This window comes from Sinomonas sp. (assembly GCF_036848755.1).
In the GTDB taxonomy this organism is placed as follows: Bacteria; Actinomycetota; Actinomycetes; order Actinomycetales; family Micrococcaceae; genus Sinomonas.
In genome coordinates this window covers 1-40,506 of sequence record NZ_DAIUJO010000026.1, presented here as the reverse complement: position 1 = coordinate 40,506, position 40,506 = coordinate 1, and the positions used below count along the sequence as shown (strand labels likewise).

The 40,506-nt window shown below is 69.5% G+C and carries 40 protein-coding genes; 22 read left to right on the top strand and 18 right to left on the bottom strand.

The window, feature by feature from the left end; translation table 11 throughout:
- Nucleotides 1–220 precede the first annotated feature (220 nt).
- The 3 genes from V7053_RS06185 to V7053_RS06175 are packed head-to-tail and all read right to left on the bottom strand — an operon-like array spanning nt 221 to nt 3,528.
- Entirely contained in the window at nt 221–1,342 is a 1,122-nt protein-coding gene (locus V7053_RS06185; protein WP_334171395.1) for a M24 family metallopeptidase, read from the bottom strand.
- Between the two features lie 60 nt (nt 1,343–1,402).
- Nucleotides 1,403–2,497 (bottom strand): dienelactone hydrolase family protein, encoded by a 1,095-nt coding sequence (locus V7053_RS06180; protein WP_334171394.1) that lies wholly within the window; start codon nt 2,495–2,497, stop codon nt 1,403–1,405.
- Complete coding sequence (locus tag V7053_RS06175; protein WP_334171393.1) at nt 2,494–3,528, bottom strand: LacI family DNA-binding transcriptional regulator; 1,035 nt, start codon at nt 3,526–3,528, stop codon at nt 2,494–2,496. Before V7053_RS06175 ends, V7053_RS06180 begins: the two co-directional genes overlap by 4 nt.
- A 109-nt stretch (nt 3,529–3,637) precedes the next feature.
- On the opposite strand from V7053_RS06175, the gene V7053_RS06170 reads away from it, so the two are divergent.
- The 5 genes from V7053_RS06170 (at nt 3,638) to V7053_RS06150 (ending at nt 8,136) form a co-directional block, all read left to right on the top strand.
- The gene (locus V7053_RS06170) at nt 3,638–4,654 is read left to right on the top strand and encodes an acetylxylan esterase (protein ID WP_334171392.1); all 1,017 of its coding nucleotides are present in this window, start codon (nt 3,638–3,640) and stop codon (nt 4,652–4,654) included.
- Between the two features lie 213 nt (nt 4,655–4,867).
- A complete protein-coding gene (locus tag V7053_RS06165) occupies nt 4,868–5,971 on the top strand; it encodes a 3-deoxy-7-phosphoheptulonate synthase (RefSeq protein ID WP_334171391.1) in 1,104 nt (367 codons plus the stop codon).
- A 135-nt stretch (nt 5,972–6,106) separates the two neighbouring features.
- Nucleotides 6,107–6,319: a helix-turn-helix domain-containing protein gene (locus V7053_RS06160; RefSeq protein WP_334171390.1), complete on the top strand. Its 213-nt coding sequence runs from the start codon at nt 6,107–6,109 to the stop codon at nt 6,317–6,319.
- 155 nt (nt 6,320–6,474) lie between these two features.
- Nucleotides 6,475–6,573 (top strand): 30S ribosomal protein bS22, encoded by a 99-nt coding sequence (locus V7053_RS06155; RefSeq protein ID WP_003792170.1) that lies wholly within the window; start codon nt 6,475–6,477, stop codon nt 6,571–6,573.
- Between the two features lie 237 nt (nt 6,574–6,810).
- A complete protein-coding gene (locus tag V7053_RS06150) occupies nt 6,811–8,136 on the top strand; it encodes an Nramp family divalent metal transporter (protein WP_334171389.1) in 1,326 nt (441 codons plus the stop codon).
- 172 nt (nt 8,137–8,308) lie between these two features.
- On the opposite strand, the gene V7053_RS06145 is transcribed toward V7053_RS06150, so the two are convergent.
- Nucleotides 8,309–9,118, bottom strand: a complete 810-nt coding sequence (locus V7053_RS06145; protein WP_334171388.1) for an HAD family hydrolase — start codon at nt 9,116–9,118, stop codon at nt 8,309–8,311.
- A gap of 48 nt (nt 9,119–9,166) precedes the next feature.
- On the opposite strand from V7053_RS06145, the gene V7053_RS06140 reads away from it, so the two are divergent.
- On the top strand, nt 9,167–9,430 hold the full coding sequence (locus V7053_RS06140; protein WP_334171387.1) for a glutaredoxin family protein: 264 nt from the start codon (nt 9,167–9,169) through the stop codon (nt 9,428–9,430).
- Between the two features lie 87 nt (nt 9,431–9,517).
- Nucleotides 9,518–10,246 carry a redox-sensing transcriptional repressor Rex gene (locus V7053_RS06135; protein WP_443022562.1) on the top strand — a complete coding sequence of 243 codons (729 nt, stop codon included), beginning with the start codon at nt 9,518–9,520 and terminating at the stop codon, nt 10,244–10,246.
- Between the two features lie 26 nt (nt 10,247–10,272).
- Here V7053_RS06135 and V7053_RS06130 read toward each other — a convergent pair whose 3' ends face one another.
- The 3 genes from V7053_RS06130 to V7053_RS06120 all read right to left on the bottom strand — a co-directional run bounded on the left by V7053_RS06130 (nt 10,273) and on the right by V7053_RS06120 (nt 12,537).
- Nucleotides 10,273–10,866, bottom strand: coding sequence for a hypothetical protein (locus tag V7053_RS06130; RefSeq protein ID WP_334171386.1), 594 nt, complete (start codon nt 10,864–10,866; stop codon nt 10,273–10,275).
- Between the two features lie 10 nt (nt 10,867–10,876).
- Nucleotides 10,877–11,788: a DUF4064 domain-containing protein gene (locus tag V7053_RS06125; protein WP_334171385.1), complete on the bottom strand. Its 912-nt coding sequence runs from the start codon at nt 11,786–11,788 to the stop codon at nt 10,877–10,879.
- 200 nt (nt 11,789–11,988) lie between these two features.
- Entirely contained in the window at nt 11,989–12,537 is a 549-nt protein-coding gene (locus V7053_RS06120) for a YceI family protein (RefSeq protein ID WP_334171384.1), read from the bottom strand.
- Nucleotides 12,538–12,778: 241 nt separating this feature from the next.
- Here V7053_RS06120 and V7053_RS06115 point away from each other — a divergent pair, with 241 nt between their 5' ends.
- The 5 genes from V7053_RS06115 to ccsB are packed head-to-tail and all read left to right on the top strand — an operon-like array spanning nt 12,779 to nt 17,639.
- Nucleotides 12,779–13,447: a histidine phosphatase family protein gene (locus tag V7053_RS06115; RefSeq protein ID WP_334171383.1), complete on the top strand. Its 669-nt coding sequence runs from the start codon at nt 12,779–12,781 to the stop codon at nt 13,445–13,447.
- Between the two features lie 5 nt (nt 13,448–13,452).
- The gene (locus tag V7053_RS06110; protein ID WP_334171382.1) at nt 13,453–14,067 is read left to right on the top strand and encodes a TlpA family protein disulfide reductase; all 615 of its coding nucleotides are present in this window, start codon (nt 13,453–13,455) and stop codon (nt 14,065–14,067) included.
- 1 nt (nt 14,068) lies between these two features.
- Complete coding sequence (locus V7053_RS06105) at nt 14,069–14,821, top strand: cytochrome c biogenesis CcdA family protein (protein ID WP_334171381.1); 753 nt, start codon at nt 14,069–14,071, stop codon at nt 14,819–14,821.
- On the top strand, nt 14,821–16,554 hold the full coding sequence (resB, locus tag V7053_RS06100) for a cytochrome c biogenesis protein ResB (RefSeq protein ID WP_334171380.1): 1,734 nt from the start codon (nt 14,821–14,823) through the stop codon (nt 16,552–16,554). Before V7053_RS06105 ends, resB begins: the two co-directional genes overlap by 1 nt.
- Nucleotides 16,554–17,639: a c-type cytochrome biogenesis protein CcsB gene (gene ccsB / locus V7053_RS06095; RefSeq protein ID WP_334171379.1), complete on the top strand. Its 1,086-nt coding sequence runs from the start codon at nt 16,554–16,556 to the stop codon at nt 17,637–17,639. Before resB ends, ccsB begins: the two co-directional genes overlap by 1 nt.
- A 100-nt stretch (nt 17,640–17,739) precedes the next feature.
- Here ccsB and V7053_RS06090 read toward each other — a convergent pair whose 3' ends face one another.
- Nucleotides 17,740–18,720: a carbohydrate ABC transporter permease gene (locus tag V7053_RS06090; RefSeq protein ID WP_443022561.1), complete on the bottom strand. Its 981-nt coding sequence runs from the start codon at nt 18,718–18,720 to the stop codon at nt 17,740–17,742.
- A complete protein-coding gene (locus V7053_RS06085) occupies nt 18,710–19,690 on the bottom strand; it encodes a carbohydrate ABC transporter permease (protein ID WP_334171378.1) in 981 nt (326 codons plus the stop codon). Before V7053_RS06085 ends, V7053_RS06090 begins: the two co-directional genes overlap by 11 nt.
- Nucleotides 19,691–19,959: 269 nt before the next feature.
- On the opposite strand from V7053_RS06085, the gene V7053_RS06080 reads away from it, so the two are divergent.
- A complete protein-coding gene (locus V7053_RS06080) occupies nt 19,960–21,258 on the top strand; it encodes an ABC transporter substrate-binding protein (RefSeq protein WP_334171377.1) in 1,299 nt (432 codons plus the stop codon).
- A 21-nt stretch (nt 21,259–21,279) separates the two neighbouring features.
- Here V7053_RS06080 and V7053_RS06075 read toward each other — a convergent pair whose 3' ends face one another.
- Nucleotides 21,280–21,546, bottom strand: coding sequence for a PLDc N-terminal domain-containing protein (locus V7053_RS06075; protein WP_334171376.1), 267 nt, complete (start codon nt 21,544–21,546; stop codon nt 21,280–21,282).
- Nucleotides 21,547–21,571: 25 nt separating this feature from the next.
- On the opposite strand from V7053_RS06075, the gene V7053_RS06070 reads away from it, so the two are divergent.
- Complete coding sequence (locus tag V7053_RS06070; protein ID WP_334171375.1) at nt 21,572–21,889, top strand: DUF4229 domain-containing protein; 318 nt, start codon at nt 21,572–21,574, stop codon at nt 21,887–21,889.
- A 58-nt stretch (nt 21,890–21,947) separates the two neighbouring features.
- Here V7053_RS06070 and V7053_RS06065 read toward each other — a convergent pair whose 3' ends face one another.
- The 4 genes from V7053_RS06065 to V7053_RS06050 form a co-directional block, all read right to left on the bottom strand.
- On the bottom strand, nt 21,948–22,826 hold the full coding sequence (locus V7053_RS06065; RefSeq protein WP_334171374.1) for a 1,4-dihydroxy-2-naphthoate polyprenyltransferase: 879 nt from the start codon (nt 22,824–22,826) through the stop codon (nt 21,948–21,950).
- A 41-nt stretch (nt 22,827–22,867) separates the two neighbouring features.
- Nucleotides 22,868–24,049, bottom strand: a complete 1,182-nt coding sequence (locus tag V7053_RS06060; protein WP_334171373.1) for an AMP-binding protein — start codon at nt 24,047–24,049, stop codon at nt 22,868–22,870.
- A gap of 14 nt (nt 24,050–24,063) precedes the next feature.
- Nucleotides 24,064–25,026, bottom strand: coding sequence for a 1,4-dihydroxy-2-naphthoyl-CoA synthase (locus tag V7053_RS06055; RefSeq protein ID WP_334171372.1), 963 nt, complete (start codon nt 25,024–25,026; stop codon nt 24,064–24,066).
- Nucleotides 25,027–25,114: 88 nt separating this feature from the next.
- Nucleotides 25,115–25,552, bottom strand: coding sequence for a VOC family protein (locus V7053_RS06050; protein WP_334171371.1), 438 nt, complete (start codon nt 25,550–25,552; stop codon nt 25,115–25,117).
- Between the two features lie 199 nt (nt 25,553–25,751).
- Between V7053_RS06050 and V7053_RS06045 the strand changes: the two genes are divergently transcribed.
- Nucleotides 25,752–27,362: an ATP-binding cassette domain-containing protein gene (locus tag V7053_RS06045; RefSeq protein ID WP_334171370.1), complete on the top strand. Its 1,611-nt coding sequence runs from the start codon at nt 25,752–25,754 to the stop codon at nt 27,360–27,362.
- Here V7053_RS06045 and V7053_RS06040 read toward each other — a convergent pair.
- The gene (locus tag V7053_RS06040) at nt 27,315–28,055 is read right to left on the bottom strand and encodes a CPBP family intramembrane glutamic endopeptidase (RefSeq protein WP_334171369.1); all 741 of its coding nucleotides are present in this window, start codon (nt 28,053–28,055) and stop codon (nt 27,315–27,317) included. The two genes, V7053_RS06045 and V7053_RS06040, sit on opposite strands and share 48 nt — an antisense overlap.
- A 135-nt stretch (nt 28,056–28,190) precedes the next feature.
- On the opposite strand from V7053_RS06040, the gene V7053_RS06035 reads away from it, so the two are divergent.
- The 6 genes from V7053_RS06035 (at nt 28,191) to V7053_RS06010 (ending at nt 34,646) form a co-directional block, all read left to right on the top strand.
- The gene (locus V7053_RS06035) at nt 28,191–29,417 is read left to right on the top strand and encodes an acetyl-CoA C-acyltransferase (RefSeq protein ID WP_334171368.1); all 1,227 of its coding nucleotides are present in this window, start codon (nt 28,191–28,193) and stop codon (nt 29,415–29,417) included.
- Nucleotides 29,417–30,214: an enoyl-CoA hydratase/isomerase family protein gene (locus V7053_RS06030; protein ID WP_334171367.1), complete on the top strand. Its 798-nt coding sequence runs from the start codon at nt 29,417–29,419 to the stop codon at nt 30,212–30,214. Before V7053_RS06035 ends, V7053_RS06030 begins: the two co-directional genes overlap by 1 nt.
- On the top strand, nt 30,211–31,125 hold the full coding sequence (locus tag V7053_RS06025) for a 3-hydroxyacyl-CoA dehydrogenase family protein (RefSeq protein ID WP_334171366.1): 915 nt from the start codon (nt 30,211–30,213) through the stop codon (nt 31,123–31,125). The genes V7053_RS06030 and V7053_RS06025 overlap by 4 nt, the downstream gene beginning before the upstream one ends.
- 35 nt (nt 31,126–31,160) lie before the next feature.
- The gene (locus tag V7053_RS06020; protein WP_334171365.1) at nt 31,161–31,910 is read left to right on the top strand and encodes a tyrosine-protein phosphatase; all 750 of its coding nucleotides are present in this window, start codon (nt 31,161–31,163) and stop codon (nt 31,908–31,910) included.
- 179 nt (nt 31,911–32,089) lie between these two features.
- Nucleotides 32,090–34,204, top strand: coding sequence for a phenylacetic acid degradation bifunctional protein PaaZ (gene paaZ / locus V7053_RS06015; RefSeq protein ID WP_334171364.1), 2,115 nt, complete (start codon nt 32,090–32,092; stop codon nt 34,202–34,204).
- A 37-nt stretch (nt 34,205–34,241) separates the two neighbouring features.
- The gene (locus tag V7053_RS06010; protein WP_334171363.1) at nt 34,242–34,646 is read left to right on the top strand and encodes a VOC family protein; all 405 of its coding nucleotides are present in this window, start codon (nt 34,242–34,244) and stop codon (nt 34,644–34,646) included.
- Between the two features lie 136 nt (nt 34,647–34,782).
- Here V7053_RS06010 and V7053_RS06005 read toward each other — a convergent pair whose 3' ends face one another.
- The gene (locus V7053_RS06005; protein WP_334171362.1) at nt 34,783–35,358 is read right to left on the bottom strand and encodes a COG4315 family predicted lipoprotein; all 576 of its coding nucleotides are present in this window, start codon (nt 35,356–35,358) and stop codon (nt 34,783–34,785) included.
- A 110-nt stretch (nt 35,359–35,468) separates the two neighbouring features.
- Between V7053_RS06005 and V7053_RS06000 the strand changes: the two genes are divergently transcribed.
- Complete coding sequence (locus tag V7053_RS06000; RefSeq protein ID WP_334171361.1) at nt 35,469–36,902, top strand: CoA transferase; 1,434 nt, start codon at nt 35,469–35,471, stop codon at nt 36,900–36,902.
- A 2-nt stretch (nt 36,903–36,904) separates the two neighbouring features.
- Here the strand turns inward: V7053_RS06000 and V7053_RS05995 are convergent, their stop codons facing one another.
- Nucleotides 36,905–39,256 (bottom strand): HAD-IC family P-type ATPase, encoded by a 2,352-nt coding sequence (locus tag V7053_RS05995; protein ID WP_334171360.1) that lies wholly within the window; start codon nt 39,254–39,256, stop codon nt 36,905–36,907.
- Between the two features lie 57 nt (nt 39,257–39,313).
- Nucleotides 39,314–40,390: a lactonase family protein gene (locus V7053_RS05990; RefSeq protein WP_334171359.1), complete on the bottom strand. Its 1,077-nt coding sequence runs from the start codon at nt 40,388–40,390 to the stop codon at nt 39,314–39,316.
- Between the last annotated feature and the right edge of the window lie 116 nt (nt 40,391–40,506).

Here is a 40,506-nt window from a genome sequence, read left to right as displayed (position 1 = left end):
CGGCCTGATCCTTTCAATCAGGCCGAACCCAAACACCGTTTAAGCCACAGTCCCGAGGTCACCTGAAATTTCGCGCGATCTCCGCCGTCGGCGGCTTCGAAGTCGAGGACTAGGTCGGTGGAGTTGGGGAGGCCGGAGCGGAAGTTGGGGAGGGCGGCGGTGAAGTTGGGGAGGCCGGAGCGGAAGTTGGGGAGGCCGGCGCGGAAGTTGCCGCGGGCGACTAGAGCTCGAGCACGTCGGGTCGCGGGACCAGGATGCCGCCGATGTCGGATGAGACGCTCGGCCACGTGGGGTCGGCGGAGAGCACGTCGAGGCCGGTCGCCGTTCGGAGGATGGTGTCCTCGACCTTGCACCCGATGGCGGTGGGGTTCCACGCGAAGGCGACATCGCTGCCGAGCGCTACGTCGACCCCAGGCGCCGCGCGGGGATCCCGGCCTGCGTAGCCCGCAATGCCGCCCTGATGATGCCGCTCCCACTCGGTCTCGGCGAAGCCGTTGAAGGCGTAGGCCCGCGTGCCGGCCGCGAACGCCGACGCGAGCGATCCGCCCGGCCGCGACGCCTCGAGGAAGGCCGCCTCGACCCGGAGAATCCGAAGGTCGGCGTCTCGCTCCTCCTCGGAGCGGGGCCCGAACCGGATCCACCTTGTCGCGTTGAGGATGAGGCCGCGGCGCCGGGCGCACACGACGACCATGGCCCGACGGCCGAGCCGAGCTCCCGTCGGCAGAGGGTGCCGCTCGAGGCGGCGGGACTCGCCTCCCACCAGGACGACGACGGGTTCGGCGCCCAGCTCGACGATCCCTCCCGACAGCCGTGCGGCGAGCGAGCGCTCGGACTGGTGCGGGGAAGCGGTTTCGAGCGTCCGCGTCAGCAGGGCTGCCACGTCGGAACCGAGTTCCCGAAAGCGTGCGACCTCGGCGGGAAGCAGCTCCTGGCGGACGCTTCTCAGCCCGGCTTCCAGGTCGGCTTCGCGCGCGCCGCCCGACGACAGGGCCTCGGCCTCCGCTGCGGCCCCCACATTCCCGTGCCATGGATGCTCGACAACCTCGGCCCAACCCGGGAGTTCCTCACCCGCGAGCCGGTGGGACTCGTTGGACGTCACATGCACCCGATCCCTGTCGCGGGAGACGACGACGGCGACGATCGGTGGCGCGGCGAGGCTCACGTGCGTGCGGGCTCCCTCGAGGTACCACGCGAGGGCGGCCTGGGAAGTCAGAGCGACGCTGTCGAGGCCGGCCTCGTCCAGAAGCGTCAGAATGCGGCGGCGCTTGGCCCGGTGCTCGGCGGAGCCGTCACACGGACCCGTCTGGGTGGGGATGGTGGAGAACTCGAGCTCGGAGGTCACGCGCTGCTCCCAGAGTGAGAAACCGATTTCTCACTACTCTATTGGTATGCGCTTTCCCGGTCAACGGGGCCCGAATCCCAAGATCTCTCCGAGCCAGTCCCAGGCCGCAGTCTGCATCTGACGAGTAAAGACGTGCCCCGAGGGAAGCAGCATGGCGGCGTAGTTCCCCTCGTGGCCATGGGCGGCAAACCGCCGCCGGAGCTGAGCGTCGGCGGCCTCCATGCCTGAACGGGGGAACAGCGGATCGCCCAACCCGTACTGGACGAGGAGCGGGCGCTCGGTCCACGAGCCGACCACCGACGGCCAGTCTCCCGCGGCTCCGAGTCCAGGGCTCAGCCACGTCCACGCGTGGCGCGCGAGGTGGGCAGGGAACATCGCGCCGAGCGTGCTCATCATGGTCACGACGACGGTTGCTGCCAGATGAGGCTCAAGCGCGCGCAGTACCCCTGCCCGAGCTCCACCGCCGGACATGCCCACGGCGGCGAGGCGCGCGCCGTCGACCGCGGGAAGCGAGCGGAGCACCGAGAGCGCCAGGCGATCCTCGCCGGCGAGCAGTCCTGCCCACGAGGCGCCCAGCAGCCCGGCCGCTTTGGCGACCTCCGACTCGGCGAGGCGGCCAGGCCCCCCATCCTCGGGGATCCGGCGCGACCCGAAGCCGAAGGCATCATGGACGAGTACGGCCGCCCCGCGACGAGCGAGGTCCTCGGCCCAGGCCCGGCCACCATAAGAGGCCCGACGCGAGGCCCGCACCACCGCTCCGAGCTCGCCTTCGGGGGCCCGCGGTCCGTCCGCGAGCTTCTCCCGCCCAGCGAGTTTGACCCCTCCGTGCTCGAACAGGGCGAGCACGCCAGGGAGGGTTCCGTCCTCGCCAGCGGGCCGCAGGAGCCACGCCCGCGTCCGTGGGCCATACCCGCAGTCCCAGCTGAGCTCCATGCCGGCCAGCCCGTCGCGCGTCCAGGATCCGTCGACGGTCACCTCGGCCGAGGCGCGGGCTGGCATGGTGCCCAGGGCGGCAGCGAGCTCGTCACGGATCACCGCGGCAGGCGTGTCGAGCCGCTCTTCGAAGACGGGGGCACGGCGAACGACGGCGGTCGCGAGGTCCGTGGCCCAGCCCGCCCAGGGCGCGGTTTCGTCTGCCGCCGAGGGTGCTGTCATGGGACGGCGGGCGTGCCGCCCGGCGCAGGCCCGGAACTCGCTCGGATCTCGAGACGGGGTGTGACGGTGAGGTCGTGCTCGGGATCGCGACCGTTGAGGAGATCCCAGAGCCGCGTCCATGCCTGTTCGCCCAGCTGCGTCTGGGGCACCGATGCCGTGGTGAGGGCCGGGGAGGCGAAGCGAGCGAAGGGGATGTCGTCGAAGCCCGTGACGGAGAGGCGCTCCGGCACGGACACTCCAGCCTCGTGGAGGGCGCCGAGCAAGCCGAGCGCGACCAGGTCGTTGAAGCACACTGCGGCGGTAGCGCCCGAGCGGAGAACGGTTTCGCGCGCCTGGTAGCCGTCCTCGAACATGGCGCCGCACGGAATGTAGAGGATCTCGGGCTGCTCATTCCACGGGAACGGGGGCTGGAGCGCCGCCATCCGGGCGCGGTTTCCGTACGATCCGTCCGGTCCCGCGAGATAGGCGATCCGGTGGTGGCCGAGCCGCACGAGCTCGCCGAGGATGCTGCGGATGCCCGCGCCATAGTCGACGGCGAGACTCGGCACCCCGGGAACCGGGCTCTCGCGGTTCACGAGCACCACCGGCGAAAGCTCGGGCAGGAGCTCGCCGAGCACGCCGGGATCCATGCGCGGGGAGACGAGGACGAGGGCGTCGCAGCGCCTCCGGGCCTCCCTCGCCAGGATCACCTCCTCGTCCGGGTTCTCGATCGAATCGGCGACGAGCACGCGGTATCCTTCGCGAGCCGCAGCCCGGCTCAGGCCGCGGAGCGTCTCCTGGAACATCGGGTTGGCGAGGTCCGGAACCACGATGGCAACGGTCTGCGTGCGCCCGATGGCGAGACTGCGGGCCACGGTGCTCGGCGAGTAGTTGAGCTTCGCGGCGGCCTCGCGGACGCGCTGGCCGATCTCAGGGTCGACCGTCGCGAGGCCGTTCATCACGCGTGAGACGGTCGCGCGGGAGACGCCGGCCTCCTGCGCGACGTGGGCGATCGTCACCCGCTGGGGTGGGCGGGTGCTCATCCGTGCCATGGAGTCCTCCTCGAGGGCGGCCACAGCGCCCGGTGGGACGAGTGTAGCAACCGGTTGCCCACGGAGTCAGGCCTAGAAGAAACCGATTTCTCGGCCTAGAATCCGTATCATGCCTGCTATCGACCTGCCGCTCACGGAGCTCCGTTCCTACCGGGGGAGCAGCCCACTCCCGGATGACCTCGACGCCTTCTGGGACGCGACCATCGCCCAAGCGCGCGAACATCCCTTGGCCGTTCGCTTCGAGCGGGTCGAGACCTACCTCCCGCTCGTCGAGACGTTCGACGTGACGTTTGCAGGCTACGGCGGCGACCCGATCAAGGCGTGGCTCCACCTCCCCGCGCTGCAGCCCGGTCAGCAGCGGGAGCCGCTTCCCGCCGTCGTCCACTACCTTGGCTACTCCGGCGGGCGCGGCCTCGCGCACCAGAACACCCTGTGGGCCCAAGCTGGATACGCCATGCTGATCATGGACTCGCGCGGGCAGGGATACGGCGGCCTGGTCGGCGAGACGCCCGACCCCCATCCGAGCGCGGGCGAAACCACCTATCCGGGCCTCATGACGCGCGGCATCCTCGATCCGCACACGTACTACTTCCGCCGGCTCTTCACCGATGCCATCCGGGCCATCGAGGCGGTTCAGGCGCACCCCGACGTCGACCCGTCCCGCGTCGCCGTCCAGGGCGTCTCGCAGGGCGGCGGCCTCGCGGTCGCGGCTGCAGGGCTCGCGGCGGGAAGGATCGACGGAGTCGTCGCCTGCCTGCCGGATGTCAACTTCCTGGCCGACTATCCGCGTGCGCTCGATATTGCGACGACCGGCCCCTATCCCGAGCTCGAGAACTACCTCAAGCGGCACCGGGACCACGTCGACGCGGCATTCGCGACCCTGCCGTACTTCGACGTGGTGAACCTGGGACGCTTCGCCCGGGTCCCGGCGTACTTCTCGGTGGCCCTCCGCGACACCACCTGCCCGCCGTCGACCGTCTACGCGACGCACAACCGATACGGCGAGGCTGCGGACGGCGGTCCGGTCGAGAAGTCGATCGAGGAGTACGCCTTCAACAACCACGAGGGAGGGGGTGAGCACCACGTGGTCCGGCAGCTCGCGTGGCTGCGGAAGCTCTTCGGGTGACGCGTCATAATTGCGCGACCACCGGGTGGCCTCGTAAGGTGACCGCATGATCAAGCGTTGGTATGCGTATTTTGCGTTGGCTCTGGAGGGCCAAGCGTAGATCCACGCATACCAACCTTCAGAGCCGACAGGGCAGGGACTCCGGTCCCTGCCCTTCGCCGTTCCAGGCAGGCTCTGAACGCTCGGGGTCTGTCGGAGAGAGACAGGAACCCCATGAATCCGCTGGCCCCGCAAACCCCGCTCGACTCTTCGCTGCGCAACACCCGCGTTGCGGAGTTCACCGCGCTTCCCACCCCCCGCGATCTCCTTGCCGAACTGCCGCTCCCAGCCGAGGCCGCGGCGACCGTGGCCCGCGGGCGCGACGAGGTCCGGGCGGTGCTCGACGGCGTCGACGACCGACTGCTCGTCATCGTCGGGCCCTGCTCGATCCACGACCCGGAGGCCGGCCTCGACTACGCGCGCCGCCTCGCCGCCGTCGCCCATGGGCACCGGGAGGACCTGCTCGTCGTCATGCGCACGTACTTCGAGAAGCCGCGGACCACGGTCGGCTGGAAGGGGCTCATCAACGACCCGCACCTCGACGGCACGCACGACATCGCGGCCGGCCTCCGGGCGGCCAGGCAGGTCTTGCTCGGCGTCTTGGGCCTCGGCCTTCCGACAGCGACCGAGTTCCTCGAACCGATCTCGCCCCAGTACACGGCCGATGCCATCGCCTGGGGAGCTGTCGGGGCACGTACCGCCGAGAGCCAGATCCACCGCCAACTCGTCTCGGGTCTCTCGATGCCTGTCGGCTTCAAGAACGGCACAGACGGGGGCCTCCAAGTCGCGATTGATGCCTGCGGGGCGGCCGCGGCAGCCCAGACTTTCCTGGGGATCGACGACGACGGTCGGGCCGCGCTCGTCTCGGCGTCCGGGAACTCGGACACCCACCTCGTGCTGCGGGGCGGAGCGAGCGGCCCGAACTACGACGCCGAGTCCGTTACCGCGGCCTCCGCGACTATGGCCGCGAAGGGCCTGAATCCCCGCCTCATCGTCGACGCGAGCCACGCGAACAGCGGGAAGAACCATCATCGTCAGGCCGAGGTCGCACTCGAGATCGGCGCCCAGCTCTCCGCGGCCGGACCTTCCTCGGAGGCCATTGCCGGGGTCATGCTGGAGAGCTTCCTCGTGGGCGGGGCGCAGTCTTCGGATCCCCGGGCGCTCGACCGGTTGGTCTACGGGCAGTCCGTCACGGACGCCTGCATGGACTGGGAGGTGACCGAGCAGGTGCTCGCCGCGCTCGCAGGAGCCGCGCGTTCGCGAAGGACCGGCGTCTGACCTCGCAAAATATCTACTTTCACAAGAGTCCCTCCAGCATCTAGAGTAGCTAGCAGAGCACAGTGAGGGCACCGACAGTCACGCCGTCGAGCGGGCCTCATGGGGATTGCGTCGACGGCGAGCAAGGAACTGAAGATGGCTGGTTCGGGGGAGTTCGCGAACACCCGCTTCCTCACGGTCGCGGAGGTCGCAGCGGTCATGCGCGTCTCCAAGATGACCGTCTACCGCCTCGTCCACTCCGGGGAGATGCCCGCCGTGCGATTCGGGCGCTCCTACAGGGTGCCGGAGGCTGCGGTCGAGGAGTTCGTCCGGAGGTCCACGGTCGAGGGGAGCACCGAGACCGCTTGACGCGGGCTGACGAGGTGCCGTCTGTCAAGGGCGCCGATTCGGTGCTGTATTCTGTTCAGGAACGTTTGACGTCACGTCACCAGCAGTTGGTTGCAAGCGGCCCCCACGGCGCCCGGCCAGCGGCCCGGTGCACCAAGTTACTGTAAGGAACTTCTGTGGGCTCAGTTATCAAGAAGCGCCGCAAGCGCATGGCCAAGAAGAAGCACCGCAAGCTGCTTCGCAAGACCCGTCACCAGCGCCGCAACAAGAAGTAAGGCGCCCCAAGTAACCGGCCGCTCCTGCTGAGGGCGGCGGAATGAGACCCGTCCCCTCTGGGGGCGGGTTTTTCTTTGTCTCGGGTACGCCAACGCCCTCCCGGTCGCGGGGGCGGGACGGCCTTGGGCGCTGCGGTTTCCGGGCCGGGGATCGCGGGTAGCCACCCACCGTACGGCTGTTGCGCTTCCGCAACTGTTCGGATGGGGCCCTGAATAGGGGTCGGGAGGGAGGCAGTCATGGCAACCACGCGCGAGCGGGCCAGGAGGATTCCGGCGCGCCTCGGATGGCGCGGCTGGCTCAAAGCCCTCGGCCCCGGCCTTGTGACCGGCTCGGCCGACGACGATCCCTCGGGCGTCGCGACCTACGCGCAGGCTGGCGCCCAGTATGGGTTTGCGATGGCGTGGACGGCACCCTTGGCGCTGCCGATGATGATCGCCGTACAGGAAATGTGCGATCGGACGGCCACCACGACAGGTCAGACCCTGGGACGGCTCGCCCGACGCCGCTTCCGCCGGGCCGGGACCCTCGTGGTGGGGCTGCTGCTGCTGTGCCTGCTGGTCGCCAACATCGTCAACGTCGGCGCGGATCTCATGGCCATCGGGAAGGGCATGGAGCTCCTCGGTGCCGGGCCCTCGCGGGTCTGGGCCCCGATCGCAGGGCTGGCACTGGCGGTGCTGCTGATGACCGGGTCCTACAGGCTCGTCTCCAAGGTCTTCGTCTGGCTCTGCCTGGCCCTGTTCGCGTATGTCCTCGTGATGTTCCTCGCGGGCGTCCAGTGGGGAGAGGTCCTCGCCGGCCTCACGCTCCAGCGGCTGCAGCCCGGGGTGCAGTTCTGGGGGCTGGTCGCTGCCGTGTTCGGCACCTCGATCTCCCCGTACCTGTTCTTCTGGGAGAGCGGGCAGCGCATCGAGGAGATGCGGGCACGCCCCGAGAACGGGGACGAGCCGGCAGCCGACACCCAGATCCCGGACTACAAGGCGATCCGCCGCCGGCGCCAGCAGCGCATCGACGTCGTGACCGGCATGGCGGTCTCCACTCTGGTGATGTTCGCCATCATCGTCGCCACGGGGGCGACCATCGGCCGCCACCCGACCGACATCAGCTCCGCCGCAGACGCGGCGAAGGCGCTCAAGCCGCTCGCCGGACCGTTGGCCGGGGCCGTGTTCGCGCTCGGGTTCATCGGCACGGGACTGCTCGGCGTCCCGGTCCTCGCGTCGGCAGCCTGCATCGGCATCAGCGGCCTCACCGGCAAGGCCTGGGGTTTCGACCGGAGCCCGCGCAAGGCGCCCCTGTTCTATGGGCTGCTGATCGTCGGGCTCATCGTCGGCACGGCGCTATCGGCGATGTTCACCGACGCGATCGCCCTGCTGGTCCTCTCGGCCATGCTGAACGCCATCGCGGCGGCGCCGTTCCTCGTCGTCGTCCTCCTCATCGCGGGGGACCGCGAGATCATGGGCAAGCGCGCCAACGGGCTCCTGTCCACTGCGGCCGGCTGGACGACGGCCGCCATCATGGCGGCCGCTGGCGTCGTCGCCATCTGGGCACAGTTCAGCGGGGGTTAGAGACAACCTCGGTCGCCTCCTTCGTTTCGGGTACGCCAACTCTCCCTTCCTCGTACCCGAGACGGGTGCTGGGCGGAACATCCGCTCCCGAAACGGCAAGGCTGGGGGATATCTGTACCCGAGACGGGTGCTGGGCGGAACATCCGCTCCCGAAACGGGGCGTCAGCGGGCGTCAGCGGCGGAAGCGGGTGTAGCTGCGCCAGAGTCCGTACACGGCGCCGCCCACGGTGGCGAGCTTGAGGCCGAGGGTCGCGGCCCGCCGGCCCGATCGGAAGTCATAGATCGGCCAGTTGTGGGCGTTCGCATGGTGCCGCAGGCGCGCGTCGGGATTGATCGCGACCGGGTGCCCCACGAGGCTGAGCAGCGGAATGTCGTTGTGCGAGTCCGAGTAGGCCCAGCAGCGCTTGAGGTCCAGGCTCTCCTGCTCCGCGAGTTCGGCCACGGCCTCGGCTTTGGCTTTGCCGTGAAGGATGTGGCCCACGATCCGGCCCGTGTATGCGCCGTTCTCGATCTCCGCGACCGTACCGAGCGCGCCGGTGAGCTCGAGCCGTTCGGAGATGACCGACGCGATCTCGATCGGCGTCGCCGTCACAAGCCATACCCGCCGTCCGACACGCAGGTGCTGTTCCGCCAACGCCTTCGTGCCCGGCCAGATGCGGGATTCGATCATCTCGTCGTAGACCTCGTACCCGACCGTTGCGACGTCCTCGGACCGGATCCCTGCAGCCAGCGCGAGGGCGGAGCTCTGGATCGAGTGGACGTCTTCGAGGGTCTCGCCGCGCAGGAGGAATGCGAACTGCTTCCAAGCGAATCCGGCCGCATCGCGAAGCGTGAACACCTTGCGCTCGTACATCTTGCGGCCCACGTGGAAGAGGCTCGCGCCGCGCATGAGGGTGTTGTCGACGTCGAAGAACGCCGCCTCCGTGGGCCGGGCCTGCGGGGCCGGGCGCGCCGAGGCATACGCGAACTTCTGGGCGGGCATGGTCCGAGTGTAGTCAAGTCCTGAGGGCTGCCGCGCTACGGTGGAGGAATGCACATCCCCGAGATCGTTCTCGTCACCCGTCGCGAATGCCACCTGTGCGAGGCAGCGCGCGAGGTCGTGGGCAGGGTCGCCGCGGACGTCGGCGCCCCGTGGAGCGAGCGGCTCATTGACGACGACGCCGAGCTCGCCGCGCGCTTCGCTGAGGAGGTCCCGGTGGTGCTCGTGGACGGGGTGCAGCGGGACTTCTGGAAGATCGACGAGGCAAGGCTCCGCCGTACCTTGGCCGCCGCTTCGCGCGCGTTCGAGCGCTAAGGCTTTGGGTGGGGCGGGTTTGGCTGCCGCCGAGCGCAGTCCTAGAGTGAATCGGGCCTACGAACGGTCATGGAAGGAATGGGTGCAGTGACGTCTCACGCGCAGTCGCCTGAGGGCGTCTCCGGTGAGCCGCCCGCCAAGCGCCTGCCGAGCGCCGTCGTCTCGCGTCTGACCGTCTACGTCCGCGCACTCAACGGCTTCGTCGCCGAGGGGATCGAACGGGTCTCCTCCGACGCCTTGGCCGAGGCCTCGGGAGTGAGTTCGGCGACGCTGCGCAAGGACCTCTCCCAGCTCGGGTCCTATGGCACGCGGGGAGTGGGCTACGAGGTGGAGAACCTCTTGCAGCATCTCTCGGCCGCGCTCGGCCTGACCCGGGACTGGCGCGTAGCCATTGTCGGGGCCGGCAACCTCGGCCGCGCTCTCGCCCGTTACGGAGGCTTCGAGACGCGCGGCTTCGAGGTCGTCGCCCTGCTCGACAGCGACCCCGAACTGATCGGCAACGAGGTCGGTTGGCTCCGGGTGACGGACGCTGCGAACCTCGAGGCCATCTTCCGCCGCACACGGGCGAACATGGCCGTGCTGGCGCTCCCCGGGTCTGCCGCCCAGGCCGCCTGCGACCGAGTGGTCTCTGCGGGTGTCCGAAGCATTCTCAGCTTCGCACCCACCATCCTCCAGGTGCCGCGCGGCGTCACTCTGCGCAAGGTGGACATGGCGACTGAGCTGCAGATCCTCGCATACCACGCGCAGCGCGGTGAGGCAGGCGGCCAGACGGGCGAGAACGAGCACGGCGAGCCCGCCGAAGGCACGGCGCCCTAGGGCGCCCTAGGGCGCCCGCTGCGCGGCTAGCGGATGTAGCCCCGGCGCGCTGCGGCCGCGGTGGCGAAGTAGAAGTTCGACGCCGGGAGCCACTCGAGCACGGTGGCCACCACGTAGGCAGTGGTGGTCGTGGCGCTGAGGAGGTAGAGCGGCGCCGCCGAGAAGAACTGGTTCACTATGACTGGTCCGAGGGCGAACACGTAGACGATGCCCAGAAGCGCACCGAGCACGCTCAGAGACGCAAAGACCGTCTGCAGGATCCTGACCCAGTTGCGACCCGACCGGATCCCCAAGGCGATGAGCACCCCGATCGCGGCGCCGATGAGGGCGCTCACCCACAGAGTCGGCTCGATGAAGCCCTGCATCTGCTCGGCCAAGCCCGGCGGCAGCGGCTGGCGCGATCGAATGGTCATCTCGGCGAGAGCGATGTTCACGCTCTTCTGGGCGATCTGCGCCTGGACCGGCACCGCAAGAAGCGGCAGCACAGCCGATGCCACAAGGCACCAGAATGCGGTGTTGACGGTCGCGGGACGATCGAGGCGACGGGGGGCTGGCATCCCGGGGAACGAACCCGTCGGGAGCTGGCTGGGCCATGGGCCGGTGTGGGGACTCTGGGTCATGTCGATCGCCTCACTTCCCGTAGGGGTTGCCGAAGGACCGCGGGGGACCCGAGTACGGGTTGTTGAACTGGTTCTGATTGTCCAGGAACGCTGAGACCGGCCGGCGGAACAGGAGGATGATCGACGCGATCGCGAGCGCAATGGTGATGAGCGAGAACAGGCCTGCGCCGAAGAAGCTCAGGATCGCGAGCGCGAGGAACACGGTGGCGAGAACGCGGGCCCAGCGGCGCCCCCTCCGGAGGAAGACGGCGGATACCGCGAGCACGACGGCGTTGATCACCGCTCCTGCGAAGAGAACCCACAGGAAGGTCAGGATGAGGCTACGGACCCGATCGGGGGCGAGGGCCGGCCTTGTCGCCTCCTGCGAGTACATGTTCTGGAGCGTGCCGATCTGGCTCGAGGTGACCGCGAGGCCCAGTATGCCCACGAGCACCTCAACGATGGCAGTTGCGATGATGAGCCAGAAGACAATGGTGACGCCCGACTGCTGGGCACTCGGCGGAGGGGTCCCGTAGCCGAACGAGCCCGACCCGGGGGAGCCGTATGGAGCCTGGCTGTATTGAGGGTTCTGGCTGTATTGAGGGTTCTGGCCGTACTGGGGTTGGCCGTACTGCGGTTGGCCGTACTGGGGCTGCCCGTACTGCGGTTGGCCGTACTGGGGTTGCCCGTACTGGGGTTGCCCGTACTGCGGTTGGCCATACTGGGGCTGCCCGTACTGCGGCGGCTGCTGCGCGTGGTGCCCGGGCTCCGGCGTCTGGGCTCCCGGGGCGTACTGCCCGAAGCGAGGCGCCGGCCTGGGCTCCTCAGCACCGGATCCGGCGACCCCGGATCCTGTGCTTTCGGATCCGGTTCCCTCAGGTCCCGCGCTCTCGCGTCCCGCGTCTTCGTCCCGCGGGCCCTCGGGCTGCTGGGGGTTGCTCATGGCTCGTCCTCCGCTCGGCGAATACGGAGCGGCCGCTGTTCCGTCCCCGCAATGCCCACCATACCGGCACGCACCCCGCAAAAGCTCGGATAATCGGGGTCGATATCTCCGCGGATTCTCGGCGCCGTCCGCGCTCTGACGCGACGAAGCCCCGCCCTCTGAGCGGCTGCTCGGGCGGGGCTCCGCTAGGGCGTCAGGGGTTACGCCTGGGGGGCGGTGAAGGCGAGGTCGAGGGAGATCACGACCTTGTCGCTCACGAGCACGCCACCGGCCTCGAGGACCGCGTTCCAGGTGAGGCCGAACTCCTTGCGCGAGATCGTGGTCTCGCCGGAGATGCCGGCGCGGGTGACGCCGAACGGATCGACGGCAACGCCGTTGAACTCGGTCTCGATCGTGACCTCCTGGCTCACTCCCTTGATGGTGAGGACGCCGGTGACGTCGTACGACTCCCCGTTGTGCTCGATGGCGGTCGAGACGAAGGTCATTTCGGGGAACTGCTCGACGTCGAAGAAGTCGGGGCCCTTGACGTGCCCGTCGCGGTTGGCGTCCGCGGAATCGAAGGAGGCCGTCTTGACGGTGGCCTCGACCTTCGTCTCGGCGAGGCTGTGGCCGACGTTCACGGTGGCGGCGGCGTCGGTGAACTTGCCGCGGACCTTGCTGATGCCCGCGTGGCGGACGGTGAAGGCGATGTCGCTGTGGGCGACGTCGAGGGTCCAGATGCCGGGGGTGATGCCGGAGGGAACAGTCATGGGGGTCTCCTGGAAGTCGAAGTGATCGTTCGTGGTGGTTGAAGTGTCAACCAATGCACTCATCCTATACATGCAAATGCATCTTCTGCTACCCCCTGTGCGTGATCTCACAGGGAACTCACGGTTACGGGGAGTAGTTCTACTGCTCGTAGAATGAGATCGAGCGGGGGCGCTTCGCTGTCCGCAGCCCGGAGTGTCGGTCGATTTCCCGCAGCCTCAACCATTTGAGAAACTGGATGCCATGCCTTCTTCCACCGTCCATCTGTTGCGCCACGGCGAGGTCTACAACCCCGCCGGCGTGCTGTACGGCCGGCTCCCGGAGTTTCACCTCTCGGAGCGCGGCAGGAAGATGGCGGAGTGCGTCGCCGAACACTTTGCAGAGCGAGCGCACGACGGCGCGCGCTTCGTCTATCTCGCGGCGTCGCCTCTCACGCGTGCACAGGAGACGGCGGCTCCCACCGCAGCCATCCTCGGCCTCGAGATAGCCCCGGAGCCGCGCATCATCGAGGCCGAGAACCGGTTCGAGGGCTTGCGCGTGACGCGCAATGAGCTGGCCAAGCCGCGGCACTGGCGCTATCTCGTCAACCCGTTCCGCCCGTCCTGGGGGGAGCCGTACGAGCAGCAGGCCGCCCGCGTCCTCGCCGCCGTCGCTGACGCGGCGCGCATCGCCGTCGACCGCGGGGGAGACGGCGCCGAAGCGATCCTCGTTGCCCACCAGCTCCCCATCTGGGTGACGCGGCTCAAGGTCCAAGGTCGCCCCCTCTGGCACGACCCGCGGATGCGCGAATGCACGCTGGCCTCCCTCACGAGCCTGACGGTGGACGCCTCGAGCGGCGCCGTCGTCTCGCTCCGCTACGCCGAACCCGCCGCCGCCCTCCTCCCGGGTGCCGCGACGACTCCGGGGGCGTGACGGCGATGACCGCACCAGATCCCACCCGTCGCCGCTTCCTCCGGCTCGCCGCCGCCGTCCCGGCCGCCGCCCTGTCCGTGGCCGCGCTCTCGGCCTGCGCGGCGAACGATCCGCTGGCCGCGCAGGCACGGGCCGGCGACAACAAGAATTACGTGGCCGGCGACGGCTCGGTGACGGAGTACGCGAAGGGCCAGCGCAAGCCTCCCATCGCCTTCACGGGCACCCTCTACGACGGCACGACCGTGGACTCGAAGACCTTCGCGGGCCACGTGACCGTGCTCAACTTCTGGTTTGCGGCCTGCGCCCCCTGCCGCGTCGAGGCTCCCTCGCTCAAGCAGCTCCACGACGAGTTCGCCTCCCAAGGCGTGATCTTCTATGGCGTGAACCTGCGAGACGAGAAGGGCACCGCCGAAGCGTTCGAGCAGACGTTCGCCATGCCGTACCCGAGCTTCAACGACCAGGACGGGCGCGTGCTCCTCGCGGTCTCCGGCGTCGTGCCGCCGGGTGCGGTTCCCACGACGCTCGTCCTCGACAAGCAGAGCCGGGTCTCCGCGCGCATCCTCGGGGAGCTCGACAAGGGCACCCTCAAGGCGCTCATCCAGACGGCGGCGGCCGAGTAGCGTGGGCGGGAACAGTTTCAGCGATGCCGTCCTCAACGGCTCCCTGCTGCTCGCCGTGCCCGTGGCGCTCCTGGCCGGCTTCGTCTCGTTCGTCTCGCCCTGCGTGCTCCCGCTCGTCCCCGGCTACCTGGGATACGTCACGGGTTTGACCGGCGTGGACCTCGAGAAGCAGAAGCGCGGGCGCATGGTGTCCGGGATCGGGCTGTTCGTCCTCGGATTCACGGCGGTGTTCGTTGCGACGGGTGCGGTGTTCGGCCAGCTCGGGGCGTGGCTCGCCATCTCCTCGTCGTGGCTCACGCGCGTGCTGGGGATCGTCGTCGTCCTCATGGGCATCGTGTTCATGGGAGGACTCGGGATCTTCCAGCGCGAGGCGCGCGTGCACGTCAAGGCGCCCGCGGGCCTCTGGGGGGCGCCGCTCCTCGGGGTGACGTTCGGCCTCGGCTGGGTGCCCTGCATCGGCCCGACGCTTGCCGCGGTGCAGCTTCTCGCCTTCACCAATGGGGCGACCGCCTACAAGGGTGCGCTCCTCACCTTCGTGTACTGCCTCGGGCTCGGCATCCCGTTCCTGCTCATCGCGCTCGCATTCCGCCGGGGAATGGGCGCGCTCAAGTTCTTCAAACGCCACCGCCGGGCACTGCAGGCCTTCGGCGGCGGCATGCTGATCCTGATCGGCGTGCTGATGGTCTCCGGAGTGTGGAGCCAGTGGATCTCCCAGCTGCAGATCTGGATCGGAACCGTGAGGCTGCCCATCTGATGACCCTCAAGACTGAGAACGAGAAGACCCCCAAGGAGCCGCGCAAGGCGCGGCAGAGGAAACGGGACGACGTCGCGGTGCCGGCGCTCGGCGTCCTCGGGATGCTGCGGTGGGCCTGGACCCAGCTGACGAGCATGAAGACCGCCCTCTTCCTGCTGCTGCTCCTCGCGGTGGCCGCGGTGCCCGGGTCGCTGTTCCCCCAGCGTCCCGTCAACCCGTCGGTCGTGACGCAGTACCTCAAGGACCATGCGGACTACGGGCCGATCCTGGACAAGCTCCAGATGTTCGACGTCTATTCGTCCGTCTGGTTCTCCGCGATCTACCTGCTGCTGTTCATCTCGCTCATCGGCTGCGTCATCCCGCGGGCTATCGCCCACTGGAAGGCCTGGCGCTCGAAGCCGCCGCGGACGCCGGCCCGGCTCTCCCGCCTGCCCGTCTACGGCACGCTGATCGTCCCGTCCGAGCAGCAGCTCGGCGCCGAGGAGGCTGCACGGCAGGCGGCGGAGGCGCTCAAGAAGCGCGGCTACCGCGTCGACGTGCGCCCGGCGTCCGACGACGGCGGCCCTGGCGGCAAGGCGGCCCTCGCCTCGCTGGGTGCCGAGCGCGGCTACCTGCGCGAGCTCGGGAACCTCTGCTTCCACAGCGGCCTCGTGGGTGTGCTCATCTCGGTCGCGATCGGCGGCCTGTTCGGCTACAGCGGGCAGCGGACGCTCGTCGAGGGCGACACGTTCGTGAACACTCTCGTCGGCTACGACCAGTTCAATCCCGGAACCGACTTCCAGTCCTCCTGGCTTGCGCCGTACTCGATCCAGCTCGACAAGTTCGATGTCGTCTACGACCGTGAGTCGCCCGGGCACTTCGGCCAGCCGCTCGACTTCACGGCCCACCTCACGACGAAGGACTCGCCGGACGGTGCGGCGAAGCAGCAGATTCTCAAGGTCAATGATCCGCTGAGCATCGGCGGCACCGACGTCTACCTCGTGGGCAACGGCTACGCGCCGGTCGTGACCGTCCGCGGCGGTGACGGCAAGATTGCATACCAGGGCCCGATCCCGTCGCTTCCGACCGACACCGTCTACACGTCGACGATGGTCATCAAGGCTCCGGATGCCAAGCCGTCCCAGCTCGGCTTCGTCGGGTTCTTCCTCCCGACGGCGGTCAAGGACTCGAACGGGGTGGCCTACAGCGCCGATCCGGACCCCTTGTCGCCGCAGCTCAACCTCAACTCGTACACCGGGGATCTCGGCCTCGACAAGGGCGCGCCGCAGAGCGTCTACGCGCTCGACGTGTCCAAGCTCAAGCAGCTGAACGGGCCGAACCTGCCGACAAAGGGCATCGTGCTCAACGCCGGGCAGTCCTACACGCTGCCCAACGGGCAGGGCACCATCAGCTTCGACGGGCTCAAGCGCTACGTGGCCCTCGACATCCATCACAATCCAGGCCAGGTGTGGGCGCTCGGCTTTGCGCTGTTCTCCCTTGCGGGCCTCGTCGCCTCGCTCTTCATCCCGCGCCGCCGCCTCTGGCTCCGCTTCGGAGACCACGCGGACGGCCGCACCATGGTCGAATACGGGCTTCTGGCCCGGGGCGAGGACCACGGCCTCGCGGGGGAGGGCAAGGCGGTCCGCGCCGTGCTCGCGAAGACGTGGAACCTCGCCGATCCGGCGTCCAGCGCTCCAGGGGGAGCCGGGCAGGCGCAGAATAGGACTCAGCCAACCTCAGAGAAGGACTCCTGATGCCTCTCAACCAGACCCTCGGCTCGTACAGTGAGCTCTTCATGCTGCTCGCTGCGGGGACGTACGTCGTGGCCTTCCTCGCGTTCGCGTGGGACATGGCGACGAGCGGGAAGACCGGACAGCTGGACGCCGGGCGCCTCGCCGAAAGCAAGGCCGCGGCCGCGAAGGTGCCGGCCATGGCCGGCAGCGGCGCACGGGCTTCGGCGCCCCCGGCGGGAGGTGCGAAGGACGCCGGGAGCCCCGTCGCGCCGTCGTCCGTCGCTTCGGCGGGGGGTGCCCGTGCCACCGTGGCTGATTCGGGCCTGGGCTACACGACCCGCCGCAACGCGGCGCGCGTGGGTGTTGCGATCAGCATTCTGGGTCTGATCATCCACGGTGCCGGCGTGGTCACGCGGGGGATTGCGGCGGACCGCGTCCCGTGGGGCAACATGTACGAGTTCTGCACCACCGGTGCTTTCCTCGTCGTCGCCGTCTTCCTCCTGACGCTCGTCAAGCGCGACCTCCGCTTCCTCGGCACGTTCGTGCTGGGGCTCGCGGTGGTGATGATGGTGGCCGCTGCCGTCGCGTTCTGGACCCCAGTCGGTCACCTCGTCCCGGCGCTCCAGAGCTATTGGCTCGTCATCCACGTCTCGATCGCCGTGCTCTCGTCGGCGCTCTTCACCCTCACGTTCTCGATGGGCGTGCTGCAGCTCGTCCAGGCCCGTCGCGAGGCCAAGATCGCGGGCGGCGCGCCGGACAGCGGAGGCTTCCTCGGGCTCGTGCCGAGCGCGCTCACGCTCGAGACGCTCAGCTACCGCATCAACACGATCGCATTCGTCGGGTGGACCCTCACCGTCATGTTCGGCTCGATCTGGGCGGAGAAGGCGTGGGGCCGCTTCTGGGGCTGGGACACGAAGGAAGTCTGGAGCTTCGTGATCTGGGTCGTGTACGCGGCGTATCTGCACGCGCGCGCGACGCGCGGCTGGACCGGCACGCGGGCCGCATGGCTCTCGATCGTCGGGTACCTGTGCGTGATCTTCAATTTCACGGTCGTGAACATGTACTTCTCGGGCCTCCACTCGTACGCGGGGCTGCCGACTTCCTAGGAGGTCGACTGGGGGCTCGGCTCCCTCGCTCCGAACACGGTTGCGCCGTCACCTTCGCAGGGTTCCACCCTGCGAAGGTGACGGCGCAACGTCGTTTCGGCTATTTGATGCCGGTGGTGGCGATGCCCTTGACGAGGAACTTCTGGCCGATGAGGAAGGCGATGAAGACGGGCAGGAGGGAGACGACGGACATGGCGAACATGGCGCCCCAGTCGGTGCTGGACTGGGCATCGACGAAGGCGCGCAGGGCGACGGGGACGGTGAAGACGTCCGGGGAGGTGAGGTAGATCAGCTGGCTGAAGAAGTCGCTCCAGGTCCAGATGAACGTGAAGATGGTCGTGGTGGCCAGGGCGGGGGTCATGAGGGGCAGGATCACGCGCAGGAAGATGCGGGGGTGGCCGGCGCCGTCGATCCGGGCGGCCTCGTCGAGCTCGCGGGGGATGCCCCGGATGAACTGGACCATGAGGAAGGTGAAGAACGCGTCGGTGGCCAGGAACTTGGGCACGATGAGGGGCGCGAACGTGTTGATCCAGCCCAGCTGGGAGAACAGGATGTACTGCGGCACGATCACGACGTGGATGGGGAGCATGATCGTGACGAGCATCGCGGCGAACATCCATTTCTTGCCCCGGAAGTCGAGCCTGGCGAAGGCGTAGGCGGCCATGGAGCAGGAGACGAGGTTGCCGACGACGGCGCCCAGGACCACGATCGTGGAGTTGAGCAGGTAGGTCGCGAACGGGGAGGTCAAGGCGTTCCAGCCGTTGGCGTAGTTCTCGGGGTGGGCCTGGGTGAGCCAGAGGCCGGGGGCGCGGAAGACGTCGTCGCTGGGCCGGAACGAGGAGACGATCATCCACAGCAGCGGGTAGATCATCACGACCGCCGTGGCGATGAGGATGGCGTGCTTCAGGACGCTCTTGGCCCGCTGGCGCGGGGTGGGGGCGTAGCCCGAGCCGCGAGGGCGGCGGGGGCCTCGTGCGGTGGCCCGGCTCGGGCCCGGCGCTCCGGCGGAGGGCTCCTGGTGCGCCGTGGCGTCGGCGGTGACGCGGTGGAGGGTGGCGTGGGGGGCTGCTTCAGTCGTCATAGAACACCCAGAATTTCGATGCGTAGAAGTTGATGGCGGTGAAGGCGCCGACGATGACCAGCAGGACCCAGGCCATCGCCGAGGCGTAGCCCATGTCGAACTGTCCGAAGCCGCGCTGGTAGAGGTAGAGCGTGAAGAACATCGTCGAGTCGGACGGGCCGCCGGTGCCGCCGGAGACGATGAAGGCCTGTGTGAAGGACTGGAAGGCCCCGATGATCTGCAGGACGAGGTTGAAGAAGATGATCGGGCTCAGCAGTGGCAGGGTGATCCTGAAGAAGCGGGTGGCGCGGCCGGCGCCGTCGACGGCTGCGGCCTCGTAGTACATCGCGGGGATCTGCCGGAGCCCGGCGAGGAAGATGATCATCGGCGAGCCGAACGTCCACACGTGCAGCAGGATGATGCTGCCCAGGGCGGTGCTCGGGTCCGAGATCCAGCCCGGGCCCTGGATCCCGACCATGGCCAGGAGCTGGTTGACGAGCCCGGAGGTGCCGAACATCTGCTTCCACAGGATCGCGACGGCTACCGAGGATCCCAGGAGGGAGGGCAGGTAGAAGATCGAGCGGTAGAACGCCAGGCCCCTCAGGCCCTTGTCCAGGGCCATGGCGACCGCCAGGGCGAGGCCTAGCTGGAGCGGGACGCCGACGACGACGTAGGTCAGGGTCACCCCGAGGGAGTTCCAGAACCGGCCGTCGCCCATCATGCGGGTGAAGTTGTCGAACCCGATGAAGTTCGGGTCCTGGATCAGGTTGTAGTCCGTGAAGGAGAGGTAGAGCGACATCACCATCGGCCCGACCGTGATGCACACGAGGCCCACGATCCACGGGGCCAGGAACACGAGCGCCGCCCTGTTGTCCTTCTTGGATGCCTTGGGCTGCGAGCCCTTCGGCGTCGAGCTCCTCGGGGTCAGGCCCGCGTCCTTGCGGCCGTCCCTCTTCTTTCCCAGACTGCCGAGTTCGGCAAGCGCGCTCATGTCATGAAACCTTTCATAGATGCGGCTCCTGCGTGGAGCGACGCTGCTGGCTTTGCGCTGGACACGGGACGATCCTCCTTGGCTGGGAATGCGCTTTCACGCAAAGATAGGGTGGCGATCCGGTGGCGTCAAGGGTTGGGAGACCCCTTGCAATATCAGGTGGAATGCGTTTTCCTTAGGCCTTGACGCTGGATGTGACCTCGGACATACTCAGTGAACCAGAAACCGATTTCTCAGGCAACGCTTCGCACTCGAACCATGGAGAGACAATGACGACTCTGACCCGCCGATCAGCGCTCAAGCTCTTTGCCGGAACCGCTGCAGTGGGAGTCCTCGCCGGCTGTGGAACCGGCGGCGGGAAGAACGCCGACGGTTCCGTAACGCTCCGCTTCTCCTGGTGGGGCAACGACGTCCGCAACAAGCAGACCCAGCAGGTGATCGACGCCTTCCAGAAGGCGCACCCCAGTATCAAGATCCAAGCGGAGCCCGGGGTCTGGTCGGGCTACTGGGACAAGCTGGCCACCCAGACCGCGGCCAACGACGCCCCTGACGTCATCCAGATGGACCTCGCGTACATCGCCGAGTACGGCGGCCGCGGTGCTCTCCTCGACCTCTCGAAGCAGAGCCAGCTCAACCTCTCGGCCTTCGACCAGAACACCATCAAGGCGGGCCAGTACAACGGCAAGCTGTACGGCATCAGCACCGGCCAGAACGCCCTCGCCGTGTTCGCGAACGTGAAGGTCTTCCAGAAGGCAGGCATTCCGATCCCGGACGACACGAAGTGGACGTGGGACGACTATCTGAAGACCGCGCAGGCGCTCGCCGCGGGTGCGGGCAATTACGGCTCGTCCTACGGCATCACGGACCAGAGCCTCAGCATCTGGCTGCGCCAGAGAGGTGAGCAGCTCTACACGCAGGACGGCAAGACTGGCTTCACCGTCGACGGCGTCGCGTCCTTCATCGCGTTCCAGAAGAAGCTCCTGGACGCGAAGGCCGCCCCGCCCGCGAGCGTGGCGCAGGAGGACACCGGCGCTGCCGTCGAGCAGACGCTCGCCGCGACCAACAAGACGGGCATGTCCTTCTGGTGGACCAACCAGCTCGGTGCGCTCGAGAAGGCCACGGGCAGCGACATCAAGCTCCTCCGAGTCCCGAGCCAGGACGGCAAGCCCCAGGACGACGGCCTCTTCTACAAGCCCTCGATGTACTGGTCGGCGTCGTCCCGGTCGAAGCACCCCGCAGAGGCTGCGACGTTCATCGACTATCTCGTGAACAGCACCGACGTCGCGAAGGTGATCACGACCGAGCGGGGCTTCTCGACATCCCCATCCATCCAGAACGCCATCAAGCCCCTGCTCACGCCCACGGACAAGGCAGCACTCGACTTCCTCACCGAGATCAAGCCAGAGCTCGGCCAGCCGCCAGCTGTTCCGCCGACCGGATCGAGCAAGGCAGCCGACGCTCTCGGCCGCCACGTCACCGATGTGCTCTTCGGGCGTGCGAGCGCGCAGGCTGCGGCGGCCGGCTTCAAGAGCGACGCCGACAACATGATCAGCAGCGCTCAGAAGTAACTCGCCGTCGGGGGCTTCGATTCAGAGGCCGCGAAGGAAGTCGGGGTCGTCGTCCGGAGCCATCGGGCGGCGGCCCCCTCCGGTTCCGCCACTCCTCGGTGGTGACGAACGCCGCGGGCGGCCGAAGATGAGCCACAGGGCGGTTCCGATGGCGGGCAGCACGGTGACCAGGAACCATGCCGTCTTCGGCAGACCTCCGCGAACGGCCGCGCGGTCCGCCAGCGCGCAGTCCACCATGGCATAGAGCCACGCGGCCAGAATGGCGATGACGGGCAGAAGGCGGGCCATGCCTCCATTTTAGTAAACTTGACCAGTGGCATTCCTGAAGTACTCCCTAGTCCGCGCAGCCCTCTTCGTGGTCCCGTTCGTCGTCTTCCTGCTGCTCGGGATCGGTGGGGTGCTCTCGGCCGTCTACGCGTGCATCATCGCGTTCGCGGTGAGCTTCCTCTTCCTTCGCCAGCAGAGGAACGCGGCCGCCACTGATGTCAGCGATGTCTTCGGTGGCCGCAAGAAGGTCCGTGTTTCCCAAGAGGACGAGGACGCGGAAGCCGAGGATGCGATCGACGAGGCGCAGCGCGTGGAGGAAGAGTATCCCGAGTTCCACGCCCCGGACTCCGACAAGGACGCCTGATCGCCGCGTCCCGGACGCGAACCAGGCCGGGCGCGAGCCCGCCCTACGCGCGCCCGCCCTACGCGCGCCCCAGGACCTCGGCAACCCCGAACAGCACGCTGAACCCCAGGTTGATGAAGCCGGTCTGCTGGAGAACGGGAATCAGGCCCGGCCCAGCGGTCCCTGAGAGCATCGTCCTCGACGGCACCAGGGCCGCTGGGACGAGCACCAGGACGAGCAGCATCCACGGGTTCGTCGGAGTGAGCAGCAGGGCGGCGAGGATAGCGAGGCCGAGCATGGCCGGGTACGAGCGTCGAGCGGCGACGTCGCCCAGCCTGACGGCGAGAGTCCGCTTCCCGGCGATGCGGTCGGTGGGGATGTCCCGGACGTTATTGGCCATGAGCAGTGCATCCGCGATGAGGCCGGTCGCGACGGCCCCCGCCCACGCGGGCCCGCTGAGCGTGAGCGCTTGGGTGTACGTTGTGCCGAGCGTCGCGACCAGGCCGAAGAACACGAACACGAACAGGTCGCCGAGCCCGAGGTAGCCGTACGGCCGCTTCCCGCCCGTGTAGCCCCACGCCGCGAGCACCGAGAGCGCCCCGAGGATGATGAGCCACCACGTCCCCGAGAGCGCGACCAGCCCAAGCCCGAACAGGGCCGCCGTGCCGAAGGAGAGGAACGCAGCACGCTTGACCGCCCCCGGTGCGGCCGCGCCGCTGCCTACGAGCCGGAACGGGCCCACCCGGTTGTCGTCGGTTCCGCGAATCCCGTCGGAGTAGTCGTTTGCGTAGTTCACGCCGACTTGGAGCATGACGGAGACGAGAGCGGCGAGGAGCGCGTTGAGCGGCCTGAACGAGCCGAGGCCGTAGGCAGCGGCGCTGCCGACGATCACCGGCGCGATGGCCATGGGAAGGGTCCGCGGGCGGGCGCCCTGGACCCACTGGGCGGTAGTTGCCACGAGTGTTCCTGAGGGTGGTCGATGTGATGGGGCGAGGGGGGTCAAGCGGGTGGCGGGGCGAGGTGCGCGGGGCCCGGGCCCGGCGCGAGCGCCTGCCGGTCCGGCTTGCCGTTCGGCAGGAGCGGCAGCTCGTCGAGCACGAGCCAGGTCTTCGGTGCGAGCCGTCCCAAGCGTTCGACGGCGGCGGCCCGCACGAGCCCCAGCGTGAGGTCGCGCGCCGTTGGCGTCGCGGCGTCGTCTGTCCCCTCGAGGACGATGGCAGCGGCAAGGGCTTGCCCCCACTCAGCGTCGCGGACGCCGGCGACGAAAGCCTCCCGCACGCCGTCGACCGCCTCGAGCTCGGCTGCCACGCGCGCGGCCGATGCCTTGACGCCGCCGGTGATGACGACGTCGTCCACTCTCCCGAGGACGCGGAGCTGCCCGTCCCCGGTGAGCTCGCCGAGATCCGACGTGACGAACCAGCGCTCGCCGTCCTCTTCGACGAAATGCGCGGCGGTGAGCTCCGGATCGCCCACGTATCCCGCTGCCACGACGGGTCCGCCGAGGCGGATGCGGCCGTCCTCCACAATCCGGACCGAGACACCCTCGAGGGGGAAGCCGTTGTAGACGCACCCCCCGCACGTCTCCGCCGAACCGTAAGTCGTCACGACCCTGATGCCAGCCTCGCTCGCGCGCTCGAGCAGTCCCGGCGGGACGGGCGCCCCGCCGATCAGGACCGCGTTGAAGCGGCGGAGCAGCTGGGCGAGCCGCGGCGACGGGTCCTCGAGGAGGCGCCGCAGCTGGGTCGGCACGAGGGACGTGAAGCGGATCGGGTCGGTGAGCTCCGCGGCGGCCGCTTCGAAGGCGTCGGGCGTGAATCCGTCGGAGAGGTCCATCTCGATGGGCCGGGTTCCAGCGAAGAGCGAGCGCACGAGGACTTGCACCCCCGCGACGTACTCGAGGGGCAGCGCGAGCAGCCACTGCCCCTCGCCGTGCAGCGCGAACGCCGTGCTCATGGAGGACGCCGCGAGCGCGTCGACGGTCAACGCCGTCGCCTTCGGGGTCCCCGTGGACCCCGAGGTGCGGACGACGACGGCCGTCCCCTTGGGCAGTGACTCCGCCGCCGCCGTGGGCCGCCACGTGCGCCAGGCCGGCGAGCGGCCCCCGCTGGGGCCGAACTCGACGGCAGGGCCCTCCCACGCGAGTGCGGCGGCAAGCGCCTTGAGGACGGGGTCCAGGCTCATGGCTTCCTCCCCGATCAGAAGTAGTAGGGGAAGGCGGACCAGTCGGGGTCGCGCTTCTGCAGGAATGCGTCGCGGCCCTCGACCGCCTCGTCCGTCATGTACGCGAGCCGAGTCGCCTCGCCCGCGAAGACCTGCTGCCCGGCGAGGCCGTCGTCGGCGAGATTGAACGCGAATTTGAGCATCCGGACCGCCTGCGGGGACTGGCGGGCAATGTCCGCCGCGTACTCGAGGGCGACCTCCTCGAGGCGTGAGTGCTCGACCGCCTCGTTGACCGCGCCCATCGCGACCATGTCCTCGGCCGAGTACTCGCGGGCCAGGAAGAAGATCTCCCGAGCACGCTTCTGCCCGATCTGCCGGGCGAGGAGCGCGGAGCCGTAGCCGGCGTCGAACGAGCCGACAGTCGCGTCCGTCTGCTTGAACCTGCCGTGCTCCCTGGAGGCGATCGTGAGGTCCGCGACGACGTGCAGGGAGTGGCCGCCGCCAGCCGCCCATCCGTTGACCACGGCAATGACCACCTTGGGCATCGTGCGCATGAGCCGCTGCACCTCGAGGATGTGGAGCCGCCCCGCGCGGGCCGGATCGATGGTCTCGGCCGTGTCCCCGGCGGCGTACTTGTACCCCTCGCGCCCCCGGATACGCTGGTCGCCTCCCGAGCAGAACGCGTGGCCGCCGTCCTTGGGGGAGGGCCCATTGCCCGTGAGGAGCACGGTTGCGACGTCGGGCGTCATGCGGGCGTGGTCCATCGCGCGGTAGAGCTCGTCGACCGTCCCCGGGCGGAAGGCGTTGCGGACCTCGGGACGGTTGAACGCGATGCGGACCGTGGGGAGGTCCCGGATTATTGCGCCGTCCGGGTCGCGCTCGACCTGGCGGTGGTAGGTGAGGTCCTCGAAGTCGAAGCCCTCGACGACGCGCCAGCGCGTGGGGTCGAAGATGTCGGAGACTCGCTCAGGCAGGGCAGGCGCGGCGGAGGCAGTCACGCGTGAAAGTCTAGTCGCGCGCTCTGGGGCGCCCGTTCGTTTCGGGTGCGCAAGCCAGCGGCAACGGGTGCGAACGGCGAGCGGCGCCCTACGAGATGCAGAACTCGTTCCCCTCGGGATCTGCCATCGTGTACCACGAGTGCGGCCCCTCTGCGGCCTCCCACAGGAACGTCGCGCCGCGCGCCTCGAGGCTCGCCCGCACTGCGTCCTTGTCGTCGCCGTCTAGCCGGACGTCCCAATGCACCCGGTTCTTGCCGGTCTTTCCCTCGGGGACGGTCTGGAAGAGGATCCGACGGCGATCGCGGCGGCCGAGTTCCTCCTCCGGCGCGATCGCCTGGGCGCTCACCCACACGAGGACCCCGTTCCGGATCGTCGTCTCGTCCTCCGACGCGTAGCCCTCCGCGATCATGCGGCGGATGAAGTCTTCGTTGCTCGGTTCGACTGCCCAGCCGAGCGTCTGGGCCCACCATTCCGCCTGTGCGTGCGCGTCGCGCGCGTCCACGACCATTTGGATCCCGTATGCCATGGCTCAAAGCTAGGCTCCGCGTCCGGTCTGGGGAAGGGGAGTGGCGCTTGACAGTGCGGGGTGGGCCCCCCACCCTTGAACCCATGGTCCGCTGATCGCTTCCCTTCCCTGTCACGAAGTTCTGGGCACACGCGTGCCCGCGATCTGCACGAAGCGAGGCCTCATGCGACCTTCTTCCGGTTCCCTTCCTTCCGGCCCGATGCCTTCCGGCAGCCCTACCCGTTCCGGCAGCCCCACCCGTTCCGGCGCCGTCCACCTCACCGTGTCCGGCGTGTCCCACGGCTACGGCGACCGTCTCCTGCTCGACGGCGTCAGCCTCGTCATCGCGGACGGCGAGCGAATCGCCGTCGTCGGCGAGAACGGAGCTGGCAAGTCGACGCTCCTGCGGCTCCTCGCGGGCGAAGAGCGCCCCGACGCGGGCGTCGTCGCCGTCCACGGGCGGGTGTCGCGGCTCCCGCAGACCCCGGATGGCGCCACGACCGTCGGCGAACTGCTCGCCCGGGCCGAGGCCTCCGGAGACGAGGACGACGGCGGGGCGGCCGCAGGAGTGCGGGCCCGGACCGCGTTCGAGCGGCTCGGCGTGGGGCACCTCGCGCGCGGGGCCTCAGATCGGACGCTGGCGGGCCTCTCGGGCGGCGAGGCCGAGCGTGCCGCGCTCGCGGTCGCGCTCGCCGACACCGCGCCGATCCTGCTCCTGGACGAGCCGACGAACCACCTCGACGCCGACGCAGTGGCGTGGCTCGAGGCCGAGCTGGCGGGGCGCCCGGGAATCGTGGTTGCGGTCTCGCATGACCGCGAGTTCCTCGCACGGTTCGCGCGGACCATCCTCGAGGTGGACGCCGATCGCCGAGCCGTGCGCCGCTACGGCGAGGGCTACGCGGGGTACCGGGCCGAGAAGCTTCGCGAGCGCCGCGCGTGGGAGCTCGATTATGCACGATGGGTCGCGGCGAAGGAGCGCGAACACGCGAAAGCGGTTTCTGTCCTGGGCCGCGTCGCCTACGGGCGGATGACGGACAAGGACAAATCTGGGTTCAACTACTTCGGGCAGCGCGTGAGCGCGGCCGTTGAGAGCCAAGTCCGTTCGGCGCGCGAGCGGTTGCGGCGGCTCGAGGCCGAGCCGGTCATGCCGCCGCCCCGGCCCCTGCATCTCGCGGCCGCGTTCTCCGTGGACCGCGGTGCGTCCCTCGCGCTGCGCGGCGTCTCCGTGCCGGGTCGGCTCCGCGCCGTCGACGTCGCCGTACCCTCTGGCGGTCGGCTTGCCGTGACGGGCCCCAACGGCTCAGGGAAGACCACGCTGCTCCGCATCCTCGCGGGACGCCAACGGTTCGAGGGCGCCATGGAGGTGCGGCTCGCGGCGGGGGCGGACGACGACGCGCCCCGGGGCGCCGTCGTCGGACTCCTTCCACAGGAACTCGCCCAGCCCGCCGACCCGCACGCCCGCCTGCTTGCAGCCTTCGCGGCCGGCCTCCCCGGAGACCTCGACGAGAACGCCGAGGCGCTCCTGCACCTGGGACTCTTCCGGGTCGAGGACTTCTTCGTGCCGGTCGGGTCGCTCTCTGCAGGCCAGTACCGCCGCCTGGCTCTCGCCCGTCTGCTCTCCCTCCAACCGGAGCTGCTCCTGCTCGACGAGCCGAGCAATCACCTCGCGCCGCTTCTCGTGGGGGAGCTTGAAGAGGCGCTCGATCGGTACCGCGGGACGCTCGTGGTCACGAGCCACGACGCAGCGCTCCTCAGGTGGTTCGCGGGGACGGGCGGCCGCGAGCTACGACTGGAGCGAGGAGAGGTTCAGCGTGTACAGCAGCACCACTGAGAGCAGGTTCTTGAGGGCGTGGAGGGAGATGCTGAACGCGAGGTTGTTGCCGGTCCACGCGTAGGCGAACACGAGAACGGCCCCCAGCCCGAGGTACGGGGCGAGCGTCTGGAGGGTGAAGGCGTCGCTGCTGAGGACGTGCAGCGACGCGAAGAGGACGGTCGACAGGACGTAGCACACCCACCGGTTCAGGTAGAGGCTCAGCTTGCCGATCATGAGGTGCCGGAAGATGAACTCCTCGACGAACGGGCCGAGGATCACCAGCAGCGGCACCGTGAACCACCAGGGCACGCCTTCCACGACAGTCTGGACGCTCTCCTGGTTCTGCGAGATCTGCGCGCCGCCCGCAAGAGTCACCACGATCGCCGTCACCACGAGCATGGCGACGAGCATGAGCGGCAGGATGCCGATGGTGAACCAAGGGCGGGAGGCGAGGATCCGCACATCGCGCGAGACGTAGGCGTGAGCGGCGATGACGGCGACGATGAATACGACTCCGTACACCCCGAGGTTGAGGAGGTAGGAGCCGATCACCGGGTTCGCCCGGAGCCAGGCCACGTCCTCGAGCGGCAGGAAGGCCGCGGCCAGCGGGAGGAAGGCGTAGAGGACGACGGCGAGGGCGTCGGTTCCCGTGAAGCGCCCGAAGCGCCGGGCCGGGGCCGGGTCTCCCGGCCGACGTCGTGCAGGAGGCATCGAATGTACAGTGCGCATTTGCCGGTGGAACGAGCGGGCGGCCGAGAGCGTTCCGGCGTCACGGGTTGACCAGGTGGGCGTCCCGGGTAATCTTTATAGAACGAACGGTCGGTAATTTAGTTCAAGGATGTGCTTATGGCTGAGGCCTTTCTGATCGGCGGCGCGCGGACTCCGGTGGGCCGGTATGGCGGTTCGCTTTCGTCGGTGCGCCCGGATGATCTGGCGGCGCTGACGGTGAAGGCGGCCGTGGAGCGTGCCGGGATCGACCCGGGTGCGGTGGATGAGGTGATCCTGGGCAACGCGAACGGGGCGGGGGAGGAGAACCGGAACGTGGCGCGGATGGCGTGGCTGCTGGCCGGCTACCCCGACAGCGTTCCGGGCATCACGGTGAACCGGCTGTGCGCCTCGGGCCTGTCGGCGGTCATCATGGCCTCGCACATGGTCAAGGCCGGCGCGGCGGATCTGGTGGTCGCGGGCGGCGTGGAGTCGATGTCGCGGGCGCCGTGGGTGATGGAGAAGCCGGAGAAGGCCTTCGCGAAGCCGGGGGCGGTGTTCGACACCTCGATCGGGTGGCGTTTCACGAACCCGACGTTCCTCTCCGGTGAGCTGTCCCGGGGCGGGAAGGCGACGTTCTCGATGCCGGAGACGGCGGAGGAGGTCGCGCGGGCGTTCGGGACCTCGCGCGAGGACTGCGACGCGTTCGCGGTGCGTTCGCACGAGCGGGCCCTGGCGGCGATCGCGGCGGGCCGGTTCGAGGACGAGATCGTGCCGGTGGCGGTCACCGGGCGCAAGGGCGCGCAGACGGTGGTGGACACGGACGAGGGCCCGCGGCCGGGGACGACGATGGAGGTCCTCGCGACGCTGCGCCCGGTCGTGGCGGGCGGGTCGGTGGTCACGGCGGGGAACGCGTCGAGCCTGAACGACGGGGCGTCGGCGATCGTGGTGGCCTCCGAGGCGGCGGTGGAGCGGTACGGGCTGGCGCCGCGCGCGCGGATCCTGGAGGGGGCCTCGGCCGGGGTGGCGCCGGAGATCATGGGCATGGGTCCGGTGCCGGCGACCCGGAAGGTCCTCGAGCGGACCGGCCTGTCGGTGGGGGATCTGGGCGCGGTGGAGCTGAACGAGGCCTTCGCGTCGCAGTCTCTGGCGGTGATGCGGGAGCTGAAGCTCGAGGAGGAGATCGTCAACGCCGATGGCGGCGCGATCGCCCTGGGCCACCCGCTGGGCTCCTCCGGGTCCCGGCTGGTGGTGACCCTGCTGGGCCGGATGGAGCGCGAGCTCTCCGGGGCCGGCCGGAAACTGGGGCTGGCCACGATGTGTGTTGGGGTCGGGCAGGGCACCGCTCTGGTCGTGGAGGGGGTGTGATGGGCCTGGACGCCGCCGGGTTCGCGGCCCTGCGCCTCGAGGAGCGCGAGGACCGCCTTCACGTGCGGCTGCACCGCCCCGAGGTGCGCAACGCGATCGATCAGGCGATGGTCGACGAGCTGCACGCGGTGTGCGCTCACCTGGAGGCGGATCCGAAGGTCATGATCCTCTCGGGCACCCCAGCGGACCCGGCGACGGGCGCGAAGGGGGTCTTCGCCTCGGGGGCGGACATCGCCCAGCTGCGCGAGCGCAGTCGTGACGACGCCCTGGCGGGGATCAACTCGACCGTCTTCGACCGGATCGCCAAGCTCCCCATGCCGGTCATCGCCGCCCTCGACGGCTACGCGCTCGGCGGGGGCGCAGAGCTGGCCTACGCGGCGGACTTCCGGATCGGGACCCCGGCCCTGCGGATGGGGAACCCCGAGACGGGACTGGGGATCATGGCCGCGGCCGGGGCGACCTGGCGCCTGCGCGAGCTCGTGGGGGAGGCGATCGCGAAGGAGGTCCTCCTCGCCGGACGGGTCCTGACCGCGCAGGAGTGCCTCGAGGCCGGCCTCGTCACCGAGCTCGTCGAGCCGGGGGAGCTGCTGGCGGCCGCCGACGCCCTCGCAGACCGGATCGCGGCGCAGGACCCGCTCGCGGTGCGGATCTCCAAGGCCGTCTTCCACGCCCCGCGCGGGGCCCACCCCGTGATCGACACCCTGGCCCAGGGGATCCTGTTCGAGTCCCAGGCCAAGTTCGAGCGCATGCAGGCATTCCTCGAGAAGAAGAACAAGAACGGGAAGAAGCAGCCATGAACATCGGAGACGCGCTCAACGAAGCCCTCGGCGAGAAAACCGCCCCGGCCGTGCCGCTGGCAGCGGGCCTCCCGGCCACGGTCGGGGTCCTCGGCGGGGGGAGGATGGGGGCCGGGATCGCGCACGCATTCCTCGTCAAGGGCGCCAGGGTCCTCGTCGTCGAACGCGACGAGGACGCCGCCCGGGGCGCGCGGGAGCGGGTCGCCTCCTCTGTCGCGGCCTCGGTGGAGCGCGGCGCCGTGAGTGCGGGCGCCGAGGCCCTCCTGGCGGACTTCGCGACCTCGGTGGACTACGCCGACTTCGCCCTCTGCGACCTCGTCGTCGAGGCCGTCCCCGAGGACCCGGGCCTCAAGGCCACAGCCCTGGCCGCCGTCGAACGCGAGATCTCACCGCACGCGTACCTGGCCACGAACACCTCCTCCCTCTCCGTGACCGGCCTCGCGGCCTCGCTCGAGCGGCCGGCGCGGTTCCTCGGCCTGCACTTCTTCAACCCGGTCCCGGCCTCGGCCCTCATCGAGGTCGTCGTCGCCCAGGACACCTCCGAGGAGACCCTCGCCGCGGCCCGCGGCTGGGTCGAGGCGCTCGGCAAGACCGCCGTCGTCGTCAAGGACGCCCCCGGGTTCGCGTCCTCCCGCCTTGGGGTCGCGATCGCGCTGGAGGCCATGCGCATGCTCGAAGAGGGCGTCGCGAGCGCGGAGGACATCGACAACGCCATGGTCCTGGGCTACAGGCACCCGACCGGGCCGCTGAAGACCACCGACATCGTCGGCCTGGACGTGCGCCTGGGCATCGCCGAATACCTCCACCAGACCCTCGGCGAGCGCTTCGCCCCGCCCCGGATCCTGCGCGAGAAGGTCGCCAACGGCGAACTCGGCCGCAAGACCGGAAAGGGCTTCTACGACTGGACCTGACCTCATCCGCCGCATCGCAACGGTAGGGTCTGCACATGACTGAGCGGGCTGGCCAGAGAAGGGACGTCCCCCACGAAGGCGGCGCCGTCCAGTGGGAGGGGGCCGTGAATGCCCGGCGGGTGCTGGGCTCGGTCTATCGGATGGGCCGCAGCGAGTGGCTCACCGAGCGGGGCTGGCGGCAGATGTACGACGACGGCGTCCGGACCGTGATCGACTTGCGGAACCCGGGCGAGCGGCGGCGGAGAGCGAGCGACCCCGAGGTGCCGCCAGAAGCCATGGCGGGCATCGAGGTCGTGAACGCTCCCACCGAGGACCCGGAGCACCCCGAGCTCGCGGACCTGTTCGCCCGTCAGGTCCCGCCTTACCTCAACCACCCGAACGGCTACGCGGGGGTCGTCCGGCTCTTTCCCGAGCGGATCGCCGCCGTGTTCCGGGCCATCGCGGAGGCGCCGGGCGGCGTCGTCGTCCATTGCTCCGCGGGCCGTGACCGCACGGGGATCATCGTGACCCTTCTGCTCCAGCTCGCGGACCCTGCCGTCGCCCAGGAGGCGGCCGCCGCGCAGTACGAGGCGAGTGTCCGGAGCATCAACGAATGGCACCGGATCAGCCCTTTCAAGCACCCGTACGAGCGCTACCAGGAGGCCGAGGAGCTCGAGCCGATCCTCGCTGAGCGGCAGGCGGCGCTTGCCGAGTTCGGGGCAGGGATCGACGCCGAGGAGTACCTCTTGGAGCACGGGCTCACGCGCGAGGAGCTCGCACGGGTGCGCCAGAAGCTCGCCTCCTAGTCCGATTGCCGAACCCGGCAGGCATTTGTCGAACGGCGGGGTACGGCGTCGGATCCATCTCGCGGACTCCGTACTGGTTGTGTATCCTAGAGCCATTACCGAACGGCCGGTCAGTAATTGGTGCTCCTGCACGCAGGGGCCGGCCGGCCCCGGAGACCCCATCGGAAGGAACGTCGACGATGACCACTGCCGCGGCAGAATCCGTCCAGACCACGATCGTCCCGAGTTACGTCCTCGACGCCTGGTGGACACCTGAGACCGGCGCGGCAGGCAAGGCCGCCGAAGTCCGCGATGCGAGCACGGGCGAACTGCTCGCCGCGGTGAGCACCGAAGGGCTCGACCTTGCCGCCGTCGTCCGCCACGGGCGCAGCGTCGGCCAGGCGGCCCTCGGCGCGCTCACCATCCACGAGCGGGCGCTCAAGCTCAAGGAGCTCGCCCAGTTCCTGAACGGCCACCGCGACGAGATCTACGACCTCTCCTACAAGACCGGCGCGACGAAGCTCGATTCGATGGTCGACGTCGACGGCGGCATCGGAGTCCTCTTCACGTTCGGTTCCAAGGGCCGGCGCGAGCTCCCGAACAGCCAGGTCATCATCGACGGGCCCCTCGAGACCCTCTCCCGCGACGGTTCGTTTGTGGGCGAGCACATCTATTCGCGCATCCCGGGCGTGGCGGTCCAGATCAACGCCTTCAACTTCCCCGTGTGGGGCATGCTCGAGAAGTTCGCGCCCGCGTTCGTCGCCGGCGTCCCCACGATCGTGAAGCCCGCGACGCCCACCGGCTACGTGACCGAGGCGGTCGTTCGCCTCATGATCGAATCCGGCATCCTCCCCGCAGGCTCGCTCCAGCTCATCTCCGGCTCGGCGAGGACTCTCCTCGACGAGCTCGACTACCGGGACATGGTCTCGTTCACGGGCTCGGCGTCGACGGCCAACCTGCTCAAGTCCCATCCGAACGTGGTCCACGGGGGCGTCCGCTTCACGTCCGAGACGGACTCGCTCAACGCGGCCATCCTCGGACCGGACGCCGAGCCGGGCACCCCGGAGTTCGAGGCGTTCGTGCGTTCGGTCGTCACGGAGATGACGGTCAAGGCGGGCCAGAAGTGCACGGCGATCCGCCGCACGATCGTGCCGAAGGAGTTCGTTGAACCGATCGTCGCCGCGATCGGCGAGCGCGTCACCCAGAAGGTGGTCCTCGGGGATCCCCGCGCCGAGGGTGTGACGATGGGTGCGCTCGCCTCGGTCGGCCAGCTTGAGGACGTGCGGGACGCTGTCCAGTCGCTCGTGGCCGCGGGCGCGCAGATCGCGTGGGGTTCGCTCGACGCCCCCGAGGTCATCACGCTCGACGGCGCCAAGAGGACCGTGCCGGACGGCGCCTTCATGGCCCCCGTGGTGCTCACCTGGAACGACGTCCGCGCGGCGGCGCTGCACGGCACCGAGGCGTTCGGGCCGGTCTCCTCGGTGGTCGGCTACACCTCCATCGAGGAGGCCATCGAGCTCGCGGCCCTGGGGTCCGGCTCGCTCGTCGCAACGGTCTGCACGAACGATCCGGAAACCGCCCGCGCGCTCACGCTCGGCATCGCGTCGCATCACGGCCGAGTGCTCGTGCTCAACCGCGAGGACGCCCGGACCTCGACGGGTCACGGCTCGCCCGTCCCGCACCTCGTCCACGGCGGTCCCGGCCGGGCGGGCGGAGGCGAGGAACTCGGCGGGATCCGCTCGGTGAAGCACCACATGCAGCGCACGGCGATCCAAGGCTCGCCCAACATGCTCACGGCCGTGACGGGCGTGTGGCACAAGGGCGCCGACCGCCGCCTCTCGGACCCGACGGATCCGGCGACGCACCCCTTCCGCAAGTCGCTCGCCGAGCTGCGGATCGGCGACGCCGTCCGCTCCGGGTTGCGTCAGGTGACGCTCGAGGACATCGCGCACTTCGCCGAGGAGACCGGCGACAGATTCTACGCTCACACCAACGAAAAGGCAGCAGCCGCGAACCCCTTCTTCCCGGGGATCGTGGCGCACGGGTACCTCCTCGTGAGCTGGGCCGCAGGGCTCTTCGTCTCCCCCGAACCCGGGCCGGTTCTGGCCAACTACGGCCTCGAGAACCTGCGCTTCCTGACCCCCGTTCCCGCTGGCGATTCGATCCGCGTCACGCTCACGGCCAAGCAGATCACGCCGCGCGTCACCGACGAATACGGCGAGGTCGCATGGGACGCCGTGATCGAGAACCAGAACGACGAGGTGGTCGCGACCTACGACGTGCTCACCCTCGTGGCGAAGGAGTGGCCAGCCTAGAATGGGTGGCGTCAGTTCACCCTCGTGGAGGTGTGCCATGAATCTGGCAACACGACCCGCAACAACAATCCTGACGGTAGCCGACGAGGCTCGCGCCAAGGACTTCTACGGGGGAGCGCTGGGGCTCCCAGTTCGCGGAAAGGACCCGACCGGGATGCTGATCTTCGGTCTGGACGGATCCGCCTCGCTTGGCCTCATGGTGGATCCCGAAGCGATCCACACGGGCCACACCGCCCTCACGTTCGAAGTCGATGACATCGAAACGGCGATGACGGATCTCGAAGGGCACGGCGTGCACTTCGAGGACTACGACCTCCCCGACCTCAAGACCGACGAACACCATATCTTCGCGGCGGGCGACGAGCGTGCCTCGTGGTTCGTGGACCCGGATGGGAACATCCTGTGCCTCCATCAGGGCGGGACGGTCGAATACAACATGTGAACCCGTCGCACGCCCCGGGTCTCCATGGGGGCGGACGACGGCGGAGGGCCGGGCTGGGTGCCCGGCCCCCCGGCTGTCCGGGCTGACCGCTCAGTCCCAGACGGCGTCCCAGACAGCGTCCCAGACGGCCAGGCGCTCAGCGCGAGAGCGAGGAAGTCGGGCTCGGCGAACTCGTCGTGCTGCTCTGGCCCCCGTAGATCATCGAACCGTCAGGTGCGACCACGTACCAGACGCCCGCGACGCCCTGCCCGGTGGCGGATCCCGAGCCGTTGTCCTTCGCGTAGTAGTAGATCGGCATGCCGTTGAGCGTGATCTGCTTGCCGCCGTCGGCCGCGGGCATGCTGCCCACCTTGGCGGTGATTCCCTGGACCTGGGGGGTTTGGTCGCCGCTCTCCACGGCGGGCCACAGGAGCGCGCAACTGCCGAGGCACACGCTCTTCGACTCGCCCGCATTGTCCAGCGTGTACATGTACACAGGGTCGCCGTTGCTGTCGACGATGATCTTCTGGCCGTCGACCGTCGCCGTCCTGAGGCTCGTCGTGGTCCGCGATGAGGCCTGCGGTTCCAGGTTGCCCGCCGCGTAGCCGCTCGCCGAGGCGATGGGCGGCGTGGACTGCGGGGAGCCCGCGCTGCCGGCTCCGCAGCCGGACAGGGCGATGAGCATGGCCGACGACGCGGCGGCCAGGGCCAGGGAGCGGTGCTTGAACTGCATGCTGACGCCTCCGATGCTTCGTTGCGTGCGCCGCCGAAACGGCGCTTGCCTGCCACTGGTGAGCTACCCCCCACAAGACTCCTGACACCCCCGCGTGCCACTCTTTTCCCATGGCCCAGAATGACCTGCTCACCCTTCGGCGGTTCCTCATGCCCGCCCTCGGCGACGCGCCCGGGCGGGAGGGCCCGCGGCCCGATCAGGACGCGTGGTGGACGGGCCCGCGGCGCTGGTGGCGGGGCCCGCTCGACGTCGAGGGGCTCGCGCTCGGCTCGGTGGGCGCCGTCATCGCCGCGCTTGAGGAACTCGCGCGTGTTCGGGGTCTGGCGCTGGGGACCCCGTCGACGTCGTCCGCCCTGGTCTCCGGTTCGTTCAGCTCGATCTCACACCTGCGCGTCGACGGCGCGCCGCCGGACGTCTGGGCCCCGCTCTCGGGCTTCCACCCCACGGGAGACGGCTGGGTACGGCTCCATGCCAATTACCCGCACCACGCCGAGCGGCTGCTCGCGGCCCTCGGCCTTCCCACCGCCGAGGGGCTCGACGCCGCGCTCCGTGAACGGACCGCCCTCGAGGTCGAGCGGGACGTGCAGGCGGCCCGGGGGGTCGCCGGGGCGGTGCGGAATCCCGAGGACTGGGCGGCCTCGGCGATGGGCAGGGCTGTGGCGAACCGCCCGTGGATCGATTTCACGCTCGACGACGGCGCGCCTCGCCCGGCGTCCGAAGCCTTCCCGCTCGCTTCGGCGCGCCAGCCCCTGGCCGGGGTGCGCATCCTCGACTTCACGCGCGTCATCGCAGGCCCCAGCGCGACGAGACTCTTGGCCGCACTCGGCGCCGACGTCCTGCGCATCGATCCGCCGCAGCTGCCTGAGCTGCTCGACCAGCACATTGACACGGACTTCGGCAAGCGCAGCGCGCTCGCCGACCTGCGCATCCCCGAGCAGCTCGCCCAGGTCCGCACGCTCGCCCACGAAGCGGACATCGTGTTCCTCGGCTACCGGTCGAGCGGGCTCGAGCGCTTCGGGCTCGACCCGGTGTCGCTGCGCTCGGATGCTCCCCACCTCGCGGTCGTCTCGCTCAACGCGTGGGGCCTCGACGGCCCGTGGGCGGATGTGCGAGGCTTCGACAGCATCGTCCAGGCGACGAACGGGATCGCGCAGATCTACGGCGCCTCACACGACAGCTCGGGGCATCACGGCGAGCGGCGCCCCGGCGCTCTGCCGGTCCAGGCCCTCGACCACGCGACAGGGATGGGGATGGCGGCCGCGGCGGTGGCACTCCTCGCGGCCGGGGCGCGGGGCGTGACGGGATCGGCCCACCTCTCCCTCGCGACGACGGCCGCCCAGCTCTTGGGTTCCCGCAGCGAGTCAACCGAGGACGACGACGCCCCGGCCGGCGCCGCCCTCGAGGTTCCCCACCGGCGGGCCCGGAGCGCGTACGGCCTGCTCGACTTCACCCCGCCGCCCCTGCGCGTCGGCGGAGAGCAGCTCGAGTACCCGCACCCGCCAGAGCTCTACGGCACGGCAGGCCTCCGCTGGCGCACGGCCTAGCCTCACGCCGGGGCAGCTTCGGCCGTCCGACCCGTGTGCCCCAGCCGGCCATCGACCCACCACGCGAGCTCGACGAGCGCGATCCCGACTCCCGCGCACCCCAGTGCCGTCGTGGTGTAGCCGGCGTTGCTCGGGTCGAGCTCGAACAGCTCGCGCGTGAGCGGAATGGCGAACATCGCGACCGAGGCGGCCGTCATGACGCCGACGAGCCCCACCTTCCACCACGCGTACGGGCGCGCGACGATCGCGAGCACCCACAGCGCGACCGCGATCAGTGTGATGAGCGCCGAGGTGCTGGCCTGCACGTGGCTCGGGCCGCCGTCGTCGGCCGCAGAGCGGACCAGGAGATAGCACGCGAAGGATGCCAGGGCGATCACGACTCCGGCCGGGACCGACCTGCGCAGAACGCGGCCAACGAAGCCGGGACGCGCCCGATCACGGTTCGGGGCCAGTGAGAGCACGAAGGCGGGGAGACCGATCGTGAACCACCCCGTGATGGTCACGTGCCGGGGGAGGAAGGGGAAGGGGAGGGCCTCGAGGCCGATGAGGCCGGGTACGCCGACCATGAGCGCGAGCAGCACCGAATAGACGGTCTTCGTGAGGAAGAGGTTCGCGACCCGCTCGATGTTCCCGATGACCCGGCGCCCCTCGTCGACGACATGGGGGAGTGTAGAGAAGCTGTTGTCGAGCAGGACGATCTGCGCGACGGCCCGCGTCGCCGGGCTTCCCTCGCCCATGGCGACCCCGATGTCTGCGTCTTTGAGCGCGAGGACGTCGTTGACGCCGTCGCCCGTCATCGCGACGGTGTGTCCCCGCGCTTGGAGCGCGTGCACGAGCCCTCGCTTCTGCGCGGGGCTCACCCGGCCGAATACCGATGCCGAGGCGGCGACGTCGGCGAGCCGGGCGGGATCGTCCGGGAGGCTCCGGGCGTCGAGAGGGGAGCAGGCGCCCGGGAGGCCGAGCCGGCGGGCGACCGCGCCGACGGACGCGGCGTTGTCGCCGGAGATGATCTTGACTCCCACGTGCTGGGCGTCGAAGTAGGCGAGGGTTGCGGCGGCATCTGCGCGGATGGCCTGCTTGAGGACGACGAGCGCGACCGGTGTGATGCCCGGCTCTGCCTGAGCGAGGAGGAGCACCCGGAGGCCTCGCGAGGCGAGGAGCTCGGCCTCCTCGCGCTCTGGCGCATCGAGGGGGAGAAGGACGTCCGGTGCGCCGAGCAGCCACGTCCCGTGCTCCGCGTAGCGCGCGCCGCAGAACTTTCTTGCTGAGGAGAACGGGATCGTCTCCTCGATGGTCCAGCCCGGCGGCTCGGGGTACGCGTTGGCGATGGCCCGCATGCTCGCGTTGGGGTGGCGGTCTGCGGCGGCGAGGGCACCGAGAGCGCGGCGGGCGGCGTCGTCCGGGGCGCTGTGCAGGTGCGGGAACGAGCGCACCTCTGCGACCTCCATCGCGTTCTCGGTGAGCGTCCCGGTCTTGTCGGCGCACACGAGGTCGACGCGCGCGAGCCCTTCGATGGCGGGAAGCTCGTTGACGAGGCAGTTCCGCTTTCCGAGCCGGACGACGCCGACGGCGAACGCTACGGTCGTCATGAGGACGAGGCCCTCGGGCACCATCGGTACGAGTGCCGCCACCATGCCGCGCAGGGCGTCGGGCAGCGTTTGGGATCCCGTGAGCTGGTTGTACACCGACAGGAGGCCGGCGGGCACGAGCAGCCACGTGATCACCCTCAGGATCGTGTCGATGCCGTTCCGAAGCTCGGATTTCACGAGCGTGAAGCGACTGGCCTCGTCCTCGAGCTGGGCGGCATAGGCCTCCCTGCCGACCTTCGAAGCGCGGCAGAGAGCCGTGCCGGCCGCGACGAAGCTGCCCGAGAGCACCGTCGTTCCCTCGGTCTTGACGACGGGATCCGACTCGCCGGTGAGCAGCGATTCGTCGACCTCGAGCCCGTCGGCGGCCAGGATCACGCCGTCGACGACGATCTGGTCCCCCGGGCCGAGTTCGATCACGTCATCGAGGACAATCTCGAGCGGCCCGAGCTCACGGGTGTGACCGCAGCGGCGTACGCGCGGCTTGGCCTGTCCCACGATCGCGAGCCGCGCGAGGGTGCGTCTTGCCCGCAGCTCCTGCACTATCCCGACCAGGCTGTTCGCGACGATGAGGCCCGCGAAGAGCGCGTCGAGGAGCTCCCCGGTCGAGACGACGACGACCGCAAGCACTGCGAGGATCGCGTTGATGCGGGTGAGGACGTTCGCACGGACAATCTGCCAGATGCTCCGGCCAGCTCTCGGCGGCACGTCGTTCGTCAAGCCCTCGGCCACGCGCTGCGCTACGTCCTCGGCGCTCAGCCCTGACATTGCACGAGAAGGCCCGGCCCCCACCTCATTCCCCATGGGCCAACGGTAGGACTGAAGCTAGGCGGGCATCCAGCACTCGATCCACAGTGGGCCGCCCGAGGTGCGTGCCCGTGCCACGCTGGTGAGCGAGCCGTCTCCGCCGATCCGGTACACGCTCACGTGTTCGGATCGCTCCCCGCACACGAGCAGGAAACGGCCCGAGGGATCGATGGCGGTCCCGCGGGGCTGGGCCTCGGTGGGAGTGTGGCCGAGGAACTCGACGAGGCCGCCGCCGTCGACCCGGAACGCGGCGATGGTGCTCGTGGATCGTTCGCTCGCGAACAGGAAGCCGCCGTCCGGCGTGAGCCGCAGGTCCGCGCACCAGATCACACTCTGCCCGGGGTCCTGCGTGCTCGGGGAGCGCACAGCCCCCCGCGAGAGGTCGAGGCCTTCGACCGCCGAGACGATCTGCAGGAGGCCGAGGTGGCCCGTCTCGGTGTCGCGCTCGAAGACGGAGACGTCGCCCGAAAGTTCGTGCAGGACGTACACGCGGTCACCCGAGGCGTTGAAGCGCAGATGCCGCGGACCGGAGCCGTGCTCGACGGCGACGTGCCCGCTCGCGGCGATGGCGTCGTCGTCCGCGCCGCCCCGGTTCGTGCCATCGAGCCGGAACCAGCTGAGGCGATCGTCGCCGAGCGACGCTGCGTACACGAAGCGACCGTCGGGGCTCACGACCGCGCAATGGGTGTTGGCCCCCGAGGCGTAGGTGCGGACGGAACCGTCGCCGTTGCCCGGGACGGGGAACCGGATGAGCTGCCCCTCGTGGTAGGAAGCCCCGAACAGCTCATCGCGACCCGGGGCCAGGGAGACGTAGCACGTCGTGACGGGGAGATCCCGCGAGGCCACCTGCGCGGCGCCCCCGGACGTGGGATCCAGGGAGAGGGCGACGACGCGCGGCGGCACTTCGGGGGAAGGCCGGTCGATGTTGCAGGCCGCGTAGAGCATGCCCCGCTCGGTATCCAGCGCCATCGACGAGGCGTGGGAGAGGCCCTCGGTCCGGCCCAGCCGTTCGAGGGCACCGCTTTCGGCATCGAGGGCGAACGCGTCGACGGCGCCACCCGTCGCGCACGCAATGTAGACGAGGGACCGTGACACGCTCACTCCTTGCCGTTGGGATTACGCCAGTGGTTGTAGTCCATCACACGGCGTTCCTGAACTGCCCCTCCAGCCGTTGCGCCGTCAGCTCGGCAGGGTGCGGACCCTGCGGAGGT

Excerpts from the sequence above, each read along its gene's own strand:
- V7053_RS06130 (WP_334171386.1), bottom strand. The coding sequence starts at position 10,866 with ATGACCCAGAGTCCCCACACCGGCCCATGGCCCAGCCAGCTCCCGACG.
- V7053_RS06010 (WP_334171363.1), top strand. The coding sequence starts at position 34,242 with ATGAATCTGGCAACACGACCCGCAACAACAATCCTGACGGTAGCCGAC.
- V7053_RS06180 (WP_334171394.1), bottom strand. The coding sequence starts at position 2,497 with ATGACAGCACCCTCGGCGGCAGACGAAACCGCGCCCTGGGCGGGCTGG.
- V7053_RS06050 (WP_334171371.1), bottom strand. The coding sequence starts at position 25,552 with ATGGCATACGGGATCCAAATGGTCGTGGACGCGCGCGACGCGCACGCA.
- V7053_RS06110 (WP_334171382.1), top strand. The coding sequence starts at position 13,453 with ATGACCGCACCAGATCCCACCCGTCGCCGCTTCCTCCGGCTCGCCGCC.
- V7053_RS06060 (WP_334171373.1), bottom strand. The coding sequence starts at position 24,049 with ATGAGCCTGGACCCCGTCCTCAAGGCGCTTGCCGCCGCACTCGCGTGG.
- V7053_RS06035 (WP_334171368.1), top strand. The coding sequence starts at position 28,191 with ATGGCTGAGGCCTTTCTGATCGGCGGCGCGCGGACTCCGGTGGGCCGG.
- paaZ (WP_334171364.1), top strand. The coding sequence starts at position 32,090 with ATGACCACTGCCGCGGCAGAATCCGTCCAGACCACGATCGTCCCGAGT.
- V7053_RS06085 (WP_334171378.1), bottom strand. The coding sequence starts at position 19,690 with ATGAGCGCGCTTGCCGAACTCGGCAGTCTGGGAAAGAAGAGGGACGGC.
- ccsB (WP_334171379.1), top strand. The coding sequence starts at position 16,554 with ATGCCTCTCAACCAGACCCTCGGCTCGTACAGTGAGCTCTTCATGCTG.
- V7053_RS05995 (WP_334171360.1), bottom strand. The coding sequence starts at position 39,256 with ATGTCAGGGCTGAGCGCCGAGGACGTAGCGCAGCGCGTGGCCGAGGGC.
- V7053_RS06170 (WP_334171392.1), top strand. The coding sequence starts at position 3,638 with ATGCCTGCTATCGACCTGCCGCTCACGGAGCTCCGTTCCTACCGGGGG.
- V7053_RS06160 (WP_334171390.1), top strand. The coding sequence starts at position 6,107 with ATGGCTGGTTCGGGGGAGTTCGCGAACACCCGCTTCCTCACGGTCGCG.
- V7053_RS06120 (WP_334171384.1), bottom strand. The coding sequence starts at position 12,537 with ATGACTGTTCCCTCCGGCATCACCCCCGGCATCTGGACCCTCGACGTC.
- V7053_RS06045 (WP_334171370.1), top strand. The coding sequence starts at position 25,752 with ATGCCTTCCGGCAGCCCTACCCGTTCCGGCAGCCCCACCCGTTCCGGC.
- V7053_RS06005 (WP_334171362.1), bottom strand. The coding sequence starts at position 35,358 with ATGCAGTTCAAGCACCGCTCCCTGGCCCTGGCCGCCGCGTCGTCGGCC.
- V7053_RS06140 (WP_334171387.1), top strand. The coding sequence starts at position 9,167 with ATGCACATCCCCGAGATCGTTCTCGTCACCCGTCGCGAATGCCACCTG.
- V7053_RS06150 (WP_334171389.1), top strand. The coding sequence starts at position 6,811 with ATGGCAACCACGCGCGAGCGGGCCAGGAGGATTCCGGCGCGCCTCGGA.
- V7053_RS06175 (WP_334171393.1), bottom strand. The coding sequence starts at position 3,528 with ATGGCACGGATGAGCACCCGCCCACCCCAGCGGGTGACGATCGCCCAC.
- V7053_RS06040 (WP_334171369.1), bottom strand. The coding sequence starts at position 28,055 with ATGCCTCCTGCACGACGTCGGCCGGGAGACCCGGCCCCGGCCCGGCGC.
- V7053_RS06030 (WP_334171367.1), top strand. The coding sequence starts at position 29,417 with ATGGGCCTGGACGCCGCCGGGTTCGCGGCCCTGCGCCTCGAGGAGCGC.
- V7053_RS06025 (WP_334171366.1), top strand. The coding sequence starts at position 30,211 with ATGAACATCGGAGACGCGCTCAACGAAGCCCTCGGCGAGAAAACCGCC.
- V7053_RS06080 (WP_334171377.1), top strand. The coding sequence starts at position 19,960 with ATGACGACTCTGACCCGCCGATCAGCGCTCAAGCTCTTTGCCGGAACC.
- resB (WP_334171380.1), top strand. The coding sequence starts at position 14,821 with ATGACCCTCAAGACTGAGAACGAGAAGACCCCCAAGGAGCCGCGCAAG.
- V7053_RS06145 (WP_334171388.1), bottom strand. The coding sequence starts at position 9,118 with ATGCCCGCCCAGAAGTTCGCGTATGCCTCGGCGCGCCCGGCCCCGCAG.
- V7053_RS06125 (WP_334171385.1), bottom strand. The coding sequence starts at position 11,788 with ATGAGCAACCCCCAGCAGCCCGAGGGCCCGCGGGACGAAGACGCGGGA.
- V7053_RS06075 (WP_334171376.1), bottom strand. The coding sequence starts at position 21,546 with ATGGCCCGCCTTCTGCCCGTCATCGCCATTCTGGCCGCGTGGCTCTAT.
- V7053_RS06115 (WP_334171383.1), top strand. The coding sequence starts at position 12,779 with ATGCCTTCTTCCACCGTCCATCTGTTGCGCCACGGCGAGGTCTACAAC.
- V7053_RS06000 (WP_334171361.1), top strand. The coding sequence starts at position 35,469 with ATGGCCCAGAATGACCTGCTCACCCTTCGGCGGTTCCTCATGCCCGCC.
- V7053_RS06020 (WP_334171365.1), top strand. The coding sequence starts at position 31,161 with ATGACTGAGCGGGCTGGCCAGAGAAGGGACGTCCCCCACGAAGGCGGC.
- V7053_RS06165 (WP_334171391.1), top strand. The coding sequence starts at position 4,868 with ATGAATCCGCTGGCCCCGCAAACCCCGCTCGACTCTTCGCTGCGCAAC.
- V7053_RS06090 (WP_443022561.1), bottom strand. The coding sequence starts at position 18,720 with ATGACGACTGAAGCAGCCCCCCACGCCACCCTCCACCGCGTCACCGCC.